The 47,584-nt window shown below is 45.4% G+C and carries 37 protein-coding genes; 26 read left to right on the top strand and 11 right to left on the bottom strand.

Features of this window, described 5'->3' with window-relative positions:
• Positions 1-76 precede the first annotated feature (76 nt).
• The 3 genes from IQ263_RS12845 to IQ263_RS12835 all read right to left on the bottom strand — a co-directional run bounded on the left by IQ263_RS12845 (position 77) and on the right by IQ263_RS12835 (position 3,401).
• Complete coding sequence (locus IQ263_RS12845) at positions 77-2,404, bottom strand: S8 family serine peptidase (RefSeq protein ID WP_194067768.1); 2,328 nt, start codon at positions 2,402-2,404, stop codon at positions 77-79.
• A 125-nt stretch (positions 2,405-2,529) separates the two neighbouring features.
• Complete coding sequence (locus tag IQ263_RS12840) at positions 2,530-2,928, bottom strand: helix-turn-helix domain-containing protein (RefSeq protein ID WP_194010486.1); 399 nt, start codon at positions 2,926-2,928, stop codon at positions 2,530-2,532.
• Between the two features lie 155 nt (positions 2,929-3,083).
• Positions 3,084-3,401: a type II toxin-antitoxin system HigB family toxin gene (locus IQ263_RS12835; protein WP_194010485.1), complete on the bottom strand. Its 318-nt coding sequence runs from the start codon at positions 3,399-3,401 to the stop codon at positions 3,084-3,086.
• 213 nt (positions 3,402-3,614) lie between these two features.
• Between IQ263_RS12835 and IQ263_RS12830 the strand changes: the two genes are divergently transcribed.
• The 3 genes from IQ263_RS12830 (at position 3,615) to grxD (ending at position 5,061) form a co-directional block, all read left to right on the top strand.
• Positions 3,615-4,238 carry a hypothetical protein gene (locus tag IQ263_RS12830; protein ID WP_194067767.1) on the top strand — a complete coding sequence of 208 codons (624 nt, stop codon included), beginning with the start codon at positions 3,615-3,617 and terminating at the stop codon, positions 4,236-4,238.
• Positions 4,239-4,280: 42 nt separating this feature from the next.
• Positions 4,281-4,541, top strand: a complete 261-nt coding sequence (locus tag IQ263_RS12825) for a BolA family protein (protein ID WP_194067766.1) — start codon at positions 4,281-4,283, stop codon at positions 4,539-4,541.
• A gap of 199 nt (positions 4,542-4,740) precedes the next feature.
• Positions 4,741-5,061, top strand: coding sequence for a Grx4 family monothiol glutaredoxin (gene grxD, locus IQ263_RS12820; protein WP_194010482.1), 321 nt, complete (start codon positions 4,741-4,743; stop codon positions 5,059-5,061).
• A gap of 369 nt (positions 5,062-5,430) precedes the next feature.
• Here grxD and IQ263_RS12815 read toward each other — a convergent pair whose 3' ends face one another.
• Positions 5,431-5,685, bottom strand: a complete 255-nt coding sequence (locus tag IQ263_RS12815; RefSeq protein WP_194010481.1) for a DUF6761 family protein — start codon at positions 5,683-5,685, stop codon at positions 5,431-5,433.
• 596 nt (positions 5,686-6,281) lie between these two features.
• Between IQ263_RS12815 and IQ263_RS12805 the strand changes: the two genes are divergently transcribed.
• On the top strand, positions 6,282-7,031 hold the full coding sequence (locus IQ263_RS12805; RefSeq protein ID WP_194067765.1) for a response regulator transcription factor: 750 nt from the start codon (positions 6,282-6,284) through the stop codon (positions 7,029-7,031).
• A gap of 8 nt (positions 7,032-7,039) precedes the next feature.
• Here the strand turns inward: IQ263_RS12805 and IQ263_RS12800 are convergent, their stop codons facing one another.
• Positions 7,040-7,390 (bottom strand): 4a-hydroxytetrahydrobiopterin dehydratase, encoded by a 351-nt coding sequence (locus tag IQ263_RS12800; RefSeq protein ID WP_194067764.1) that lies wholly within the window; start codon positions 7,388-7,390, stop codon positions 7,040-7,042.
• A 165-nt stretch (positions 7,391-7,555) separates the two neighbouring features.
• Positions 7,556-8,923, bottom strand: a complete 1,368-nt coding sequence (locus tag IQ263_RS12795; protein WP_194067763.1) for an aldehyde dehydrogenase — start codon at positions 8,921-8,923, stop codon at positions 7,556-7,558.
• Positions 8,924-8,965: 42 nt separating this feature from the next.
• Here IQ263_RS12795 and IQ263_RS12790 point away from each other — a divergent pair, with 42 nt between their 5' ends.
• The 3 genes from IQ263_RS12790 (at position 8,966) to IQ263_RS12780 (ending at position 10,582) form a co-directional block, all read left to right on the top strand.
• Positions 8,966-9,886, top strand: coding sequence for a glycine betaine ABC transporter substrate-binding protein (locus IQ263_RS12790; RefSeq protein ID WP_194067762.1), 921 nt, complete (start codon positions 8,966-8,968; stop codon positions 9,884-9,886).
• 91 nt (positions 9,887-9,977) lie between these two features.
• Complete coding sequence (locus IQ263_RS12785; protein WP_190657718.1) at positions 9,978-10,232, top strand: hypothetical protein; 255 nt, start codon at positions 9,978-9,980, stop codon at positions 10,230-10,232.
• Positions 10,226-10,582, top strand: a complete 357-nt coding sequence (locus IQ263_RS12780; RefSeq protein ID WP_194067761.1) for a type II toxin-antitoxin system PemK/MazF family toxin — start codon at positions 10,226-10,228, stop codon at positions 10,580-10,582. The genes IQ263_RS12785 and IQ263_RS12780 overlap by 7 nt, the downstream gene beginning before the upstream one ends.
• A 98-nt stretch (positions 10,583-10,680) precedes the next feature.
• Here IQ263_RS12780 and IQ263_RS12775 read toward each other — a convergent pair whose 3' ends face one another.
• Complete coding sequence (locus IQ263_RS12775; RefSeq protein WP_194067760.1) at positions 10,681-12,954, bottom strand: RelA/SpoT family protein; 2,274 nt, start codon at positions 12,952-12,954, stop codon at positions 10,681-10,683.
• Between the two features lie 157 nt (positions 12,955-13,111).
• Between IQ263_RS12775 and IQ263_RS12770 the strand changes: the two genes are divergently transcribed.
• The 8 genes from IQ263_RS12770 to IQ263_RS12735 all read left to right on the top strand — a co-directional run bounded on the left by IQ263_RS12770 (position 13,112) and on the right by IQ263_RS12735 (position 19,599).
• Positions 13,112-13,303, top strand: a complete 192-nt coding sequence (locus tag IQ263_RS12770) for a hypothetical protein (RefSeq protein ID WP_194067759.1) — start codon at positions 13,112-13,114, stop codon at positions 13,301-13,303.
• A 241-nt stretch (positions 13,304-13,544) separates the two neighbouring features.
• Positions 13,545-13,955: a heterocyst frequency control protein PatD gene (patD, locus tag IQ263_RS12765; protein WP_194067758.1), complete on the top strand. Its 411-nt coding sequence runs from the start codon at positions 13,545-13,547 to the stop codon at positions 13,953-13,955.
• A gap of 31 nt (positions 13,956-13,986) precedes the next feature.
• The gene (locus IQ263_RS12760) at positions 13,987-14,574 is read left to right on the top strand and encodes a TFIIB-type zinc ribbon-containing protein (RefSeq protein ID WP_333093040.1); all 588 of its coding nucleotides are present in this window, start codon (positions 13,987-13,989) and stop codon (positions 14,572-14,574) included.
• Between the two features lie 529 nt (positions 14,575-15,103).
• Positions 15,104-16,807: a dipeptide ABC transporter ATP-binding protein gene (locus IQ263_RS12755; RefSeq protein ID WP_194067757.1), complete on the top strand. Its 1,704-nt coding sequence runs from the start codon at positions 15,104-15,106 to the stop codon at positions 16,805-16,807.
• 126 nt (positions 16,808-16,933) lie between these two features.
• Positions 16,934-18,007 (top strand): RNA polymerase sigma factor, RpoD/SigA family, encoded by a 1,074-nt coding sequence (locus tag IQ263_RS12750; RefSeq protein ID WP_194010470.1) that lies wholly within the window; start codon positions 16,934-16,936, stop codon positions 18,005-18,007.
• 618 nt (positions 18,008-18,625) lie between these two features.
• Entirely contained in the window at positions 18,626-19,111 is a 486-nt protein-coding gene (locus IQ263_RS12745; protein WP_194067756.1) for a GNAT family N-acetyltransferase, read from the top strand.
• Positions 19,057-19,251 carry a hypothetical protein gene (locus tag IQ263_RS12740; RefSeq protein WP_194067755.1) on the top strand — a complete coding sequence of 65 codons (195 nt, stop codon included), beginning with the start codon at positions 19,057-19,059 and terminating at the stop codon, positions 19,249-19,251. Before IQ263_RS12745 ends, IQ263_RS12740 begins: the two co-directional genes overlap by 55 nt.
• A gap of 141 nt (positions 19,252-19,392) precedes the next feature.
• Positions 19,393-19,599, top strand: a complete 207-nt coding sequence (locus tag IQ263_RS12735) for a glycogen debranching protein (RefSeq protein ID WP_194010468.1) — start codon at positions 19,393-19,395, stop codon at positions 19,597-19,599.
• A gap of 380 nt (positions 19,600-19,979) precedes the next feature.
• Here the strand turns inward: IQ263_RS12735 and IQ263_RS12730 are convergent, their stop codons facing one another.
• The 4 genes from IQ263_RS12730 to IQ263_RS12715 all read right to left on the bottom strand — a co-directional run bounded on the left by IQ263_RS12730 (position 19,980) and on the right by IQ263_RS12715 (position 23,384).
• Positions 19,980-20,648, bottom strand: coding sequence for a 2OG-Fe dioxygenase family protein (locus IQ263_RS12730; RefSeq protein ID WP_194067754.1), 669 nt, complete (start codon positions 20,646-20,648; stop codon positions 19,980-19,982).
• 238 nt (positions 20,649-20,886) lie between these two features.
• Entirely contained in the window at positions 20,887-21,651 is a 765-nt protein-coding gene (locus IQ263_RS12725) for an HpcH/HpaI aldolase family protein (RefSeq protein WP_194067753.1), read from the bottom strand.
• Between the two features lie 92 nt (positions 21,652-21,743).
• Positions 21,744-22,256, bottom strand: a complete 513-nt coding sequence (locus IQ263_RS12720) for a hypothetical protein (protein WP_194067752.1) — start codon at positions 22,254-22,256, stop codon at positions 21,744-21,746.
• A gap of 873 nt (positions 22,257-23,129) precedes the next feature.
• On the bottom strand, positions 23,130-23,384 hold the full coding sequence (locus IQ263_RS12715; RefSeq protein WP_194067751.1) for a hypothetical protein: 255 nt from the start codon (positions 23,382-23,384) through the stop codon (positions 23,130-23,132).
• Positions 23,385-23,665: 281 nt separating this feature from the next.
• Between IQ263_RS12715 and IQ263_RS12710 the strand changes: the two genes are divergently transcribed.
• From IQ263_RS12710 to IQ263_RS12660, 11 genes are all read left to right on the top strand, one after another.
• Positions 23,666-25,720 (top strand): FAD-dependent oxidoreductase, encoded by a 2,055-nt coding sequence (locus IQ263_RS12710; RefSeq protein WP_194067769.1) that lies wholly within the window; start codon positions 23,666-23,668, stop codon positions 25,718-25,720.
• A 394-nt stretch (positions 25,721-26,114) separates the two neighbouring features.
• Entirely contained in the window at positions 26,115-31,931 is a 5,817-nt protein-coding gene (locus IQ263_RS12705; RefSeq protein ID WP_194067750.1) for a HAMP domain-containing protein, read from the top strand.
• Between the two features lie 579 nt (positions 31,932-32,510).
• Positions 32,511-33,338 (top strand): CheR family methyltransferase, encoded by an 828-nt coding sequence (locus tag IQ263_RS12700; protein WP_194067749.1) that lies wholly within the window; start codon positions 32,511-32,513, stop codon positions 33,336-33,338.
• Positions 33,310-34,017, top strand: a complete 708-nt coding sequence (locus tag IQ263_RS12695) for a chemotaxis protein CheB (protein WP_333294295.1) — start codon at positions 33,310-33,312, stop codon at positions 34,015-34,017. The genes IQ263_RS12700 and IQ263_RS12695 overlap by 29 nt, the downstream gene beginning before the upstream one ends.
• Before the next feature lie 7 nt (positions 34,018-34,024).
• On the top strand, positions 34,025-36,115 hold the full coding sequence (locus tag IQ263_RS12690) for a hybrid sensor histidine kinase/response regulator (RefSeq protein WP_194067747.1): 2,091 nt from the start codon (positions 34,025-34,027) through the stop codon (positions 36,113-36,115).
• A 47-nt stretch (positions 36,116-36,162) separates the two neighbouring features.
• The gene (locus tag IQ263_RS12685) at positions 36,163-36,315 is read left to right on the top strand and encodes a hypothetical protein (protein ID WP_194067746.1); all 153 of its coding nucleotides are present in this window, start codon (positions 36,163-36,165) and stop codon (positions 36,313-36,315) included.
• 126 nt (positions 36,316-36,441) lie between these two features.
• Complete coding sequence (gene map, locus IQ263_RS12680) at positions 36,442-37,269, top strand: type I methionyl aminopeptidase (RefSeq protein ID WP_194011501.1); 828 nt, start codon at positions 36,442-36,444, stop codon at positions 37,267-37,269.
• 384 nt (positions 37,270-37,653) lie between these two features.
• The gene (locus IQ263_RS12675; RefSeq protein ID WP_194011497.1) at positions 37,654-38,346 is read left to right on the top strand and encodes a response regulator transcription factor; all 693 of its coding nucleotides are present in this window, start codon (positions 37,654-37,656) and stop codon (positions 38,344-38,346) included.
• Between the two features lie 455 nt (positions 38,347-38,801).
• Complete coding sequence (locus tag IQ263_RS12670) at positions 38,802-39,167, top strand: hypothetical protein (protein WP_194011498.1); 366 nt, start codon at positions 38,802-38,804, stop codon at positions 39,165-39,167.
• Positions 39,168-39,764: 597 nt separating this feature from the next.
• Positions 39,765-44,951, top strand: coding sequence for a WD40 repeat domain-containing protein (locus tag IQ263_RS12665; protein ID WP_194067745.1), 5,187 nt, complete (start codon positions 39,765-39,767; stop codon positions 44,949-44,951).
• Between the two features lie 217 nt (positions 44,952-45,168).
• The gene (locus IQ263_RS12660; RefSeq protein WP_194067744.1) at positions 45,169-47,436 is read left to right on the top strand and encodes an FdhF/YdeP family oxidoreductase; all 2,268 of its coding nucleotides are present in this window, start codon (positions 45,169-45,171) and stop codon (positions 47,434-47,436) included.
• Positions 47,437-47,584 lie beyond the last annotated feature (148 nt).

Genomic DNA, 47,584 nt, shown 5'->3' with positions numbered 1-47,584 from the left:
GGTTTACGGGTTCTATGGCTGATATTATAGATTGTTGGTAAACTCGCCCCTAGAATAATTATTGTTGATTTATTGACTAGACGATGTAAGGAGAATCGATCGCCCTAGCGCGATTAATTGCTACCAACGTCTGGTAAATTAAAGCCGAAATCTCGGCGCGGGTAATGTCCCGCTGCGGCGAAAGCCGATCGCGCGCCGGATAGTTTACTACAATCTTCAAAGCAGTTGCTGTGGCTGCGGCGCTTAAAGCAAAATTAGGAATTTGCGATCGATCGGTGTAAACTTTCAAAACATCGGGATTGCCGCCCTTAAGTTCCAAACCGTTAACCAAAGATACGATCGCCTCAGTCTTAGTCAAATTCTGATTCGGGCCGAACTTCAACCCCGGAAACCCAGACAAAAACCCCGCCCGATTCGCCCGTTCGATCGCACTTCTCGCCCAAAAACTAGCAGAAACATCAATAAAATTTGTCGCCAACCGCTGCGGAATCGGACTAAACGCACTCACCAAAAGCGCCGCATATTGAGCGCGATTTAAACTGTCATCAGGTTTAAAAGAACCGTCAGGAAAACCGCTAATTATATTCCCCGCAGCCAAAGCCTCAATAAAGTTCTGTGCCCAATGTCCAGAAATATCGCTAAACCTCGCACCGCCAATATTCGGATTACCGCCGCCCTTTCTCACCGCAGCTTGCACCGCTTTTAAAGCATTCACTTTTCCGTAACCGAACCAATCGCTGCGGCGGTTATTAGCATCATAATTTCCCATGCGATTTCCCAACTGCGGATCGGGCTGGGAATCGACAATTTTGTCAGCAGTTTGTTCGAGAATTCCCCGCACTTCCCGCGCCGTCAAACGGGGGTTGGCCGAAAGCACTAAAGCTGCCACTCCAGCGACTACTGGAGTGGCGCTGGAAGTGCCGCCAAAGGTATTGGTGTAGTCCCCCGGATCGTAGCCGGCAACACCGCCTCGATCGGCAGTAAACACCCCCAAACCGGGCAAATACTGCGTCACTTCCGGCGCAGTCGCAATAAATCCGGTTTCTGGCAGCCAAGTTCCCGGCGGCGCGTTGTTGCTGGGGGCGCACACCGAAATGCTGTTGCCCCAATTGCTGTAGGCTGCTTTTTTGTTGAGGGAAGTGGAAGCAGACACCGCAATCACATCGGGGTGTACGGCAAATCCTGCCAGCCATTTAGTTCGATCGCCCAAAATGTTATTCGGCCAGCCTTTCTCATCTACAGTACCGTTGACAGGGCGGTTGGCATTGCCCGCAGCGAACAGAATCACGCAGCCTCTACCGCCCCGCCCTTGGGTGGCGGCTTTGGTGATGACGGCACTCTGGCGCAGGGAAAGGGGATAGTAAACTGCCCCTGGGCCCCAACTGCAAGAGATGATGGCTGCGCCTTTTTCCACTGCCCAATTGAATATTTTTTCGATCGACTCGTCATCGAGAAAACCGCTAGTACGGATGGGCATCAGGGCGCATCCGGGGGCGACTCCGACAATGCCTTTGCCGTTTTCTTCTGCTGCGGCGACACCGGCGCAACTTGTGCCGTGGTTGTCCGATTCGGCAACGGGCATCGGGGAAGTGTCGCCGTCTTTGAAATCGATGGGTGAGACGATTTTGCCTTGGCCTTGAAAATCGGGATGTGTCAAGTCTACTGAATCATCGGCGATCGCAATTACGATCGATCGCGCGCCGCGAGTCATATCCCAAGCCGCTTCTGCATAAATTTGAGCGTCGCCGACAAGTTCGTTGCCGCCTCGGTTGTTGAGATACCACTGTTGGGGATAAAACGGATCGCGGGGTTTATAATGCTGCTGAGTTTCTACTAAAATATTGGGTTCAGCGATCAGAACTTCGGGATATCTTGTCAGGCGGTTGGCAATTTTGACCGGGTTTTCTGTTGCTTGTTTGTTGACTTCACAGACAAAGGTGTTGGGAATTCCTGAGACTGACCGGACTATTGTTAAATTTGCTGCACGGGCGATCGACTTTCGCGATAGTTCGTCTACTTGTTCGCCAAATTGAATAGTAATTTGGTCTGTCAAATAAAAGAATGTACTCGGATTGTTCGCCGGACAATAAACATGGCTGGCAAAAGCTACAGCATCGCTAGCGCGGGCTGCTTGCATTGCTGCATCTAGGTTTTCTGGCCCGACGAGATACTCTTCGAGATTACTTTGCCCGATGCGGCGGTTGAGTTTTGCCCCAGTTGTGGCAGCCCAATTGTTTGAGGCTGATGCTATCGATGATGGGCGGACTGTAAAGCGATTGGGAACTTTTGACAGCAGCAATTCATCGCCGCCCCGCTGCAAAATCACTGCCAGACTTTCTTCGGGAACTCCAATACCTTGATAGTTTTGGAGAGTGTCGGAGGTTGGTTTGCTTGGTTGTACCATCAGAAATGTTCCTGTTTAATTTTGATGCAGAATAACGGGTGTTTGAAACCGCCTAGTCTCTTCAACCTGCGGAGGCAGGTTTTGTCTTTGTAGAAGCGGTTTCAACCGCCGTCTTATCTCTTATCTCAAATAAACACGCTAGGATTAACATTAAAGAATTCTCCCAGCGCCTTAGCTTGCGCCTTGCTAATCGCCCGTTTTCCATTAACCACCTCAGAGACTACTCCTTTGGAACCAATCACACCCACTAAATCGGCTTGTTTGAGTTCGCGAACTTCCATGAGATGCAATAGAACATCCTGGGGAGTCGCTTCTGGAATTGGGTAATATTTTGATTCGTATTCTTCGATCAACAGCCCCCAGAGACTCAGTAAAGTTTCTTCTTCTAGTGTTAATTCTTCCTTAGACATCAGAGAGCCTAATTCTGCAAGCGCAAGATCGTAATCTTCTTCGTTCAGGATTGGCTTAGGCTGTGATTTCGCCAGCAGTTGACCGTAAGCTGTTTTTTCAATTGTGATGCTCATTTCTCATTCCTTTGCTTGCTTACTTAGACAGGGTTCTCAAATAGAAGGTGGGTGTTTGTTTCTATGTATCATGCTTTTAACCATTAAAGTGATTTTTTAAATTTATTGAAGACATCAGATAGTCTGTAATAATTGCCGATGTATTTACTGGACGATCAACCTATTTTTTGCTTGACTTCATTTTCATCATTCCAGTTAATTTTGCTATATTCGGCATGGGTTAAAAATTTCTTAAAAAGTACATATCCGGTGCTATAGTTAATTTGTACAATTAATCTATACTGATTGCCTTTAATATTAAATATCGTATATCCACAGACTCGATCGACCGATTTAGAATACCCCTGTCGGATATCTTCTGGCGATTTCCAATCGTTGTCTTCCATGACCTTGCACCAGGCTGCGATCGCACTTGAGACCTCACCGTAGGGTTCGATCGCACTCAGAAGATTTCTTATGGACTTTAGTTTCATTCGGGTACCGTTTTTACACGACACCTCCATGTTCTCACAACGAGAACTTGCTGTCAAGTCTCTACTCTCATTTTTCCAAAAGAGCCTTTTGCCCGATCGCCCTCTTTGACATTTACACAAAATTGGTGTATACTTAGCCGGTTGCGATCGCCAATGGTAAGATCGGCTCAAGCTAAATATCTTTTTAAAGTGCGCTGGGCGCAAAGTAATTTCATGGTATATTCTGGAACTGTTTGCTGGCTTCGCTTCACTGCCCGGATGACGATCGGGGCGATCGCAGTTTTGACCCTGTTGCAACCGCTCCAAGCCCAAGCACAACAACCTTCTCGGCCAGATAACCAACAGCAAGTCGATCCCGCCGACGACCCCACAGACCCCAACAACCTCCGCCCTCTGACCCAAGACAGCAGCCTGCTGAGCGTTGCCGGAGGTCAGCGCTTGATGACAGAAGCCAGCGGTGCTATTTCCAGTCAAAATTATACTGTCGCCGCTCAAAAGCTCCAAGAATCCCGCCAAATTTTCAATCAACTATCCAACTTCTACCAACAACTCAGCAGCAGTTTTGCTGGAATTGATGTCCGCTTGGCCGACAGCAACCGCACCAAAGCTGTGGAAACAGCCCAAATGCGCGACGAAGCTACCTACCGGCTGGCTTTGGTACACCGGGCGCAAAACAAGCCGGAACTGGCTGTCCCCCTACTGATTCAGATTATTCGATCGCAGCAGCCAACTCGCGACTTGGGCAAAAAAGCTTACCAGCAGTTACTAGAATTGGGTTTTGTGGATGCGCCCTATCCGCGGCCTGCTGCAAATCAACCGCGATCGTCTAACAAATAGTTCCACTAAAATACTCAATATAGCCCTTTATCACAAATACCAATGGTTACACCGTCTCAAGTAGCAGAAATGATTAAGGCAGAATTGCCCGACGCTAAGATACAAGTTGACGATTTGACCGGCGGCGGCGACCACTACCAGGCGAGAGTAGTCTCTGCCGCCTTTGAAGGAAAAAGTCGAGTAAAGCAGCACCAACTGGTTTACGGCGCTCTCAAACAGGCAATGGCTAGTGAAGCTATCCACGCTTTGGCCTTGGAAACCTTAACTCCTGCAGAATGGGCAGCGAAAAGTCCAGCGGCTTAATTGTTGATCTGCTCTCTGGAAATCACAAGTTTGTGCTTGTGTCAAGAGTTGCTAGAGAAATAATTGGAAACCAAAGAAACCAGTTTTCTTAACCGGAATCTATGGTTTTAACGAGAAATTTTCTCCAAAAACCAGGTTTCTGCGCCCTGAGAAACAACTGTCAACGTTTAAAAAAATTCAAACAATATTAGGAGCTACCATGACTACAGCACAGGAAAGAATTGACGGCTTGGTTAAGCAAAACAAAATCATGGTGTTTATGAAGGGCAATAAATTAATGCCCCAGTGCGGTTTTTCTAATACCGTGGTGCAAATTCTCAATACTTTGGGAGTGCCTTACGAAACTGTAGATGTGTTAGCAGACCAGGAAATTCGTCAAGGCGTTAAAGAGTATTCCAACTGGCCGACAATTCCCCAAGTTTATATCAACGGCGAGTTTCTTGGCGGCTCGGATATTATGATCGAGATGTATCAAAAGGGCGAATTGCAAGAAATTGTAGAAGTTGCTTTGGCTTCTTAAAATTAGACAAAACAAACATATCCCCGACTTATTAAATAAGTCGGGGATATAAGCTGTCACGCATTTAAATTGCATATTCAGAGCGGGCGGGACACCCCACAAGACTTTGATTTTTTTTTTGACATTCAATTTAAATGCTGCAACGGCTTAACAGCGATCGGGTTTTACGTTGAACTAGGTTGATTTACCGCAGAAGCAAGTTCGGCAACGGATTCCTAAGGGCGGATGTAACGGATATAACGGATGTAACGGAGATCGGCAAGAAGGAATAAGGAAGAAGGAAGAAATAACAAACAACCAATTCCCGACGCCCAATTCCCGATGCCCAATTCCCAAATAATCAAGGGTTTATTAAACCGAATTTACTATTTAATAGTAGTCTGCTTCAGTTTGTGTCTGTGTCTGTGGCATTTCAAAATTTGACGGATCGTGAATGTAACGCGCTGCTTCTTCCTCTAATCTGTGAATCAGATAGGGTTCCAGGCTGTTACAATGTCGCAGGGCTGCGAGGTAGCCATCTAAGTAAAGGCGCAACTCATCGAAACGATAACCTCTATTCCACATTTCGACGAGGGCATCGGTGAGTTTTTGGTAGTGCCGGATTGTTTGGGTATCTTGTAACATGGTGTGAGTTAGAAATCCTTTGTGGTGTATAATGACGGCGGGATTTAGGAATAGCCTCGATGGCTGGGCTTGTTGCTCACAAGAGAGGCAATTGCTAAATAAAAGTTTTTACCCTGCTCAACAGGCTACCCTCCATAAAAAATTTCACTCGCTGCAATGCAGTGGCTGGACTTTTTGGCGCGCACCTAAATAATTCGCTGCGCGTTTAGTAGAGTCGGGATGTTGGTGAATTTGATGAGCGCACTGGGTGAGTGTTCCGGCTACCGAGCGAACGGTTGGAGGAATTTTAGTTTCTGTTGCGCGATTTGTCAACCTCCTAGCACTAGGGGCCCTGTCGCGGGGTTCGGTAAAAGCAGGTGGTTGGGGCATAGGGTCGATCGGCTGTAGGCTGTCTTATTTTTATTGTAAACTCACCGCCAGAATGATTTAACCTTTCTGCGGGCTGACGATCCCAACTTGACAAAATCTTTAAAATTCATACTATCGGTTTGTTCGCCTCTATAAATAGAGCTAAGGCTTGAGTAGCGATGGTTACAAAACCTTGACAAAAGCTCTGTTAACCTGGTAGCCATTAGTGATAAGGGAAGCTCGCCGCTGTGGGATCTGTAAGTATTTCGATTGTTGAAGGAAATCCGCACCTGCGATCGCTCTTGGGCTGGCATTTACAGCAAGTCGGTCACTGGGTGCACCAGTCGGCGGATATCAGTCACGCTAGGGAAATATTTTTCAGCCGTCAGCCAACCCTAGTCATTCTGGATGCCCAATTGCCCGATGGGGACGGTTTAGAATTTTGTCGCTGGCTGGGGAAGCAGCAGCAATCGCTGATTTTGATGCTGTCGGCGCGGAATACGGAAGCGGATATTGTGGAAGGTTTGAAGTCGGGGGCTGACGATTACCTGACTAAACCGTTTGGGATGCAAGAGTTTATGGCCAGGGTGGAGGCTCTGATGCGCCGCAACCGCACGATGATACCGCCGGCGATGCTGGAATGCGGGCTGCTAAAAATTGATTTGGTGCAGCGCCGAGTCAGATTGTACGAGGAAAACATCGAGCTGACTCCTCAAGAATTCAGCCTGCTGTACGTGCTGGCTCAAGCTGGCGGAGTGCCGCTGTCGCGATCGGATTTGTTGCGCCGGGCCTGGCCTGATGCTATTGACAACCCCCGGACGATCGACACTCACGTACTCTCTTTGCGTAAAAAAATCGAAATCGACCCGCGACAACCGAGCCTAATTCAAACTGTGCGAAATGTCGGCTACCGGCTAAATCTGGAGTTTTTGAATACAAATCAATCCCATTCACCAGAGCCCGGAGCGATGATTTCTGAGACTATTTTCAGCCGATAAATCTGATTTTAGGTTAGGAATTGATTGGCGATCGCATCTGTTTTCGCCGCCATGATAAAATCATTGCGGTGCAATCCAGAAATCGCGTGAGTCCACCAAGTAACGGTAACTTTCCCCCACTCGGTTAACAGCGCCGGGTGATGTCCTTCAGTTTCTGCGGCTTCGGCGACGCTGTTTGTAAAGGCGATCGCACTTTTGAAATCCGGGAATTTGTAGGTGCGTTCTAACTGGGGAACGCCATTTTTTTCGATAAAATTCCAGTCGGGAATTTGATGTTTGAGTTGGACAATTTCGTAAGCTGTGACGCGCGGAGAGTTTCGGCGGCAGGCGGCACAGCGTTCTTTTGCTAAAGATTCCATAAATTGCTTGTTAGCGAAAATATGCTAAAAGATAGTGTCAGTGTATTAAGTTGGATAGCCCGACAATACTATTATAATCTGGGCGGAATTAGACCGCTATCTTATTTGTATTGTAGATATTGGTGAAATTACACCCAGATTATATTCAAACAATTATCCGATCGCTCAACCGATCGCCTTTTTAATCAAATCCAACTTACCCTTATAGGGAGCATACCGCCATTTCAAATCCAGCCAAAAAGACTTTTGCAGCACGCTTTTGTAATGCGAAAAAGTATCAAAACTTGCTTTCCCGTGATAACTTCCAATCCCGCTGTCGCCAACTCCCCCAAAAGGCAAAGTTGTCACTCCCACTTGCATTACCGTGTCGTTAATACAAAGTCCACCTGATGAAGTTTCGCGCAAAACTCGCTGTTGTTTCTCTTTATCCTTCGAGAACAAATACAAAGCTAACGGTTTGGGGCGGGCGTTGATTTGGGCGATCGCCTCCCCGAAATCATCATACTCCAAAACGGGCAAAATCGGTCCAAAAATCTCATCTTGCATCACCGGCGAATCCCAAGAAACCTTGTCAATTACCGTAGGCGAAATATATCTATCTTCGGCGTTACTTTTGCCGCCCGCGACAATTTCCCCATCTTTGATAAACTCTACCAAACGTTTTAAATGATGCTGATTGATAATTCGCGAATAGTCCGGGCTTTGCTGAGGATCTTCGCCGTAAAATTCGTGAAGTGCTGTTTTAATTGCTGACATCAAATCCGGTTTAATTTTTTTGTCAACTAACAGATAATCTGGAGCGATACAAGTTTGACCGGCATTGATAAATTTGCCCCACGCAATGCGTTTTGCGGTGTATTCAATCTGAATATCTGAGTCTACAATGCAAGGACTTTTGCCGCCCAATTCTAATGTTACAGGTGTCAGGTGTTTGGCCGCAGCTTCCATGACTATTTTACCGATTTTTGTGCCTCCGGTAAAGAAGATGTGGTCGAATTTTTCGGCTAGCAATTGTTTGCTGATTTCGACTCCTCCTTCGACGGCTGCTACGTAGGCGGGATCGAAGGTTTTGGAAATCATGTCGGCGACAACTTCGGAGGTGTGCGAGGCGATTTCTGAAGGTTTGAGGATGGCGCAGTTGCCGGCGGCGATCGCCCCGACTAAAGGTGATATCATGAGCTGAAATGGGTAATTCCAAGGCCCGACGATCAAAACTACGCCTAAAGGTTCAGGGTAAATGCGGGCTGATGCGGGGAATTGGTCGATCGAAGTTGGCACTTTTTTCGGTTTTACCCAAGATTTCAGGTTTTTGATGGCATAATTAACTTCGGCAATGGATGCAATTTCAAAATAAGCCTCAAACTCCGGTCGATTCAAGTCTGCCTTGACAGCAGCGACTATTCGTGATTGATGGAGTTCGATCGCACTTTTGAGATGTTTGAGTTGTTCGATTCTAAAATCCACATCTTTAGTTTTTCCAGTCGCAAAAAATTGTCGCTGCTGGCCGATAATATCGCTGACACTCAATAGCATATTTTCTCCTGTATCTATATATATAAATGTTACAATAAAACAATGAAAATATCAAAAAGCCATTTTTTATCTTCCTGTTTATCATTACTTTGCTTGTTTGCAGTCACAAGCTGCAATTCTAGTTCTCAAAAACAAATTGTTATTTGTTCCAAAGACTTTACAGAACAAGTCATCCTAGCAGAAATTTTAGCTATTCACATCGAAACCAAAACAGATATCAAAGTAGAACGCAAACTCAACCTCGGAGGCTCGCTTTGCCATCAATCCCTAGCAACGGGTAAAATCGACTTGTACGTCGAATATACTGGTACGGGTTTTACCAACATTCTCAAACAAAAGCCAATTTCTGACTCCAAAAAAGTCCTCGATTACCTCAAACAAGAATATCCCAAACAGTTTCAAGCAGAATTGACTGAACCCCTGGGATTTAATAACAGTTTTGCGATTATTATGCGGGGAGATGATGCCAAAAAACTCAACTTGCAAACTCTCTCGCAACTAGGAAAAGCTGCACCAAAATTGCGCGCGGGTTTCGGCCCGGAATTCAAAGAGAGAGAAGATGGATTTCCCGGATTAGCTAAAACTTACGGGATTAAATTTGCCGAAGAACCGAAGGAGTTGCTGTTAGGATTGCTTTATCAAGCGCTGCAACAAAAAGAAGTAGATGTGATTGCCGGTAATACGACGGATGGTTTGATTCAAAGTTTGCGTTTAGTAGTCCTGAAAGATGACAAAAACTATTTTCCACCCTACGAAGCTGTTCCGGTTGTGCGATCGCAAATTTTGGAAAAATACCCAGAATTGCGTCCAGTGCTAGCAGAGTTGGGCGGCAAAATCTCGGAGGAAGATATGCGGAAACTCAACTATCAAGTTGATGGAAAACAGGAGGATGCCGCCCAAGTGGCGCGGCAGTTTTTGCAGCAAAAGTTGGGCGACTCAAAGCCTGCGACTCCCGCGAAATAAAGGGTTTCATTCTTCTGTCTGTTTGCTGGAGAGTATTGTGATTAGGTATACTATGAGTTAGACTCATATAAATAAATGAAGGTATAGAGCTATGACAACTGTCAAAACTGCTATCTCATTGCCAGCATCTCTATTTGAACAAGCCGAAACATTAGCTGGCGAAATGCAAATTTCGCAGAGTTTTTTGATCGAAATAGCGCTTGAAGAATTTATCCGCCGCCGCGAAAATCAACAACTGTTAGAAAAAATTAATGCTGCTTGCGAAGCACCTCTTTCTGAAGAAGAACAAGTTTTGCTTCGCAAGATGAGTCGATCTCATCGCAGGCTGGTGGAAGGGGAATGGTAATAAATCAAGGTGATATTTTTTGGATTGAACTTGATGAGCCTTCAGGTTCAGAACCCGGTTATGTCCATCCCCATGTAATCATTCAAAACAATTTATTCAATCGTTCCCGCATTAATACAGTTGTTGTTTGTGTGCTTACTTCAAATCTAAGACGGGCGAATTCACCAGGAAATGTCCTGTTAGAAGCAGGAGAAGCTGATTTACCAGAAAAGAGTGTTGTTAACGTCTCGCAGATTTTGACTATCAGTCAATCTCAGTTAGGTGAGAAAATTGGCACACTCTCTGCCGAGCGAATTCGTCAAATTCTTGATGGAATTAGACTGGTATTGGAACCTCATGAACCTGAGTAACACTTTTCTTAGCCTTTGAAAATTCATGGGGTTCAACCTCTCCTCAGCTAGCGATCGGGTGCGAATAGCGCACCCTACAATACAGTTAGACTCTCCTCTTAAGTCCCTTCACTCAGCCGCCGCAAATTCAAAATATCGCTCATTTTTTTAATTTGCATACAAGTCCGCTCGAACTGTTCTTTATCTTGGATGTCCATGCACAAGTCAATTAATGCGGGGAATCCGGGATAGGTTTTGACTTGGGCGCTGCGGACGTTGACTTTGTTGTCTTTTAAATGCGATAAAACATCGTTGAGAACTCCGACTCGATCTAGGGCTTCAACTTGAATATTTACCGGATAAGTATTGGGGCGAGATTCGTTGCGGTTGCTGGAATTCCAACTCACGGGAACTAATTTATCTCCCGGTACGTTTTCAACATTGGAACAACCTTGGCGGTGAATGGAAATGCCGCGAGTGCGAGTCACTACTCCAATAATTGATTCGCCGGGAATGGGACAACAACAGCCTGCTATATGGTAGAGCAATCCTTCTACACCTGCGATCGGCGATTTGCTCGGAGACGAACTAGGTACGGGTTTCGGTGCCGTCGATGCAGGTATTAGCAGGGGGATTTCCTGGGTTCCTCCGGGAGCAGATTCTATTTTTTGCTGCACTTTGACTAAATCTCGCAGGCGATTTACTACGAGGTTTAGGGTGACTTCGCCGTAGCCCAAACCGGCGATTAAGTCTTCGACGCTGTGGTAGTTGCAGCGCTGAGCTACTGATTGCATGGGTTCGGATTTCAGCAAGGATTCTAAGCCGTTTTTGCCTAATTCTTTTTCTAGCAATTCCCGCCCGCGAGCGAGGTTTTCATCTCGGTGCGATCGCTTCAACCATTGCCGAATTCGGTTTTTTGCTCCGTTTGTTTTGACAAAATTCAGCCAGTCGGAGCTGGGATGGCCGTTTTTTTGGTTCAATATTTCTACTATGTCGCCGTTCTTTAATACCTTGTCTAGTGTTACCATCCGCCCGTTGACTCTCGCGCCGGTGCAGCGATTGCCAATTTCTGTGTGAATGCGGTAAGCAAAATCTACGGGTGTTGAGCCGGTGTTGAGTGAAATCACGTCTCCGTTGGGAGTAAAAACGTAGATATCTTCGTCGAATAAGTTGTCTTTAATACTTTGTAAATATTCGCGATCGTCTTTGAGGTCGCTTTGCCATTCTAGGAGTTGTCGCAGCCAAGTAAATTTTTCGTCGTCGCCGGTGACTGCGGTGCTAGAACCGCCGGTTTCTTTGTATTTCCAGTGGGCGGCGATCCCGTATTCTGCAATGTGGTGCATTGCTACTGTGCGAATTTGTACTTCGATGGGGCGGCCGCTGGTGCCGATGACTCCGGTGTGCAAGGATTGATAGCGGTTGGCTTTTGGTAAACCGATATAATCTTTAAATCGACCGGGGATCGGGCGGAATGAATCGTGGACGATCGCCAATGCGCGATAACAGTCATCGTTGCTTTCTACTATGATCCTCACCGCAGCAATATCGTACACTTGGTTAAACCCTTTTTGCCGGCGCTGCATCTTCCCGTAAATCCCGTACAAATGTTTGGGACGGCCGCTAACTTCGTAGCATTTAATGCCTAATTTGTCAAGCTTTTCTCGCAAACTATCTGTGACTTCTGCGAGTTGAGTTTCTCGATCGGCCCGCTTGACTGCCACCAAGTCTTGAATTTCGCGATAAGCATCCGGTTCCAGGTATTTAAACGCTAAATCTTCCAATTCCCACTTAAAGCGCCCGATACCCAAACGGTTCGCCAGGGGAGCAAAAATATCTCGGGTTTCTAGGGCAATACTGCGCTGCTTTTCTGGAGACAAATGCTCCAAAGTCCTCATGTTGTGCAGTCTGTCTGCTAGTTTGACTACAATCACGCGAATATCTTTAGCCATTGCGAGAAACATTCGGCGAAAATTTTCAGCAAGGCGCTCTGTTTTGCTGGAAAAATTAAATTTAGAAAGTTTGGTGACACCTTCGACTAATTGTCGCACTTCTGCGCCGAACCGCTGTTCTATTTCTTCGAGAGTAATATCTGTATCTTCAACAATATCGTGGAGAAAACCGGCGGCAATCATGACGTTGTTGCCGCCCATATATCGGAGTATCCCAGCTACAGCTACGGGATGGCAAATGTAAGGTTCTCCCGATTTGCGGTACTGTCCTTCGTGCAAGTCGCGGGCAAATTCAAAGGCCCGACAAATTAAACTGTTGTCAGTCGAGCAATTGGCGTTAGGGGCCGCATCAGTCTGCGATCGACCATTCAGGCATTCTTGCAGCCAATCGGGAACGACGGCAGGATCGATCGAAGGAGAGGCAGTCAGAGTGTTTGCGTTCATCGGGTACACCTTGAAAAATTAGAAATACAAATGGTTAAAAGCCGGCGTTCGGTTGAATTTCCGAAATTATGTGTTTAGCAATACTAAACTAATTGAATGCCACAATTGGCAATTCTCAAAAATAATCGATTTTTGTCTTAACTATATCGATTTAATTTTGAGTTTCCCCCCCTCGCAGGTAGGAAAATATATTGACTCCACTGTCGCGGATTCGATCGGTCGATCGGGTAAAATAAGAATATTTTGGCGGCAGCAGTTGAGGTCAGTCGATTGGGGCATTCAAGATTTGAGATTTGAGATTGACTTTACAGATGCAATCTGGGATCTCGAACAAAAGTCTACAATTTGAGGATCGACCATGACGCGGAGTCGGGGGCGCAGTCCCTGTTGTTGGAGGTAGCGGGCGATCGGCATTCACAGGCAACGCTAAACTAAAAGCACGAGCTAGACCGATCGAGTCACGCCACCAGGGTGATGAAATTTTCTCAACAAACAGGGAATTGCTGCAAAAATGCACGGCTTCCCTTAATATGAGCAAAGCTTAAGCAAGAATCTACTTTGATTATAAAGAAAAATTTGTTTACAAAATCATGATATTGTCCGAAGACCGCCGCCAGTGCTACCAAGAATTACAGCAAGCACTCGAACAGCTACAAAGAACTGCTGCACAGGAAAATCTCGATCGGGCTGCGCTGGCTGCAGAATACACAAAAGTGCAACAATTTTTCGGAAACCAGATTATGAAAGCTAACAGTTGTGAGTTATACGCCTCAGAAACGCCTCCAGAGCAGTCCTATTTGACGGAAATTCACAAGCAACTGCGGTTATTGAGGACAGATGTCACGTTTTTGCAGGCTGCGAAGCAGCCAGCGACAGCACAGGCGAGGCAAACTGCGGCTGCTGAGCGACTAAACACGCTAATTGGCTACTGCGGTGCGCTGCTGCAAAAAAATTCTGGTTCTGAGCGGGCCCGCCCGGATGCAGAATTAATAACTGAATAAACAGGGAATTGAGAAGGCAAGGAGAAATCAAGTGGTGGAATGTCCAAAATGTAAACATCCCAACTTAGAAGGCGGCACCCTAGCCGGCCGAATGTCGGTGCAGTGGTGTCCCAACTGTTACGGTATCTGGATTCCAGGCAGAGAATACGAAGCTTGGCAGAAAGAGCAGAGCCAGTGGTACAACAAATCCCAGAAGCCAGAGGCGACAGGCACTCTCGGCATAGAATTCACGCCGTCTCCCTACGACAGCAAAGCAGCCCTGTGTCCCGAGGACGGTCATTATTTGTCGCGGGCAAAAGTTCCCTTCAGCAGAGTGCCCTTTTACATAGAGCGCTGTATGCTGTGCGGGGGAATTTGGTGCGATAACGGCGAGTGGGATATTCTCGAAAGTCTGGGATTCCACACCGAGATTGACAAGATGTTTTCTCCCAATTGGCAAGCCAAGGCCCGCGTCCAAGAACTCGCATCTCGGGAACGTCAAGTGCTCACAGATAAGCTAGGCCCGGATATTGCCGGATATGTGTTGGAACTGGCGGAAGTTTTAGCAGACCATCCGCACGTTGATTGTGCGGCTACTTATATACTGCGGAGAGCTGAGTTGAAGCGAAGGGAAATTTAGTCTGTTGACTGTTGGCAGTTGGCAGTTGGCAGTTGGCAGTTGGCAGTTGGCAGTTGGCAGTAGTCATTAGTTATTAGTTATTAGTTATTAGTTATTAGTTATTAGTCATTAGTTGTTAGTTATTAGATACTGACTAATGGCTAACAACTAACTAGCTACTGACTGCTGATAAATGATAACTAATATCATGTTTGCTCAATTATTATTAAAAAATGTTTGTAGTAAGTATAGATTTCTCCCGTCACCCCGACCGATGATTCTGTGTTATCACTACAAAGGATTAACGATTAAAAATTATATGACTGGACATGATATACCCAGTAACAAACAGCTAATAACAACGACCAACAACCAATAACCAGTAACTAACACCTAACACCTGATAACCAATAACGAATAACCAATAACCAATAACGAATAACCAATAACCAATAACGAATAACCAATAACCAATAACGAATAACGAATAACGAATAACGAATAACCAATAACGAATAACCAATAACTAATAACTAAGGACTAAGGACTAATGACTAATGACTATTCTTTGTTTTCCATTGAAAATCTGCGAGTAGCTTATCCTCAGCGGCGGGGCCAATCCGGTTGGGCGGTTGACGGCGTTTCTCTGAGGCTGGAAGCAGGGGAAAAACTGGGATTGGTTGGGGAGTCTGGGTGCGGTAAGTCAACTTTGGGAAGGGCGGCGATGCGGTTGCTACCGGATTCGACGCTGATTGAGGGGCGGGTTGATTTTGCTGGAGAGTCGGTGTTTGAGATGGATGCTTCGCGGCTGAGACGGTTTCGGGGCGAAGCTGTGGCGTTGATTTTTCAAGATCCGATGACTCGTCTCGATCCTTTGATGACTGTCGGGGAACACTGTATCGAGACTTTGCAGGCTCACAGACCGAATTTGGATCGCAAGCAGGCTAAGCAACGGGCGATCGAGATTTTGGAAGCTGTAAAAATTCCCGCCTCTCGGTGGTCGCAATTTCCCCACGAATTTAGTGGCGGAATGCGGCAAAGAGTAGCGATTGCTTTGGCTCTTTTGCTCGATCCGAAGTTAATTGTGGCGGACGAACCGACGACGAGTTTGGATGTAACTGTCGCCGCTCAGATTATGCAGGAATTAACCAGACTTTGCGCGGAACGGGGAACGGCTATTTTGCTAATTTCTCACGATTTGGCGATGGTGGCTGAGTATTGCGATCGCATTGCGGTGATGTACGGCGGCAAAGTCGTGGAAACTGGGCCGGTGCTGGATGTTTTTGAACGCCCGCAACATGAATATACTCGATCGCTCCTGAAAGCAGCTTTGCACATTCAGAAGGAAGAAGGAAGTTCGGCAACGGATTCTGTAACGGATTTAACGGATGTAACGGATAGAGGGGAGAAGGAAAATTATCGGCTTAAGTCCGAGTCAAATTTACCTCTTTTGACTGTGACGGATTTGCAGCAGCACTACAGTTTAGAAAGCAATTTATTAGAGCAGTTGTTTTCCGGGAAACAGCAGGTAATTAAAGCCGTAGATAATGTTAGCTTAGAGCTAGAACGGGGAGAAACCTTGGGGCTGGTAGGGGAGTCAGGCTGCGGCAAAAGTACCTTGTCGCGCACGATTTTGCGCTTGATTCCTCCGACTGGTGGCAAGGTTGAATTTCAAGGAATAGATATCACTGCTCTGAGTAACGATGCTGTCAGGAAGCACCGCCGCCAAATGCAAATGATATTTCAAGACCCCCACGCTTGTTTGAATCCGATGATGACTGTCGGGCAAAGTATTGCTGACCCTTTGTTGATTCACAAATTAGCTAAGGGAGAGGAAGCTAAAAAACAAGTAATCCAAATGTTAGAGCGGGTGGGTTTGACTCCAGGGGGGGATTTCTTTCGCCGCTATCCGGGGGAATTGTCAGGAGGACAACAGCAGCGGGTTTCGATCGCCCGCGCTTTGATTACTCGGCCGCAACTGATTATTTGCGACGAACCAGTGAGTATGCTGGATGCTAGCGTGCAGACTCAAGTATTAGAGCTGATGTTGGAGTTGAAACAGGAATTTAATTTGACTTATCTGTTTATTACCCATGATTTGTGGGTGGCGAGATTTTTTTGCGATCGCATTGCGGTAATGAATGCCGGAAAAATTGTGGAAATCGGCAAGACTAGGGAGATTTTTACTAATCCGCAGCACCCTTATACTCAGCAGTTATTACAAGCAGCTCCTTTATTGGCTCGGACTCAATAAACCAATCTAAAATTGGGGAAATTTGATATCAGCCACCAGCTTCTAGATGGATTTCGGAAATTTCTGATTAAATTGGTTAAAGTGAAGGGATACTTTTCAAATCATCCCACGGACACCAAGCACTATATGGCAGAATCTGACCTAGGCAGTTTTGCGGTGGCCCCCGAAGCCTCACTCGCAATCGCAGAGGATGAGGACACCGAGATCGATCGTCCGACGGTAACTCGATCGTCAGCATACAACAACTGGTCTGCCGACGATCCCGTGGGAGCTTTGTTCAAAGAAATGTCTCGCTATCCTCTACTGACTGCCACCGAAGAGGTGGAGTTAGCTCGTCGCGTTCAAGAATTGGTAGCCCTTCTGGAAGTAGAAGAGCGTTTAAAACAGGAATTGGAAAGAGAGCCAACAAAAGCTGAACTCGCTGCAGCTTTGGGGGTGAGCGAAAGTCAACTGCAACAACTTCGCCACCAGTGTCAATCGGCGAAACGGAAAATGATCAGCTCGAATTTGCGGTTGGTGGTTTCGATTGCGAAACGCTATCTCAACCGAGGCGTGCCTTTTCTAGATTTAATTCAAGAAGGAGCTTTAGGTTTGAATCGAGCCGCCGAAAAGTTCGATCCTGAGAAGGGTTACAAATTTTCTACCTATGCCTATTGGTGGATTCGCCAAGGAATTACTCGGACAATTGCCAATCAAGGGCGGACAATTCGCTTGCCGGTTCACATTGTCGAACAGTTAAATAAACTCAAAAGAGTTTATCGGGATTTAAGGCGTTCTCTTCAACGAAATCCTACGGAAACTGAAGTTGCTAGAGAAATGGAAGTTACTGCCGAACAGCTTCGTTACCTCCAGCAAGTACGCCGGCAATCTTTGTCTCTCAACCACCGCATTGGTACGGAAGAAAGTTCGGAACTTTTGGATGTTCTGGAAGATAGCGCGACGCAATCTCCAGAAGCTCAGATGAATGAGATGATGATGCGCCAAGATATTTTGGAGGTGTTGGACAGTATTTTGACTGAACGGGAAAAAGAGATTGTGGCGATGCGTTACGGTTTGATAACCGGCGAACCTTACACTTTAGAAGAAGTCAGCAGTTTGTTCAATTTGTCCCGCGAACGAGTCCGTCAAATTCAAAATAAGGCAATGCGAAAGTTGCGCCGCCCTCAAGTGACGGAACGATTGAAGGGCTGGTTGAAATGAGCTAAAAAATATTGAATTGGCCTTTTTTAAAGTCTTAAATATCGAATGTATGGTTAACTGGTTAACCAGTTAACGGGCCGGAGCCTGGTAATATCGTTTCCGAGAGCATCGGAATTATATATTTTAATCATTGATAGTGCGAGCGGGGATGCTGATAGTGCGAGCGGGGACGCTCGCACGCTCATAATTCCGATGCTACCGGATTTGATATAACGACTAGAAAAACAGTTAGTAGTGTGGACTTTAGTCCGCTCTTGGGTGGCAGACTAAAGTCCACACTACTAACCAATTTTAAAGCGGTCAATTGACCGGACATGATATGACCAATGACCAATGACTACTGACCAATGACTAATGACTAATGACTACTGACCAATGACTAATGACTAATGACCAATGACTACTGACTACTGACTACTGACTACTGACCAATGACTAATGACTAATGACTACTGACCAATGACCAATGACTAATGACTAATGACCAATGACTAATGACTAATGACTACTGACTAATGACTACTGACCAATGACCAATGACTAATGACTACTGACTACTGACCAATGACTTCTGCTATATTTTTAATTGTTGATTGTCGCTTACTACTTAATTGATTTATGTCTGATGAGGTGATTTTGCGTCCAGCTACCCGCGCAGATGTGCCGGTGCTGTTTGATTTGATTAAGGCTTTGGCTGAATACGAAAAATTATCTCATGCCGTTACTGGTAATGCGGTTGATTTGGAAAATCATTTGTTTGGCGCGAGACCTTTTGCAGAAGCGATTCTCGCAGAGTCGGAAAATCGTGTTGTGGGCTGGGCGCTGTTTTTTTATAATTATTCTACTTTTTTGACTCAGCCGGGGATTTATTTGGAAGATTTGTTTGTGCTTCCTGAGTTTCGAGGGCGCGGTATTGGCAAGTCTTTGATTGTTTATTTGGCGCGGTTGACAGTTGAAAGAAACTGCGGGCGTTTGGAGTGGAGTGTGTTGGATTGGAATGAATTGGCGATCGGATTTTACAAGGGTATTGGTGCTGATGTGATGCCCGAATGGCGGATTTGCCGGGTTGCGGGGGAGTCTTTGGCGAGTTTGGCATCGAAGTAATTCGATCGGCGGGCGATCGTCCTCCGACTCTCAGAAACCGGGTTTTTTGGGGGCTTTACGGCCTGCAACCTCTGTATTTTCGCCAAAAACTCGATTTCGACGCACCCGTGCGTCAATTCTCAGAAACCGGGTTTTTGTGAGCTCTGCAATTGAGAAGGAAATATTTTCGCAAAAAACCCAGTTTCTCGGCCCCCCTGTTTTGTTAGGTAAATTCCAGTCAATAATTGCCCAAAATATAGGAAAATTTAAGTAAAAGTAGATTTACATTGAGAGAGCAGATCGTGGTTATTTGGGTAAACGAGCAAATCGATCCGTCGGGCATTCTTTATTCTTGCATTGCTTGTTGCGATGAGACTCAAGCAAAGGAATGTCACGAATCTTTTGAGCAGAATTTGACGGCAGATCAAAAGCAGCAGGGCTGGGTTGCTACCTTGCGGACTGTTAGTTCTTGGGATGAGGTGCCTGTTAATGCTTTGAAATTGAATTGATCGACGCAAGTCAGTCGATTTTAGATACTTCGGCTTCGCGAGCGTACGAGTTTTAGATTTTAGATTTACTTGCAGCTTCGTGAATCAACGGAGCCCGAAGTGGAGTCTAAAATTTGGGAATTGAGCCTGACGTGAGTGTCGGAAAGCAAGTTCCAGTTTTGGATCTGGTCATCAGCAGATTGAGTTTGCTGTATTTCGTGTAGCAACGGCCGGAAAATACAGCATATAAGTTCGGAAAATGCAAGATAAGTCGATCGCACATTTGTGAGTTGCTAGATGCAGGTTTGTAGTAAGGACTTTAGTCCTGATGGACTAAACGCCAGAGAGAGGACTCGCATTCCGAACGATCGAACGAAAGACACCCAATTTCCCAACTCTCCTCAATCGATCAGCAAACTCGGAGAAGTCAGCACAAAGACATCCCTGGTTCCCACCCCTTCCAATTCCGGTTTAATCGGCGTAGTAAAGTGGAAAAACTGGTGGTCGTCAACCAGCAACAACTCTCCCGGCTGCAGAACTTTATTAAAAACAGGCTTCTCTTTTTTAGCCAAATACAAATGCGTTTCGCCGCCCACAACATTAGTGCGATCGACCGAGAAAATCCCGATAAAATCAGTACCGTCTTGGTGAATGCCTTCCGGTGCGGGGTTACCAAAATTGTGCGGCGAACAAGTCGTCCTGATTTGATGCACTCCGATTTCAGCTTCCGGGTGAATTTTGCAGGAGTCGAAAAAAGCAAAAATTAGTTGTTTGAAGTTATCGAAGGCAATTAGCCGATCGTCCAATTCGGCAAATTCCCGCCTGATATCGCCCACCAACGGATTGTATTCTTTACTTTGAAACAAATAGCCGTGAGGTAACTTAACTAACTCATTTCCGTTCACGACAAACCGCGACAATCTCCTCGAACGATACTTACCCTTAATATAAGGATCTACAGGCATATCGTCAAAAAAATGCTTGAATCCTTCCAGCTTAATCGAGTTTACTTTTTTGAAAGTAAACATGAAAGCATAGTCCAATTGAATGGATTCTAATACCGTTTCCATAGATTATTCTCCATGAATCCTTGCTCCCCTGCGAAAATTTGCCCTAGGGAGGTGTATGTTTCTAGTCTAGCTTAGGTTTTTTGTGAGTGTCATTAAAAAAAAATACAAAAATTGCAAAGATATCGTAAAGATGGCAAACGATATTCGAGCGACGCGCCAACCAATTAATTCCCGCAATCTAAAATCTAAAACTTGTACGCGACTTGTCCGCTGGCGTAGCCGAAGCAAGCCGAAGTATCTAAAATCGATCAACCGCTTTCACCAGCGACTGACAGGCCCGCAGGAAAACGGCCACATCCACCCCAAGTGCAACGTACTGAACGCCAGCATCAATCCACTGCTGGGCGATTTCGGGGTTTTCGGCAAAAGTACCCGCCGCTTTGCCTGCACTGCGGATGGTTTGTACCGCCTCCTGCATCATGTCGATGACTCGGGGATCGCGCACTTGGCCGGGAATGCCGATCGACTGCGACAGATCGTAAGGCCCCAGAAAAATCACATCAACCTGCGGCACCGTCACAATTTCTGCCAGATTGTCAATGCCACCCTTACCTTCAACATGAATCACAACCAAAGATTCATCGTTGAGTTTGTCAGTAATATTTGTACCTGCCGCCGTGTAAAGTCCCGCCCGCGTAGCAAAGGAAAGGCCGCGCGAACCCAGAGGACTGTATTTAGCACTTTTGACAGCCATTTCCGCATCAATTTTGCTTTCAATTTGAGGTACTTGAACGCCCGCGCTGCCGATGTCGAGAGCTCGTTGAATTTGCGGCCCGTCGTTTTTGCGGACGCGAACAATCGGTGCAATGCCGCAGCAGTCGGCCGCGCGGCACAAATCTTCAGCAGCAAGTGGATGTAAGGGGCCGTGTTCCATGTCGATGACGGCAAAATCAAATCCAGCATGACCGCAGATTTCTATGAATGCGGGATAGGCGCAGTTCATGAATAAACCGAGAACAGTTTCGCCTTGTTTGATTTTTTGTTTAAGTTGGTTGTGACGCATGATTTTGATGTTTTTTTACCGCAGATGAACGCGAATTGACGCGGATTTTTTTAGATTTTATAGATCGTCATAATAAGTAGCAATAAGTTGATTTAGGTTAAAAGAATTGAGAGAAGTTTTTTGGCTGCTTTTGCTTCTATTTTAAAGGGAATTAAGCACAAAAGCCATGCTAAAAAAAACATTCCTAGAATTGGCAAAAATATTGCTCCCACCGATGGTTCGACAAACCAAGCAAATAAAGAAAATGTTCCAATACTGCCAGTAGTCCACAGCCAAAGAATCATCAATCCTAGCACGATTTTATGCAATACCATCCTGATTTTGATGGAACAACCGAACGGTTGAGAATCGATATTTCCTTTGATAATTGGCAAAAATAAATTGCGGCCGATCGCGATGCGATTGATTTGGAAGGTATTGCCCGAAATTGTGCCTTCATAAGGTTTGGCAGGTGGCGGGGCGAAGGGTAGAATGATCCTAAAAAGTTTGGGAGGAGTGACAACTTCCTCCAACCTTTGCAAAACTTCAGAAAAGGTTAAACTTGTCGTAATTGTTAAACTCTCAAAAAAAATCAACGCTCTAAAAAATTGGACTATTTTGAGCACAAGCTCGCTCCTGCTTTTAGATAGTGGTAGATGGTCTTAATTCCTATTATATAAAACAATTTTGCCGTGGCCGCACCGCAAAATACCAGTATACTGCAAAACAAACATTTAAATGCTATGAATATTTTTCGCTGATGTCAAGATTAATGCCCCAACCAGCGATGAAACTGCGACGGTATCTATTGTCGCTCAAAGGTCTATCGCTCGTCAGCTTCACCCTCAGCCTAATTACCTCAATCTCAGCTATTACCCCAACATTAGCCGCGCCGACTCGCCATCGAGGCAATCAACTAATCGGCAGTTAAAAAGGCTTGCTAGCGTGGCGCACAGCGCACTTAACCGACATTATTGATTTGCCGGTCAAATTTCCTCTCAGGGAACTTCCGCACTGGATCGACCTGCATTGCATTCCTTCCCAAAATATCTTAAACTTATCTGCTATAGGGTATGTTTAGCTGTATGACATCTACGGTTTCTGCATCAATAAATGATTTAGACGATTCAAGTCAGATGAAAGATCGAGTCAGTTTGACCTGGCGTGAGTTTTTATTAGAGTTAGTTTGAATTGCAGAATAGTGCTACAATCAAATGTAATTTTTCCTAAATTTTTATTTTGCCAAATATGCTCGTAACTACTCTAACTAAGTTTACTTGATAAGGATTTAATAGGGAGCATCTCACTTTTGCAGCCAAGCTAGAAATTGGAGGTAGGAGGCAGGAGACAGGAGACAGGAGGAAAGAGGAAGAAAGAAGGAGTCAAAAGAAGTCTTTTTAGAAATATGAGATGCTCCCATTTAATATTTTTTTGGCTTCTATGCCCTTCGGAAATTTTGGATGTGTTTAATGATTTTGTCTGATTTATGCAAAACTTCATCAAAAGTTAGATTGCTCGAAATTATAGCGGTTATCAAAAAAGTGAAGTATGCCCAATCCCTCCGCTTCGCTCCGCCCAATCCCTCCGCTTCGCTCCGCCCTATGCCCTATGCCCAATCCCTCCGCTTCGCTCCGCCCAATCCCTCCGCTTCGCTCCGCCCAATCCCTCCGCTTCGCTCCGCCCAATCCCTCCGCTTCGCTCCGCCCAATCCCTCCGCTTCGCTCCGCCCAATCCCTCCGCTTCGCTCCGCCCAATGCCCGCTCCCGGATAGTACCTCATATTTCTGAAAAAGGCTATATACCAATCTAAAAATGTAGCAAATACTTATAATATTTAATAATTTTGCTCGTTGACTTAATCCTGATATTCAAACTGTGTTTTGTTGTTAAAATTTGTCTAAAATAAAACAACTGCCCCGATCGCGCCGCGAAATACCAGTATTATAGAAATTCATTCACTTTTTGGTCATTGGCTGTAAGTGTATTGATTTGTGTTAAAATTTAACCTAAAATTTCTGATGAAACTTCCGAAGTATATGTTTTCGCTCAAAGGTCGATCGCTCGTCACCTTCACCCTCAGCCTAATTACCTCAATCTCAGTTATTACCCCAACATTCGCCGCACCGACTCGCAATCCCGACAAAGAGGAAACTTGCGACATTCTCGTAGCAGGCGGCGGGCTCGCAGGTGCCGCTACCGCCTACGAAGGTTTGCTGGCGGGGCGCACCGTTTGCATCACAGAAATTACTGACTGGGTAGGCGGTCAAATTTCCTCCCAGGGAACTTCCGCACTCGATGAAAGAGACACTCAGCGATCGCTCTTATTTTACCCCCGCGGCTACCTAGAATTGCGGCGGCGAATCAAAGAACATTACGGGAGGCTAAATCCCGGCGGCTGTTGGGTTAGCTATTCCTGTTTCATGCCCTACGACGGCCACAAAATTTTATTTGGCATCTTGCAAGATGCTGCCAAAAAAGGCAACGGTAAGCTAAAATGGTTTCCCAATACCGTAATTAAAGAACTAGCAATTACTCCGGCTGTGGCGGAGAATGCCGTTGGCGGACAACAAATTAAAAGTGCGATCGCCATTCAACACAAACCGGCCCCAAACACCCCGCCAATCAACACCGAAACCCTGTCTAAAACCATCGAAGATGCCTATCGCTACGAAAATTCAGCGCGATTTAACAAAACTATTATTCGGTTTATTCCCAAACCACCTAACCAATCAAATTCAAAACCTAGAGGTGCAGATTGGTACGTTGTAGATGCGACAGAAACAGGCGAATTAATCGGACTTGCCGATGTTCCCTACCGCCTCGGAATTGACCCGCGTTCCCCTCTCGAACCTTCCTCCGCCAGCCCCGAAGGCGACCCTTACTGCACACAAGGTTTTACCTACACCTTTGCGATGGAAGCAACGAAGGAACCACAGCAGCATCAAATACCATCTTTCTATCAACAATACGCTCCTTACTACAGTTACGAACTGGCTAGATTAGCCAGCTTTCCGCTAGTTTTTAGCTACCGCCAAATTAAAACCATGAGACCGGATGAGCCGCGCCCTTCCGACCCCAAGAAATTCCCGATTTATCCTGGGGATATTTCCATGCAAAACTGGACTTGGGGGAATGACTACCGTCCCGGTTCGGCCGAGGATAATTTAATTTATTCTCGCGCGCAATTGGAGGCTAACGGTCAACTGCAACCGGGCGCATGGATGGGTGGTTTGCGAACGGAAACTTTGCGCCGTGGCGAAGAAAATGCTAAAGGATTTTTCTACTGGTTGGTAGCAGGAACTACTGACTCGCAATTAGGTAATGGAGTGAAAAAGCCTTATCCAAATAATCGTTTTTTGAGCGGTTTGGATACGCCGATGGGGACTGTTCACGGACTTTCTAAATATCCTTATATGCGGGAAGGCCGGCGGATTATTGGGCGCCCGACTTTGACTCAGCCTCAAGGTTTTACAGTGTGGGAAGTTGATATGTCTCGGACTGACTTTAGGGCGGATTTTTACCGCGAGAATTTGTCGAAAGAAGAGTACCGAGATTTGTGGTTGGCTGTGGGTGGTTTGAATGCGCCGGCTTTGGCTGTGGGAAGTCAGACTGTTGAGGAGACAAAATCGCGATCGCGCGCCCGGATTTATCCTGATAGTGTGGGTATCGGTCATTACGCGATCGACTTTCACCCCTGCATGACCAACAGCCCGCCAGAAGCGCCGGGAAACACCGAACGCGAAGGAACTCGCAAAGGCCAAGGACAAGCTTATCCCTTCCAAATACCGCTGCGGGCAATGATCCCTCAAAAAATTGATAATATGTTAGTCGCGGGTAAAAGTATTGCTACCAGCCACACGGCGGCGGCGGCTTATCGAGTGCATTCTTTTGAATGGTCTGCCGGCGCTGCGGCGGGCATTACCGCTGCTTTTTCCCTACAAAATCGGATTTTACCCTATGAATTAGTAGACGAATTACCCGCCCGCGAGCCGAATTTAGAGGCTTTGCAATTGCGGTTACAACAAAATCATAATCCGATCGCCTTTCCGGGTACTTCTATCTTCAATAGTTCGTGGCAAAATTGGAAATAATCGCACTTGGTAAGTAGATTACTATCATAAACACCGATCGCGCGATCGGACGACCCTCCGTTCTCCGGCTGCAGACTAAACTCCGCACTACAAACCTTACTTATTGCAGTTCGCGCGATCGGACGACCCTCCGTTCTCCGGCTGCGGACTAAACTCCGCACTACAAACCTTACTTATTGCGGTAAATTAACAGGATATTATATTACCCGATCCATGCCAATTTACCATCAACCTTTTGACAGAAGCAATCAGCCACTAATTTAGTCAAACAATAACAATACCATCTCAAAAAAACTGATTAGAGCGACGCTTGCCGCCCGCAAGCCAGATATCTTCCACCACCAACGCCTTCTAGCCGCGCCAAACCCCTTCCAACTCCCCAAAGGTAACAGTAATGTCAACTGCAGAACTAACAAAACCCAATCCAAATAATGTTTATGCCAAACAGCTACTCAGAACCTTAGTAGCTGTCAAAAAAGGAGACTTCTCAGCTAGGATGCCCATAGACCAGACAGGTCTAGCCGGGAAAATTGCTGACGAACTTAACGACATTATCGAACTCAATCAGAGAATGGCCGCCGAACTCGATCGCATCGGCACAGTTGTCGGGAAAGAAGGCAAAATCGCCCAGCGGGCCACCATCGGCAACGTTGAAGGTTCCTGGGCAGCTAGCGTCAATTCTGTCAATACCCTAATTACAGATTTAGTGCAACCAACCTCAGAAACCGCCAGAGTAATTCGGGCCGTAGCAAAAGGAGATTTATCGCAAACCATCCCCCTAGAAATAGAAGAAAGACCACTCAAAGGGGAATTCCTTCAAACAGCCAAAATTGTCAACACAATGGTAGACCAATTGAGTTCCTTCGCCTCAGAAGTAACCAGAGTTGCTAGGGAAGTAGGAACCGAAGGCAAATTAGGCGTACAAGCAGAAGTGGAAGGAGTAGCAGGAACCTGGAAAGATTTAACAGATTCAGTTAACTCAATGGCCGGTAATTTAACAGCCCAAGTCCGCAACATTGCCGAAGTGACAACCGCCGTAGCCAATGGCGATTTATCGAAAAAAATTACCGTCGATGTTAAAGGAGAAATTCTCGAACTGAAAAACACGATTAACGTCATGGTGGATCAGTTGAGTTCCTTCTCATCTGAAGTAACCAGAGTTGCTAGAGAAGTAGGAACCGAAGGCAAATTAGGCGTACAAGCAGAAGTCCAGGGAGTTGCAGGAACCTGGAAAGATTTAACAGATTCAGTTAACTCAATGGCCGGTAATTTAACAGCCCAAGTCCGCAACATTGCCGAAGTGACAACCGCTGTAGCCAATGGCGATTTATCTAAGAAAATTACTGTCGATGTTAAAGGCGAAATTTTTGAACTGAAAAACACGATTAACATCATGGTGGATCAGTTAAATTCCTTCGCCTCAGAAGTAACGAGAGTTGCTAGAGAAGTTGGTTCCGAAGGTAAACTTGGCGGTCAAGCAGAAGTTAAAGGAGTTGCGGGAACTTGGAAAGATTTAACTGATAGCGTTAACTTCATGGCCGGCAGTTTGACATCACAAGTCCGCAACATTGCTGATGTGACAACCGCTGTGGCCAAAGGCGATTTATCTAAGAAAATTACTGTTGATGTTAAAGGTGAAATTCTGGAGTTAAAAAACACCGTCAACACGATGGTGGATCAACTTAATTCCTTCGTATCAGAAGTAACCAGAGTGGCGCGGGAAGTAGGAACCGAAGGCAAATTAGGCGTACAAGCAGAAGTCCAGGGAGTTGCAGGAACCTGGAAAGATTTAACGGATTCTGTTAACTCGATGGCCAACAATTTAACAGCCCAAGTCCGCAACATTGCTGATGTGACGACTGCTGTTGCTAACGGTGACTTATCTAAGAAAATTACGGTACAGGTTAAAGGCGAAATCTTAGAACTAAAAAATACCATTAACGTGATGGTGGATCAACTTAATTCCTTCGCCTCAGAAGTAACGCGGGTGGCGAGGGAAGTAGGTTCGGAAGGTAAACTAGGCGGTCAAGCGGATGTCCGAGGCGTAGCAGGAACCTGGAAGGATTTAACGGATTCTGTTAACTTTATGGCCGGTAGTTTGACGGCGCAAGTGCGGAATATTGCGGCGGTGACGACTGCTGTAGCAAATGGCGATTTATCTAAGAAAATTACTGTTGATGTTAAAGGTGAAATCCTAGAGTTAAAAAACACTGTCAACACGATGGTTGACCAGTTAAATTCCTTCGCCTCAGAAGTAACCAGAGTTGCGAGGGAAGTAGGAAGCGAAGGGAAATTAGGCGTGCAAGCTGAGGTGAAAGGAGTTGCAGGAACCTGGAAAGATTTAACTGATTCAGTTAACTCGATGGCGGGGAATTTAACAGCCCAAGTCCGCAACATTGCTGAAGTGACAACTGCTGTGGCCAATGGCGATTTATCTAAGAAAATTACTGTCGATGTCAAAGGGGAAATTCTTGAACTGAAAAACACGATTAACATCATGGTAGATCAGTTGAGTTCCTTCTCTTCAGAAGTAACCAGAGTTGCGAGGGAAGTAGGAACCGAAGGCAAATTAGGCGTACAAGCTTATGTGCGCGGGGTAGGGGGAACTTGGAAAGATTTAACTGATTCTGTTAACTTGATGGCGGGAAATTTGACGGCGCAGGTGCGGAATATTGCGGAAGTGACGAAGGCGGTAGCAAATGGAGATTTGTCTAAGAAAATTACCGTTGATGTTAAAGGCGAAATTCTGGAGTTGAAAGATACTATTAATGTGATGGTGGATCAGCTTAATTCCTTCGCTTCTGAGGTGACGCGGGTGGCGCGGGAGGTGGGAACTGAGGGTAAATTGGGCGGTCAAGCTGAGGTGAAAGGAGTTGCGGGGACTTGGAAAGATTTAACCGACAATGTAAACTCGATGGCGGAGAATTTGACGGCGCAAGTGCGGGGTATTGCTAAAGTTGTGACGGCGGTGGCGAATGGCGATTTGAAGCGTAAATTAATCCTGGAAGCTAAGGGAGAAATTGCGACTCTGGCTGATACGATTAACGAGATGATCGATACGCTGGCGACGTTTTCCGATCAAGTTACTACAGTGGCGCGGGAAGTTGGAATTGAAGGGAAATTGGGTGGTCAGGCGAAGGTTCCGGGTGCGGCGGGGACGTGGCGAGATTTGACGGACAATGTGAATGAATTGGCGGCGAATTTGACTACTCAGTTGCGGGCGATCGCCGAAGTGGCAATTGCTGTTACCAGAGGCGATTTAACGAGGTCAATTTCCGTCGCTACTGAAGGAGAAGTTGCCATTGTCAAAGATAATCTAAACCAGATGATCGCCAATCTCCGGGAGACCACGCATAAAAATACTGAGCAAGATTGGCTGAAAACAAATCTGGCTAAGTTCACTCGAATGCTACAAGGTCAGCGGGATTTAGAAACAGTTTCTAAACTAATTTTATCTGAACTGACGCCGCTGGTTTCTGCTCAGCATGGTGTATTCTTTTTGATGGAATCTATAGAACACGATCCGTTTCTCAAACTGTTAAGTACCTACGCCTACCGGGAACGCAAGCATCTAGGAAATAGATTCAGTTTAGGCGAAGGTTTGGTCGGACAGTGCGCCCTGGAAAAAGAACGAATACTGTTGACGGAAGTGCCGGAAAATTACGTTAAAATTAGCTCGGGATTGGGAGAATCTTCGCCGCTGAATGTCGTGGTTTTACCCGTATTGTTTGAGGGACAAGTGACGGCGGTAATCGAGTTAGCTTCGTTCCGCCGCTTCAGCGAAATACATTTGACATTTTTAGACCAACTTACAGAAAGTATCGCGATTGTTTTAAATACAATTGCGGCGAGTATGCGGACGGAAGAGTTATTAAAACAGTCGCAGTCTTTGACAGAAGAGTTGCAAACTCAGCAAAGGGAACTAACGGAAACTAACAAGCGTCTCGAACAACAAGCGCAGTCGCTCCGCGCATCTGAGGAACTGTTGAAAAATCAGCAGGATGAGTTGCAACAAACGAATGAAGAATTAGAAGAACAAGCTGAATTGTTGGCGCTGCAAAATAAGGAAGTTGAGCGGAAAAACCGAGATATTGAACAGGCGAGGGCGTTGCTGGAAGAAAGAGCCGAACAGTTGGCTCTAACTTCTAAGTATAAGTCGGAGTTTCTGGCAAATATGTCTCACGAGTTGCGAACTCCGCTGAATTCGCTGTTGATTCTGGCTCGATTGCTTTCTGATAATCCTGACGGCAATTTGAGTTCTAAGCAAGTTGAATACACGCGCACTATTTATTCGGCGGGAACTGATTTGTTAGAGCTGATTAATGACATTTTGGATCTTGCTAAGATTGAATCGGGCACGATGTCGGTGGATATTGAGCAAGTTTTGTTTGGGGATTTGCGAGAGCATTTGGATCGAACTTTCCGCCAAATTGCTCTGGATAAGAAGTTGAGTTATCAAATAGAGCTTGAGGCTGGGTTGCCAAAAGGTATCTATACTGATGCTAAACGGCTGCAACAAGTTTTGAAGAATCTTCTCTCTAATGCTTTTAAGTTTACTGAACGGGGTGAGGTGAAGTTGCGTGTCGAAGTAGTGCGGGAAGGGTGGAGTTTAGAGGTTGAAGCTTTAACGAGTTCTGCTACTGTTTTGGCTTTCTCGGTTAGCGATACGGGGATTGGGATTTCTGCTGACAAACACAGGGTTATTTTTGAGGCTTTCCAACAAGCTGATGGTAGCACTAGCCGGAAATACGGGGGCACGGGTTTGGGTTTGTCGATTAGTAGAGAAATTGCTAATCTGTTAGGGGGAGAAATTAAGTTGACGAGTCGCGCTGGTGAGGGTAGTAAATTCACGCTTTATCTGCCGCAAACTTATCAAGAATCTGGCATAATGAACGATCGCGATTCTGGAACCGACAACCCAACGCCCCAGTTGCCGCCTGGTGTTTCTGTGACTGTTCCTTCGCCGAATTTCCATTTGCCCATCGCGCCTTATCCGTCGGTTACAATATCTGATGACCGAGAAAATATTGAGAGTGGCGATCGCATTCTTTTGATTATCGAGGATGATGTCAATTTTGCTCGGATTCTGGTGGATATGGCGCAGGAACAGGGTTTTAAAGCTTTGGTTGCTTTGCGGAGCGATATCGGTTTGGCGATGGCGCGAGAGTTCAAGCCAACTGCGATTATGCTTGATCTAAATTTGCCTGTGATGGATGGCTGGACGGTGCTCGATCGCCTAAAGCACGACGCGAGTACGCGCCACATTCCGGTTCACATTGTATCAGTTGAAGAAGGGCGGCAGCGCAGTTTGCAGTTAGGGGCGATCGCCTATTTACAAAAGCCTGTCAGTCATGAGGCGCTGAGCAAATCTTTGACTGATATTAAGGGTTTTGTGGATCGACCGGTGAAAAATTTGCTCGTTGTCGAAGACGACGCAACGCAACGTCTTAGCATTGTGGATTTAATCGGCAATCACGATGTTTCAACGACGGCTGTGGGTAGCGGTGCAGAGGCGCTAGAAACTTTGAAGTCTGGGCATTTTGACTGCATTGTGCTCGATTTGGGACTGCCAGATATGACTGGTTTTGAACTGATCGAACAGATCAAGCAAGAGCCGAATTTGAAAAGTTTGCCGATTATTATTTATACGGGCAAAGAGTTGACGAGAACTGAAGAAACTCAACTGAAGCGCATGGCGGAAACAATAATTATTAAAGATGTGCGATCGCCAGAGCGGCTTTTGGATGAAACTGCTTTGTTCTTGCACCGAGTCCAAGCAAATTTGCCGGAACCGAAGCGCCAAATGCTAGAACAGTTGTATCAAACAGATTCGACACTCGCGGGCAAAAAAGTCTTGATTGTTGACGACGATGTGCGGAATATCTTCGCCCTCACGAGTATGCTGGAGCGCCATCTAATGCAAATTGTGTTTGCTGAAAACGGCCGAGAGGGTATTGCTCAGTTGCAAAATACGCCTGACATAAATATTGTGTTGATGGACGTGATGATGCCGGAGATGGACGGTTACGAAACAATGGAAGCAATTCGCAAGATGCCTCAATTCGGTTCGCTACCAATGATTGCTCTTACCGCGAAAGCTATGAAGGGCGATCGGGAAAAATGTATCGAAGCTGGAGCGTCTGACTACATCACGAAGCCTGTTGATACGGAACAATTGCTCTCGCTGCTGCGCGTTTGGCTTTATAGATGAAATAAGTCATTAGTCATTAGTCATTAGTCATTAGTCATTAGTCATTAGTGATTAGTGATTAGAGATTAATCATTAAGCTGTCGGATATTTAAATTGTATGTCAAAAAACAATTCCCCGTCTTGTGGGGTGTCCCGCCCGCCCTGAATATACAATTTAAATGCGCTACAGCTTAGTCATTAGTCATTGTGGATTGTGGGCTGTGGACTGTGGGCTGTGGACTGTAGGCTGTGGACTGATGACAAATCACAAATAACTAAGGACTAATAACAAATAACAAATAACTAAGGACTAAGGACTAAGGACTAATGACTAAGGACTAATGACTAAGGACTAATGACTAAGGACTAAGGACTAAGGACTAAGGACTAAGGACTAAGGACTAAGGACTAAGGACTAAGGACTAAGGACTAAGGACTAATGACTAAGGACTAATGACTAAGGACTAAGGACTAAGGACTAAGGACTAAGGACTAAGGACTAAGGACTAAGGACTAAGGACTAAGGACTAAGGACTAAGGACTAAGGACTAATGACTAAGGACTAATGACTAAGGACTAATGACTAAGGACTAATGACTAATGCCCGAAACCCATGAACTTGAAACAATCGAAATTCAACTCCTACTAGAGGGAATATTTCGCTATTACGGATTTGATTTTCGTAATTATGCTCTTGCGTCTATCAAGCGTCGCATTTGGAACACTATTCGCTCGGAACGGCTCACCACGGTCTCTGGACTTCAGGAAAAGATACTCCACAATCCGGCCTGTCTAGAGCGTTTTTTGGTGGATGTTTCTGTTAATGTAACTACGATGTTTCGCGACCCTAAATTTTACATTAGTTTCCGAAAAAAAGTAGTACCGATGCTGCGTACTTATCCTTTTATTCGCATTTGGCACGCTGGATGTTCAACGGGAGAAGAAGTCTATTCTATGGCAATTTTGCTGCAAGAAGAAGGGCTTTATGACCGCTGTCGAATTTACGCTACTGACATGAACGAATTAGTGTTGAAAACAGCCAAGGCTGGTATATTTCCTTTGAAACAAATGCAAGAATATACGCAGCTCTACCACCAAGCAGGGGGCAAGAAAGCGTTTTCTGAGTATTATACTGCTGCCTATGAAAATGCTATTTTTGGGTCTTCACTTAAAGATAACATGGTCTTTGCTCACCACAACTTAGCAACCGATACTTCTTTTAATGAATTTAATGTAATTGTGTGCCGCAATGTGCTGATTTATTTCAATTCACAGCTCCAAGAGCGGGTACACAAGCTTTTTTATGAGAGTTTGGGAATGTTTGGAGTTTTAGGATTAGGACATCAGGAGTCTCTCACTTTTACGCCTTATGAAAAAAACTATGAAGCAGTTGAAAGAAGTGACAAAATCTACCGCAAAATTAAATAAAAATATTTTTGAGATAGTGGTTGTTGGCACGTCTTTGGGAGGGCTAGATGCTCTGACTGTCCTGCTGGGAGATTTGCCACAAAGTTTTCCTTTACCTGTGGTTATTGTCCAACACCGCCACAAGACTTCTCCCAACAGGCTTACTGATTTTTTACAACAGCAAAGCTCTCTCCAAATCACGGAGGCCGAGGACAAAGAGCCGATCGCACCTGGCCGGGTTTACTTGGCTCCCGCTGACTATCACTTGCTCGTAGAATTGCCTTGGGTGGAGAAATTTAGCCTTGATGAAAACGACGGTACAGCATGGAAGAGCGCGGCGGTGGAGCCGATAGACAATTCAAAATCCCCAATCCTCAGTCGCGTTTCTCCTACATTTGCACTATCAACTGATGCTCCTGTCTGCCACGCGCGGCCCTCTATCGATGTGCTGTTTGAGTCTGCTGCTGATGCGTTTGGGGAGCGCGCTATTGGCATAATTTTAACAGGAGCTAGTTCTGATGGTACTGCTGGGCTGGCAAAAATTAAAGCTGAAGGAGGATTGACATTTGTGGAGGAACCGGATTCTGCTCTCTGCCGGACAATGCCTGCATCTGCGATCGCAAATGTTGAAGTAGACTGGATTTTACCCCTTTCTCAAATCGCTCCCTGTTTGGTCAATTTGCTAACAATTAAAAATTAAAAAATTTATGAATGTGCAGCCCGAAGATCGAGTAAATGTCCTGATAGTTGACGATCGCTCAGAAAATTTGGTGGCTCTGGAAGCTATTTTGAAGAACCAGTCTTATAATTTAGTCAAGGCAAATTCAGGCGCAGAAGCTCTGAGATGTCTGCTTCATCAAGATTTTGCGGTAATTTTGCTTGATGTGCAGATGCCGGGAATGGATGGATTTGAGACAGCAACAATGATTCGCTCTAGAGATCGATCGCGATCGACTCCGATTATTTTTATCACAGCATTCAGCAGCAATGACACCCACGTATTTAAAGGTTATTCTCTGGGTGCGGTGGATTACCTCTTCAAACCGTTGGAACCGGAAATATTGACATCGAAGGTGGCGGTATTTGTGGAATTGTTCCAAAAAACTGCCGAGGTGAAGCGACAAGCAACAGAGTTAACTGCTGTTAATAATGAACTAAGTAAAAGTGAAGAACGATTTCGGACTTTGTGTGCTTGTTCGCCCCTGGGAATTTACTTAGCTGATGTTGCAGGCCGTTGTACTTACCTGAATCCCCGATGTCAAGCGATTTCTGGGTTAATTTTGGAGGAAAGCTTGGTGTCAGTTTGGCAGCGGTCAGTTCATCCTGAAGACCGCGATCGCGTAGTAGCAGATTGGTCGGGTTGGATTAAAGAAGGTCAGGAATATTCGAGTGAGTTTCGATTAGTTGATAACGAAGATGTGCGTTGGATTAACGTACAGTCTTCGCCAATGTTTTCGGATTTGGGAATACTGCTCGGTCACGTTGGAACTGTTAGAGATGTCACAGACCGCAAGCAAGCAGAGGAAGAACGCGGCCGACTGCTCCGCGAACAAGTAGCGCGGCAAGAAGCTGAGAGAGCTAACCAGATGAAGGATGAATTTTTGGCTATTCTCTCCCACGAACTCCGTACTCCTTTAAATGCGATTCTCGGCTGGTCTAGGCTGCTTCGGGCAAAAAAGTTTGACCAAGCAACGGTTGATAAAGCTCTAGAGACTATTGAGCGCAATGCTAAATCTCAAGCGCAACTCGTTGAAGATATTTTAGATGTTTCGCGAATTTTGCGCGGAAAATTAAATTTTAATTTGTATCCGATTCAGTTAAAAAATGTGATTGAAATGGCAATTGATTCTCTGAAACCGCTGGCAGAGACAAAATCAATTGCGATCGTATTTCAAGCTGACTCAAAGGTTGGTAAAGTTATAGGCGATAGCGATCGCTTGCAGCAAGTAGTCTGGAATTTGCTTTCTAATGCGATTAAATTTACTCCTGAAGGGGGTAAAGTAGATGTGCGGTTGGAGTTAGTGGGCGATGAGGCGCAAATTCAGGTAATTGATAGCGGAATTGGTATTAATCCTGATTTTCTGCCTTATGTTTTCGATCGCTTCCGACAAGCTGATAGCAGCACAACGAGGTCTTATGGGGGTTTGGGGCTGGGATTGGCGATCGTCAGTCACTTGGTGGAACAGCACGGCGGTAATGTTAGGGCAGAGAATAATCCGGGCGAGGGTGCGAAATTCACGGTTTTTCTGCCAGTTGTTGAGAGAAACGGGGAAGGTGCTGTTGATGATTGCTTTGAACTCGATGAGGTGTCAGAGGCTCTACCAACTTTGGCTAATTTGCAATTGCTGGTGGTGGATGATGACGATGACACGCGGGACTTTTTGATTGCTGTACTCGAAGAGGAAGGAGCTGTGGTGCGATCGGCGACATCGGTGGCCGAGGCTCTAGCTGCACTGGAGAGTTTTTGGCCGGATGTGCTGCTGAGCGACATTGGAATGCCGCAAGCAGACGGCTATGAGTTAATCGCGCGGGTGAAAGAAATGGAAGTGCTGCGCGAGCGAAAAATGCCTGCGATCGCCCTGACTGCTTACGTGAGAGAGTCCGATCGCCGACAAGCGCTGGAAGCTGGTTTCCAGATGCACTTATCTAAACCTGTTGAGGTAACTAAGTTAATTGCAGGAATTGCCAACCTCGCAGGAATCCTCAGAAATCCGGTGGGCCTCAAAGCTGTTGCATCATTCAATTTAAAAGGCCACAGATCCGACGCTCAAAGGGACTCGGCGGTTGAAACCGCCTGAGAGTAAAACTATCGCCGATCGACAGCGACGGGGTATCTAAGCCGGATTTGGTAAGTGGTACTGCATTTAAATTGTATTGGGCGATCGGGCGGCACATCAAAAAGCCTCAAATCCTCAAATCCTCTCCCCCTCTCCCCCTTTCTCCCGATCCCTCTCCCCATATCCCCCTTTCCCGTGCCGATTACCAAGAAAAATATTAAACTAGCTGAAAGGACGAGCGATCGACAGTTCGGAACAAGACACCGGTGTTTCCCCAAAAAACCGGACATTTACCGTTTTTTGCTTTAACCTGCCTTTCAACTACAAAATTACCTGACATTCAATACATGAATATTTTTAGCAGTCTGCTTTCCGCGCCAACTAAACAACCCCAAGTCACAAAACAGCGTCGAGGCATTGAAATTAAGTCGGAACGCGAAATCGAAATAATGCGGCAGGCGGCGAAAATTGTCGCAACCGTACTGAAAGAAATTTCGCAAATTGTGAAACCGGGAATGACTACTGCTGATTTGGATGTTTATGCCGAAAAACGCATCCGAGAAATGGGTGCAACTCCCAGTTTTAAAGGCTATCACGGTTTCACCGGCTCGATTTGCTCCAGCATTAATAACGAAGTTGTTCACGGCATCCCCAGCCGCAAAAAAGTAATTCGTGCCGGAGATGTTCTGAAAGTAGATACGGGAGCATATTACCAAGGTTTTCACGGCGATTCTTGCATCACGATCGCAGTTGTGGAGGTGACACCGGAATCTGCAAAATTAATTAGAGTCGCAGAAGAAGCTCTCTATAAAGGTATCGAACAAGTGAAGGCTGGAGCTTATTTGCTCGATCTCGCCGGTGCGATCGAAGATCATGTCAAAAGCAACGGTTTTAGTATCGTTGAGGAGTTTACCGGCCACGGTGTCGGGCGCAATTTGCACGAGGAACCGTCGGTTTTCAATTTCCGCACTCGCGAAATGCCGAATGTGAAATTGCGATCGGGTATGACATTGGCGATCGAGCCAATTCTGAATGCGGGTTCTAAGTACACTCGGACGCTGGCTGACAAGTGGACTGCTGTAACGGTGGATAATGCTATGTCGGCTCAGTTTGAGCATACTGTGTTGGTGACGGACACCGGTTATGAAATTTTGACCGATCGTTCAAAAGTTTAAGTCGGAATAGTTCAAGAATAGACAAGATTGTAAAAGTCCTTTTCATCAACTTTTAGGGCGGATCTTCGTCCCACAAGAAAAAAAGATTTTTGTGGGATGAGTTTTTAGCTGATCTGGGATCGATTAACCGCAATACTAATATTAGTTCGTAGTGCGGACTTAAGTTCGCACTACAAACCAAGCGTTTTTGCGGTTAATTGAGCGGATATGATATTATAGCCACTCCTAACTATTTTGGTAATCTTGTCTGTTGCAGCAAAACAAAACTCAAAACTCTTGAGTTGAACCACAATTTTTTGAATTGCTTCTATAGATGGAGTGACAAGAATAGTTAAATTCAGCTAAGTTCAAAGATAATAGCGATCAAACGTAAGGGTAACGGATATGTCAGCACGATTATTATTGGTAGATGATGAACCGGGCTTGCGGGAAGCGGTACAAGCTTATTTGGAAGATAGCAATTTTTCGGTTGAGGTTGCCAGTAATGCTCGGGATGGGTGGGAACTCTTGCAGCAGCACAATCCTGATTTGGTGATTTCAGACATTATGATGCCGCAGGTGGACGGCTATCAGTTTCTCAAGCAAGTGCGGGAAGATCCTCGTTATAAGGCTTTGCCGGTGGTGTTTTTGACGGCTAAGGGGATGACGGGCGATCGCATTCAAGGCTATCAAGCCGGCTGCGATGCTTATCTTTCTAAACCCTTCGATCCCGACGAATTAGTAGCAATTGTCACCAATTTGTTAGCGCGCCGCGCGGCTGCTAAGGAGACAGGCGAAAATGCTGAAAGTCCTGATATTGCTGCTTTGGCTAGCCAAATGGCGAGAATTGAGTCTTTGTTGAGCGGGCGGAGTTCGATCGTCCAAAGTGCTTCGCCGATTAAAATTGATTTGACTCCGCGAGAGCAAAGTGTTTTGGATTTGGTTGCTCAAGGTTTGATGAATAAAGAAATTGCTCGCCGTTTGGAAACTAGCGTGCGGAATGTGGAAAAGTACGTCAGTCGCTTGTTTAGCAAGACTGGTACTAACAGCCGTACTGAGTTGGTTCGCTACGCGCTCGAACACGGCTTGACTAAGTAGGATTCCTCTCGACTTTGCTTAGGGCTCTTCCTCCCCGATCTGCGTTACCAGGCTCTTCCTGGTAACGAGAATGCTGCAAAAAATTAAAAATGTTAAGATATAATTGTTGACACATCTGCGGTGCGTATGGTATAGCAAATCAGCTAGCAGGCGGCAGCGCGGGGCTGCGATCGAACTTCTCACCGTTTTGACTATGGGATTGACACTGGCGATCGAGTTCGGGAATTACTTAATTGGAAAACCGGACTGTTTAAGAGTTTTTACGTAGTAAACAGAAGTAGGAACCCTTGACAAAATACCCTCAGTTTCCGCCCGTGCAAACTTCGCGCGAAGTTTCAAAGCTCGAATTATATTTTATCTAACAACAAACTACTATTCATTAATAACAGGGATCTAAAGTAGTGGCGGATGTTGAATTTAGAGGAGAAAAATTTAGTTGATACCAGGAGGATCTCATGCGGAAAATTACGGCGCGACAAAGGATAAGTGCAATGATCGCACTGCCGATCGCACTAATGGCTAATACAAATCAAGCTTTGGCCGCCGATACTGTTCAGAAAATCGATCCAATTAAAGAAGTTTCAACTTTTGGCGACGAGCTAGATTTTGAGATGGCGCTACCAACAACAATCGCCATTGAAGAAAGCGAGGATTGGGATCAACCTGATTTTTCAGCTACTAACTTAGATATGGAGATTACTAAATTTATGACAGAAAATCTGCCACCTATAACTATTGAGGAGCCGCCAGCCGTAGTTTATCTCAGTGCGGCCAGGGGTCAGTCCACCAGACAATGCCGGATTTCCGGGATATGTGAATGATTGAGTCAGATTTGTGCGGTTTGTGCGGTTTGTGCGATCGGCTTTTTCAATAGGTAGAATTCTCGCTGTGCGAGGGTAAAACAATCAGTAAAATCCAGCAGATTTTCCTGAACTTATGCGAATAACAGAGTATGTATTTTTTCGGGTATGCTTTAACTATATCTAGTAAAACAATCGGACAGTTTCAAGGCTTAGGCGTGGGGAGCTATAAACTCGGTTTCTACGAGTTTTGGAAAAATGAGAAATATAAGAAGAAACCGGGTTTCTGAGTTTAGCACATTTGGTTCGTAGTCCGCACTACGAAAGGTTTTGGATTTCTGAGGTTATACCAATTTCAAAAAATAATGCAACAGTATTCTTGTCCCCCACCCTTTACAAGGGGGGGCTAGGGGGGGTCAAAGAGTATTGCATGATTTTAGAGAAATGGTATTAGTATGCGTGCACGATGACATAGATCGGGCTAGTTTTGTAGCAACAAACTCCCTTGTATCAAAGTGATATTCATGCTTAAAAATCCGACAATCCGTAAGGTGCTAAAATCCGTTCCCGAACTTTCTTCTTTCTACAGCATCTATTCCATCATAATTTTCAAAGACTATGATTAACTCGCACTGCAGCCAAGACACCGCAGCACAGCAAAACAAAAGTTCGCTGCAAACTCTCTCTCGCACTCTGTCGATGTCTCAGGGACAATTTTCGCTGATTTTAGTGCGGTGCAATTATAGTGCCATGAAAGAAGAAACTCTACGGCTATTGCGAGAGGAGTCTGGGATTGAGATTCGAGAAATTGTCCTCCCGACATCTGTTAAAACTCTTTACACGACGATAGAAACCGAACTTGACGGTAGCAGGCCGCCAGCTTTAATGGTGTTTGGATTGGAGTCGGTAAGTGCGATCGATCGCGTGCTGACTTCTACCAACTACGTCAGGGAAGAATTTCGCAATAACTTTCCCTTCCCCATAGTGCTGTGGGTGACAGACAAAATACTCAAAAAAATGATTCGGTTAGTAACAGATATCGAGACTTGGACGACAACAGTAGAATTTGTGCAAGGCCCAGACGAATTGGTAGATTTTCTGGCAAAAAGTGCCGATCGCATTTTTGCCAGCATTTTAGAAACTGGCAATTGGCGCTTAAGTAATTGTGCCATTCTAGGAGCCAATTCTTTGACAGAACTAGAGTCAGCCAGCCAAGACTTGCAAACTTGCAACATCAGATTAGAACCGGCCATCGAAGCAAATTTGCAATTTATTCGGGCCAGAGAAGAATATGCTTTTCACCGCATTGATGCAGCCATTAAATTGTATCAAAAAAGTCTCGATTTTTGGAAATATCAAGTAGCATTCTTGGGGACGCAAACAGAATTTAGCGAATTATTATTTACCGCTCACCCCGCACCGGTTTTAGAAGGAATTCTGCTATTCCACATCGGTCTTTGCTACCGCTTCCAAGCAGAAAAGAACCGCAGCGATAACCGTCCTTACTGGACAGAAGCTAAGAATTATTTTCAGGAATGTATTAATGTTTTAGAACGCGCCGGACAGTCGGATGCTGCTGGTACATTCATCAATCAACTCGGGGAAGTATTGCAACATTTAGAAGATTGGGATGCACTCTGGAATTTAGCTATCAAAGCTCGGAGATTACATCAAAATATGAAAAATTCAGCAGTTAATTTAGCTCAAGATTATGGCTTTTTGGCTAGAGTAGCCTTAGAGCAAAAAAACTGGGAAGGGGCGAAAGAATGGGCTTTAATCGCTCTAGATGTTCTGAACTCCAAATTAAAAGCGACGGGACAGGGAATGCCTGTAAAATCGCAGCATAAAGGCTTGTATCTATTAATTTTAGCAGAGGCTCAGAGCGAGTTGGGCGAGATAGAAGAGGCGATCGCCCATTTAGAGTTTGCTCGCTCGGAAACCAAACCTTGCTACAACCCGCAACTGTATTTGCGGGTTTTAGAAATGCTGCGAGTAGTTTATTTTCAGCGGGGAGAATATCTCAAAGCATTTCAAATCAAGCAAGACTATCGAGGAGTAGAACATACCTATCGGTTTCGAGCTTTTATTGGAGCCGGAAAATTGCAGCCGCACAGAGAAGCGATAGATCCCGCCGAAACAGTTACCGCCGCTGCTACTATTGCTGACGAAATAACTGCTTCCGGTAGAGAACAAGACCTCAACCGATTGATATATAGAATGAACAATACACCAGACAAACTGACAGTAATTTACGGTCAGTCTGGAGTCGGAAAAAGTTCAATTATCACAGGGGGATTAGTCCCCGCTCTTAGACAAAAAAAGATAGAAATGCGGACTGTTTTGCCGATCGTGCTGCAGGTTTACAACAACTGGCCCCAGGAATTGACCAGACAGTTATCTGCTGCGAAAGCTGAAATATTCAATCTCGAAAGTTCTGAAGCAGTACCGAGTTCCGCAGAGGTTGATTTGACCCCAGCAGCAGGCGCAGTCAGTACAAATCTTGTTTCGACTGCGGAAAATCTGGAGATAATTAAGGATTTACAGCCTGTAGAAATAATCGTCAAAAAACAGGCGATCGAATACGAAAAAATTATCAAAGAACTGCAAATCAATTCCGAACATCTAGTGACAGTTCTGATATTTGACCAATTTGAAGAATTCTTTTTCGTGTGGAAAGAGCCAACAGAAAGGCAGATATTTTTTGATTTCTTGCGGGAATGTTTGAAAATCAAGTATTTAAAAGTCGTCCTGTCTTTGCGGGAAGATTACCTGCACTATTTGCTGGAATTTTCCCGACCAAAAAACCAAACACAATTCATCAATAATGATATTTTAGCGGACGTTCTTAGCAAAGATATTCTATTTTATTTGGGAAATTTTTCCCTAGCAGATGCGCGCTCGGTAATTTACACTTTAACTGAGCGATCGCAATTTAACTTAGAACCGGAGCTAATCGAAGAATTAGTCAAAGATTTAGCTGGAGAATTGGGAGAAGTCCGCCCGATCGAACTACAACTTGTCGGCGCTCAACTGCAACAAGAAAACATTAGAACTTTAAGCCAATATCAGGAACTAGGTAACAATCCTAAACAAAAATTAGTCGAAAATTTCCTCGAAGAAGTAATCAAAGATTGCGGGCCGGAAAATGAAGGGGCGGTGCGCCGAGTTTTGTATTTCCTTACAGACGAAAATGAGATTCGCCCCCTAAAAACTCGCGCCGAATTAGCCTCCGATTTAGCGACAGTTGCCGAATCTGAAAAGTTAGATTTAGTTTTAGAACTGTTAGTAAAATCCGGCTTAGTGTTTCAGTGGATGGAACTGCCGGCAGAGCTTTATCAACTGGTTCACGACTATTTAGTTAGCTTCATCCGCCAGCAACAGGAATTAGATAACAAGGCAGAATTTGAGGAATTGCGAAAGCAAAACAAAATTAACCGAGATGAAATTGACCAAATTCGCAAAGATAGAGAGCGAGATGCTTTGCTGTCGGAAGCTAGAGATAAACAGCGCCAAGCCCGAGACAAACAGCACGAAGCGGAAGCTCAACTTTACAAAAGTCGGAGATGGCAATTGCGGGCGGCGGTGTTGGGAGTGCTGGTACTCGGAGGAGTTTCGGGGATGGCATTTTATCAAGCAAAATTAGCAGAAAGTGCGCGACAAGAGGCGGAAACAAGTCGGACAGATGCCTTGAATTCGGCATCGGAAGCTTTGGTGGTTTCTAACGATCAAAATCAATTAGCAGTGTTGAAAAATAGTATCAAAATCGGTCGCGGTTCTCAGAAAAGTACAGCGCTACCTGTGGATACTAAAAATCAAATTACTGAGAGGCTCAGACAAGCTGTTTCAGGAGTGCAAGAACGCAATCGTTTCGAGCAGCACGATAAGTCTGTTTTGGATGTAAGTGTCAGTCCAGATGGCAATTTTGTTGCTTCGGCAAGTGCTGACAAAACTGTTAAATTGTGGAGCAAAGAAGGTAAGTTATTAAAGACTTTTAAGCACGGCGATATTGTGACGAGTGTGAGTTTTAGCCCGGATGGGAAAACGATCGCGACTGGTAGTGCCGATCGCACAATTAAAATTTGGCAAGTAGATAATGACCAAAGTGCGATCGCTACTTTATCCGGCCACCGCGATATCGTCACCAGCGTTAGCTTCAGCCCCGACGGCAAAACCCTAGCTTCTGCGAGTCACGACAACACCGTAAAAATCTGGAATCTGGGAAACAAAAAATTGCTGCAAACCTTAACCGGACACAAAGATTGGGTACTCGGCGTGAGTTTCAGCCCCGACGGCAAAACAATTGCCTCAGCAAGTGCTGACAAAACTATCAAACTTTGGAACCGACAAGGTAAAACCCAGAGATTTCAAATTAATCCCAAAACATTAACCAAACATTCTGACATTGTATACAGCGTTAAGTTCAGCCCAAACAATCGAGAACTCGTCTCAGCCAGTGCCGACACCACAGCCAAAATTTGGAACCGAAAGGGTGAGGAAATCACAACTCTCAAAGGACACAACGATGAAGTTCTGAGTGCGAGTTTCAGTAGCGACAGCGAAAAAGTTGTCACCGGCAGCGCCGACGATACGGTAAAAGTTTGGAGTCGCAGCGGCACATTGCTAAGCACTTTTCGAGGAAATAAAGATGATGTAAGGGCAGTAAGTTTCAGTCGCAACGGCACGATTGCCTCCGCAAGTAAGGACAAAATGGTAAAAATTTGGCAACCGGACAGAACTCCGTTGAATCAGATTTTATATGGACACGAAGACTGGGTTTACAAAGTCAGTTTTAGTGCAGATGGCAAAACAATTGTTTCTGCTAGCGGAGACAAGACAGTGAGACTTTGGAACACTGATGGCAGTTTATTAAAAATCTTAAAAGGTCATCAGGATTCTGTAATTTGGACGAGCTTTTCACCGGACAATAAAACTGTTGCTTCTGCCAGCAATGACAAAACGGTGAAAGTTTGGAGTTTAGACGGGAAACTGTTAGATACTTTGAAGCATAACGGCGTTGTTAGAAGCGTGAGTTTTAGTCCAGATGGCAAGATAATTGCCACCGCCAGCGGTGCCGATCGCAAATTGTACCTCTGGCGCTGGAACGGTTCTAAAGCAACTTTGCTGACAAAACTCGATCATACCAATCCAGTGATTAGTGTTAGTTTTAGTCCCGACGGCAAAACTATTGCTACTGCTACGGCTGCTGACAACAAGGAAAGCGGCAAAAACAATGTTGCTGAAATTGCTGCAGAAAAAAAAGTTTATCTTTGGCAATTTAACGGTTCGTCGGCGAAGCGTTTGACAACTCTCAACCACGAAGATACGGTGAGGAATGTGACTTTTAGTCCCGACGGTAAGACGATTGCTGCTGCTTGTGCTGACAAAAAAGTTTATTTGTGGGCGTTTGATGGAACGGCGGCAAATTTAACTGAAAAACTAGACCACAGCGATACTGTGGAAAGTGTTAGTTTCAGTCCAGACGGCAAGTTGATTGCGGCGGCGAGTGCGGGAAATACTGTTAAGCTGTGGAATTTTAACGGTAGGAAGGCGCTGCTATCTAAAACTTTGGAATTAGGCGATCGGGTGTTGAGCGTTACTTTTAGTTCTGACAGCAAAACTCTGGCTTTTGCTAATAGGGATAAGACTATAATTCTCTTACCTTTGCAAAATTTGGAACTGAATAATATTATTGCTCGTAGTTGCGAATGGGTGGGAGATTATTTGCAGAATGACCCGAATGTTACTGAGGGCGATCGAATGCTTTGTCTTGGGTTTGGGAAGCAAGCCTTAAATAAAAAGAAGTAAACCCTCAAGGATTATCCCTCTCGATCTCGCTTTTATGCGGATGAAGAAGGACTTGCTTTCCGATGCTGCAAACCTAGCTTTGAATAGAGATTCAAACATCTATCTGTTGACAGGTTTTTTAAGCTGTAAAATTGCGGTAAAATTTTAGTCATAAATTTAACTTCTTTGGCGGTTCGCCCGTCGCATCAACCCGCAATTCAAACCAAAGGTAAACCGCATGGACACCAACTCCCAAAATATCCAACCCGTTCCGCCCTTCAACGAGACAAATGAGGAAACACCAGACATTGGTGGCGGTTTACCCGTAATTGAATATTGGGCAGAACATACCTTGTCCCCGGAAGGCCCGAAACTTTGGAAAACTTTGCTTCACAATAGTGCTTGTTTGTCCTGTTCTTGGGGCACTGGCGGGCAGAAAGGAGGCTTTACTAATGAAGAGGGCGAAAAACTTCAGCGCTGCATGAAAAGCGTTGAAGCAATCTCCGCTGAAATTAAACCTGCTGTTAAGACTAACTATTTTCAACAGCACAATATTGCAGAACTCCAGCAATTAACTTCAATGGAATGTGACAGGCTGGGAAGGCTGAGTTTCCCGATGATTTTGCGGGCTGGTTCGTCTCATTACGATCGCATTTCTTGGGAAGAAGTTTATCAAATTGCCGAGGCTGCGTTTCGCAAAACCCCCGAAAGAGTCGCATCTTACAGTTCCGGTCGCTCTTCCAACGAGGCGGCTTTTTTGCTGCAATTGATGATGCGGGCGATGGGTTCCAATAACTTAGCAGATTGTTCGGATTTGTGCCACGCTCCCTCAACCACCGGGTTAAGCGAAATGTTTGCTACCCGCACCTCGGTAGTGAGTCTAGAAAACTTGAAGCAAGCAGATTGCGTCGTGCTCGCGGGCGCGAATTCTGCCTACAATCATCCCCGCTTCATGAACGAGTTGATTAAAATCCGCGACAAAGGCGGTAAAATAATTATTATCAACCCCGTGATGGAAATCGGGTTAGTCAAATTTGGTTCTCCAGCATTTCCCGTCAAGTCGCTCATCCCCGGTTCCGATATTTCCTCGCTCTACTTGCAACCAATTCCCGGCAGCGACACTGCCCTATTTGTTGGGATTCAAAAATCTGTAATCGAACAAGGATTACTGGATGAAAAATATTTGCAAGCCCACACCGAAGGCTGGGAAGCAGTAGTGCAGCACGCCCGCGAAACCGACTGGGAAACTATTACTACAACTTGCGGGGTTTCGCAAGCAGAAATTGAGGAAGCCGCCAAAATTATCGGCAATTCAAAGCGAGTTGTATTCGGTTGGGCGATGGGAATTACCCAACAAAAAAACGGCGTAGATAATGTTTTTAGCATCGCCAACACTGCTTTGATGACGGGAAATGTCGGCAAAACAGGGGCGGGATTAATGCCGGTGAGGGGACACTCAAACGTCCAAGGATTCGGCTCTATGGGCGTGACTGTGAATCTTAAAAAAGAAATCCAAGCCGCTCTCGAAAAGTTGTTAGATCGTCCCCTGAGCCGCGTTAAGGGTTACGAAACTCGATCGCTCATTGAAGCAGCAGATGCAGGCAAAGTCGATACGTTAATCTGTCTGGGCGGCAACTTGTACGCAGCCAACCCAGATTCAACTCAAGCAAAACGCGCTTTAGGTAAGATTGAAACTATTATCTACCTCGCAACCAAACCGAATTTAGGGCATTTTAACGGATTGGCAAAGCACAATACAATTGTGATTCCCGTGCTGAATCGCTTTGAAAACCCCCACAAAACAACGGTAGAATCTGGTAATAACTTTGTGCGTTTCAATGATGAAGGCGAAACTCACCTCAAAGAGGCTGACTTAATTCCAGAAGTGCATTTTTTGACCGAATTGGCGAGCAGAATTCACGGCAGTTATCCAGTAAACTGGCGCCAACTGCAAGATACGCGATACATTCGACAATTGATTGCTAAAACAATTCCCGGCTATGAAAAAATGGCAACAATTGATGATACAAAAGAGGAATTTACCATCAGCGGGCGGATTTTTATGGAACCTAAATTCCCCACTGATTCCGGCAAAGCCAAGATGTTTGTCGCGCCTTTACCAGAGCTAAAATTACCGGAAATTAAAGATTTTGGTGTATCGGAATCGGTGCGCGGTTTAGTGGTAGCCTTGATGACGGGACGCAGTTATTCTCAGCACAATACTGTGGTTTACAAAATTGATGACAAGTACCGGGGAATGCCGCACCGCAACTGCATTTTAATGAATCGCGAGGATGCAGAAAGCGCGGGTTTGCAAGAACATCAGCGGGTTACGGTGCAGGGAAATGCGGGAAAAATGGAAAATGTTGAGGTGATTTACGGGGCGGTTCGTGCGGGTGCTGCTTTGATGTTTTATCCTGAAGTTAATGTGATTTTTCACCCGGAGATTGAAAAGCGATCGGGCACGCCTGCTTACAAGCGAGTACCTGCTTTGGTATACGCATAAATTTGGGATTATACCAATTTTCTGACGGGGTGACAACCCCGTTAAAACATAGACTCAATCAAGGACATAGCTCTCATACCCTTCTGAAAAAATGGCAATTTATTAGGTCTTATTTTCATTAATTCAACAACTATTTCCTGACAATATT

This window comes from Tychonema sp. LEGE 06208 (genome assembly GCF_015207505.1).
GTDB lineage: Bacteria > Cyanobacteriota > Cyanobacteriia > Cyanobacteriales > Microcoleaceae > Microcoleus.
Note: the sequence above shows the minus strand (reverse complement) of the source record. Positions and strands in the feature narration are given on the sequence as shown.

What these genes read in the sequence shown, in the direction of transcription:
- IQ263_RS12845 (WP_194067768.1), bottom strand. Translation starts at nt 2,404, where the DNA reads ATGGTACAACCAAGCAAACCAACCTCCGACACTCTCCAAAACTATCAA.
- IQ263_RS12840 (WP_194010486.1), bottom strand. Translation starts at nt 2,928, where the DNA reads ATGAGCATCACAATTGAAAAAACAGCTTACGGTCAACTGCTGGCGAAA.
- IQ263_RS12835 (WP_194010485.1), bottom strand. Translation starts at nt 3,401, where the DNA reads ATGAAACTAAAGTCCATAAGAAATCTTCTGAGTGCGATCGAACCCTAC.
- IQ263_RS12830 (WP_194067767.1), top strand. Translation starts at nt 3,615, where the DNA reads ATGGTATATTCTGGAACTGTTTGCTGGCTTCGCTTCACTGCCCGGATG.
- IQ263_RS12825 (WP_194067766.1), top strand. Translation starts at nt 4,281, where the DNA reads ATGGTTACACCGTCTCAAGTAGCAGAAATGATTAAGGCAGAATTGCCC.
- grxD (WP_194010482.1), top strand. Translation starts at nt 4,741, where the DNA reads ATGACTACAGCACAGGAAAGAATTGACGGCTTGGTTAAGCAAAACAAA.
- IQ263_RS12815 (WP_194010481.1), bottom strand. Translation starts at nt 5,685, where the DNA reads ATGTTACAAGATACCCAAACAATCCGGCACTACCAAAAACTCACCGAT.
- IQ263_RS12800 (WP_194067764.1), bottom strand. Translation starts at nt 7,390, where the DNA reads ATGGAATCTTTAGCAAAAGAACGCTGTGCCGCCTGCCGCCGAAACTCT.
- IQ263_RS12795 (WP_194067763.1), bottom strand. Translation starts at nt 8,923, where the DNA reads ATGCTATTGAGTGTCAGCGATATTATCGGCCAGCAGCGACAATTTTTT.
- IQ263_RS12790 (WP_194067762.1), top strand. Translation starts at nt 8,966, where the DNA reads ATGAAAATATCAAAAAGCCATTTTTTATCTTCCTGTTTATCATTACTT.
- IQ263_RS12785 (WP_190657718.1), top strand. Translation starts at nt 9,978, where the DNA reads ATGACAACTGTCAAAACTGCTATCTCATTGCCAGCATCTCTATTTGAA.
- IQ263_RS12780 (WP_194067761.1), top strand. Translation starts at nt 10,226, where the DNA reads ATGGTAATAAATCAAGGTGATATTTTTTGGATTGAACTTGATGAGCCT.
- IQ263_RS12775 (WP_194067760.1), bottom strand. Translation starts at nt 12,954, where the DNA reads ATGAACGCAAACACTCTGACTGCCTCTCCTTCGATCGATCCTGCCGTC.
- patD (WP_194067758.1), top strand. Translation starts at nt 13,545, where the DNA reads ATGATATTGTCCGAAGACCGCCGCCAGTGCTACCAAGAATTACAGCAA.
- IQ263_RS12755 (WP_194067757.1), top strand. Translation starts at nt 15,104, where the DNA reads ATGACTAATGACTATTCTTTGTTTTCCATTGAAAATCTGCGAGTAGCT.
- IQ263_RS12750 (WP_194010470.1), top strand. Translation starts at nt 16,934, where the DNA reads ATGGCAGAATCTGACCTAGGCAGTTTTGCGGTGGCCCCCGAAGCCTCA.
- IQ263_RS12745 (WP_194067756.1), top strand. Translation starts at nt 18,626, where the DNA reads ATGTCTGATGAGGTGATTTTGCGTCCAGCTACCCGCGCAGATGTGCCG.
- IQ263_RS12740 (WP_194067755.1), top strand. Translation starts at nt 19,057, where the DNA reads ATGGCGGATTTGCCGGGTTGCGGGGGAGTCTTTGGCGAGTTTGGCATC.
- IQ263_RS12730 (WP_194067754.1), bottom strand. Translation starts at nt 20,648, where the DNA reads ATGGAAACGGTATTAGAATCCATTCAATTGGACTATGCTTTCATGTTT.
- IQ263_RS12725 (WP_194067753.1), bottom strand. Translation starts at nt 21,651, where the DNA reads ATGCGTCACAACCAACTTAAACAAAAAATCAAACAAGGCGAAACTGTT.
- IQ263_RS12710 (WP_194067769.1), top strand. Translation starts at nt 23,666, where the DNA reads ATGTTTTCGCTCAAAGGTCGATCGCTCGTCACCTTCACCCTCAGCCTA.
- IQ263_RS12705 (WP_194067750.1), top strand. Translation starts at nt 26,115, where the DNA reads ATGTCAACTGCAGAACTAACAAAACCCAATCCAAATAATGTTTATGCC.
- IQ263_RS12700 (WP_194067749.1), top strand. Translation starts at nt 32,511, where the DNA reads ATGCCCGAAACCCATGAACTTGAAACAATCGAAATTCAACTCCTACTA.
- IQ263_RS12690 (WP_194067747.1), top strand. Translation starts at nt 34,025, where the DNA reads ATGAATGTGCAGCCCGAAGATCGAGTAAATGTCCTGATAGTTGACGAT.
- map (WP_194011501.1), top strand. Translation starts at nt 36,442, where the DNA reads ATGAATATTTTTAGCAGTCTGCTTTCCGCGCCAACTAAACAACCCCAA.
- IQ263_RS12675 (WP_194011497.1), top strand. Translation starts at nt 37,654, where the DNA reads ATGTCAGCACGATTATTATTGGTAGATGATGAACCGGGCTTGCGGGAA.
- IQ263_RS12670 (WP_194011498.1), top strand. Translation starts at nt 38,802, where the DNA reads ATGCGGAAAATTACGGCGCGACAAAGGATAAGTGCAATGATCGCACTG.
- IQ263_RS12665 (WP_194067745.1), top strand. Translation starts at nt 39,765, where the DNA reads ATGATTAACTCGCACTGCAGCCAAGACACCGCAGCACAGCAAAACAAA.
- IQ263_RS12660 (WP_194067744.1), top strand. Translation starts at nt 45,169, where the DNA reads ATGGACACCAACTCCCAAAATATCCAACCCGTTCCGCCCTTCAACGAG.